The organism is Phenylobacterium kunshanense (assembly GCF_003254525.1).
Classification (GTDB): domain Bacteria; phylum Pseudomonadota; class Alphaproteobacteria; order Caulobacterales; family Caulobacteraceae; genus Phenylobacterium; species Phenylobacterium kunshanense.
Genome location: NZ_QFYS01000001.1, coordinates 775,284 through 827,026 on the forward strand (window position 1 = coordinate 775,284; position 51,743 = coordinate 827,026).

The window sequence follows — 51,743 nt, forward strand, 5'->3', positions numbered from 1 at the left end:
CGCAGGCCGTCGAAGGCCTTGGCGTTGGCGTTGACGATCGCGAGGTCCACCGGACCGCGGGCGGTGAGCACCGCCTTGTAGGGCTCGCTCTCGACCACCGGCCGGTGCTCGACCGCCAGCTCGCTGGCGACCCGCTCGGCCTGGCGCAGGTTGTCGTCGACGATCAGCACCCGGCCGCCCGAGCCGCCGAGGCGCGACGCCGCGCCGGCGATGACGCCCATGCGGCGGCCGGAAGCCTCGCGGTCGCGCAGTTCGTCGATGACGGACTTCAGGCGCGTCAGGCTGCGCACGCGGGCGAACAGCATGACGTCGTCGATGGGCTTGGTCAGGAAGTCGTCGGCGCCCGCCTCCAGGCCCGCCACGCGATCGGCGCGGCCGTCCAGGGCGGTGACGAGCACCACGGGGATGTGGCGCGTCTCGGGATCGTCCTTGAGCCGGCGGCACACCTGGAAGCCGTCCATGCCAGGCATCATCACGTCGAGCAGCACGATGTCCGGGCGTTCGGCGGCGGCCATCGCGAGGGCCGTCGGGCCGTCGGAAGCCGTCAGCACCTCGTAGTACTCGGCCGAGAGCTTGGCCTCGAGCAGGCGCACATTCGATTCGATGTCGTCGACGACGAGGATGCGCGCGGACATGGCTAGTTCAGCAGCCGGCGGATCGTTTCGAGGAAGTGCGTCACCGAGATGGGCTTGGAGATATAGGCCTCGCAGCCGCCCTCGCGGATCCGCTCCTCGTCGCCCTTCATGGCGAAGGCGGTCACGGCGACCACCGGGATGTGGGCCAGATCGTCGTCTTCCTTCAGCCACTTGGTGACTTCCAGGCCCGAGATCTCGGGCAGCTGGATGTCCATCAGGATCAGGTCCGGCTTGTGCTCGCGCGCCAACGACAGCGCGGCGAGCCCCTCGCGGGTCTCGAGGGTTTCGTAACCCTGGGCTTCGAGCAGATCATGAAAGAGCTTCATGTTCAGCTCGTTATCCTCGACGATGAGGACCTTCTTCGCCATTCAGGACCCGACACTCCTCGGGGCGCGGCCGGTGCTCGGCCCTCCCCACCCTTCCGCTGCTTATCGGCTGCGATATCCTTAAACTTCGTTATCCCATCTGGAGACCGCGTGGTTCAGCCGTCGAACATCGCCGCCCCAGCCCTCGAAGGGCTGGGCCTTTCCCGTGACCGGCCCCTGGTGCTGGTGGACGTGGACGAGGTGCTGGGCCTGTTCATGCAGGGGTTCGGCGACTTCCTGGCCAATCGCGGCCTGGAGATGCGAATCGACCGGTTCGCCCTGTTCCAGAACATCTACCGCCCCGGCGCCGCCGAGCACCTGGACCTGATCGAGGGCAAGAAGCTGTTCGACGAGTTCTTCGCCGGTCATTGCCACAACCTCGAGCCCGCGCCGGGCGCGATCGCGGCGCTGAACAAGCTCGCCAGGACCGCCGAGATCCTGATCCTCTCCAACGCCCCCGCCGACGCCGAGCGGTTGAGGACCGATTGGCTGCGCAAGCACGGGCTGGAGCATCCGCTGGTGCTGAATTCCGGCCCGAAGGGGCCGATCGCCGCGGGCCTGGTGGCCCAGACGGTCCATCCCACCGCCTTCGTGGACGACCTCCTGCCGAACCTCGATTCGGTGGCCGAGCATGCGCCCGACACCGCGACCTTCCAGCATGTGGCCGACCTGCGGCTGCGGCCTCACGCGCCCCGGTCCGAGCGTCATCCGCGCATCGACGATTGGACCGAACTCGGCGAGGCCATCGAGGCGGCCGTCCGCCGCTGAGGCGTCCGGAACAAATCAGGTATAGGTCGGCGCCATGATCCGGATCGGCGTGGATTTCGGCGGCACCAAGATCGAGGCGGCGGCGCTGGACCCGGACGGCCGGTTCGTCGCCCGCGTGCGCGGCCCGACCCCGCCCGCCTATGAGGATCGCCTGGAGGCGACGCGCGAGATCGTCGCCGAGGCCGAGCGCCAGGCGGGCGTGTGGGCGGCCCGCATCGGCGTCGGCGGGCCGGGATCGCCCTCGCCGGCCACGGGCCTGATGCGCAATTCCAACTCCACCGTCCTGAACGACCGCCCCTTTCCGGCCGACCTGGAGCGGGTGCTGGAGCGGCCGGTGCGCTATGCCAACGACGCCAACTGCCTCGCCCTGTCCGAAGCCACCGACGGGGCGGCCACGGGCGCGCGGGCGGTCTTCGCCGTCATCATCGGCACCGGCTGTGGCGGCGGGATCGCCGTGGACGGCCGGCTGGTGGAGGGGCGGAACCTGATCGCCGGCGAATGGGGCCACACGCCCCTGCCCTGGCCGCGCGACGCCGAACTGCCCGGCGTGCGCTGCTGGTGCGGCCGGGTGAACTGCCTGGAGCTCTGGCTGTCGGGCACAGGGTTCGCCCGCGAGGCCGGACGTTCGGCCGAGGGCGCGGTGGCGGCGGCGGACCACGCGGCGCTGGATCTCTACGCCGACCGGCTGGCGCGGGGCCTCGCGGTGATCGTCGACATCCTGGACCCGGACGTGATCGTCCTGGGCGGCGGCATGTCCAACATCGCGCGCCTGTACGAGACCCTTCCGGCGGCCATCACGCCGCACGTGTTCTCGGACGTCTTCGAGACGCCGATCCGCCCGGCGCTGCACGGCGATTCCTCAGGCGTGCGCGGCGCCGCCTGGCTGTGGCCGCTGGAATGAAGGCGCTCTGCCGCGACTGCTTCTGGTCCGGCGGCGAGCCCGTGCGGCGCTGCCCGGTCTGCGGCTCGCCGCGCATCGTGGCGCACGAGGAGCTGGGCGACCTCGCCATCGCCCACATGGACTGCGACGCCTTCTACGCCAGCGTCGAGAAGCGCGACCGGCCAGAGCTGCGCGACCGGCCGGTGATCGTGGGCGGCGGCAAGCGGGGCGTCGTCACCACCTGCTGCTACATCGCCCGCATCTCCGGCGTCAGGTCGGCCATGCCGATGTTCAAGGCGCTGAAGGCCTGCCCCGAGGCGGTGGTCATCAAGCCCGACTTCACCAAGTACCGGACGGAGTCCAAGCGCATCCTCGGCATGGCGGCCGAACTGACGCCCCTGGTCCAGAACCTCAGCCTGGACGAGGCGTGGATGGACCTGTCCGGCACCCAGCGGCTGCACGGCGCCCCGCCGGCGGTGACGCTCGCGCGCCTGCAGGCGCGGATCGAGGCCGAAACCGGGCTCACCGTCTCCATCGGCCTCGCCCCAAACAAGTTCCTGGCCAAGATCGCCTCCGACCTCGACAAGCCGCGCGGCTTCTCTGTCATCGGCCACGAGGCGCAGACCTTCCTGGCGCCGCAGCCGGTGAAAATCCTGCCCGGCGTCGGGCCGGCGATGGTCGCCAGCCTGGAGAAGGCCGGCTTCCGCACCGTGGGCGACATCGCCCGCGCGGACCGCAAGTGGCTGGCCGAACGCTGGGGCGCGCACGGCCTGCGGCTCTACGACCTGGCCCACGGGCGCGACACGCGGTCCGTGAACCCCAACGAGGCCCGCAAGGGCATAAGCTGCGAGACCACCTTCAACGACGACCTGTCCCGACTGGAGGACCTGGAGGATCGACTGGCGCCGCTCTGCGACCGGGTGGCCCGCCAGGCGCGCTCAGGCGGCGTGGCCGGCCGGGTCGTGACCCTGAAGCTGCGGACCACCGACTTCCGGATCGTGACGCGCCGCCGGACCCTGCCCGTCGCCACCCAGACCGCCCACACGCTCTTCAGGGTCGGCCGCGAGCTGCTGGCCAGGGAGGCGACCGGTCGGCCCTGGCGACTGATTGGGATCGGGATCGCCGACCTGGTCGAAGGCCAGGAAGCCACCTCGGACTTCTTCGCCGAGGAGGAGCGCAAGGCCCTGGCCAGCGAACGCTCCATGGACGCGATCCGCGAGAAGTTCGGCGCCGGTGCTGTGACCTCGGGTCGCATGCTTCGCCGCCCGCCTGCCCGGGACGACGACTAGGCTCCTCACCCGGCCGAGTCGGCCCTCCACCGCCTGCGCTACAGGGAGCGGGCGCCCTCAAGCTGGACAATCGGCCGCGGGGCCGCCCGCCGATTGGGCAGGTCATGGTTAGCGGCGTCTTAGCCCTACGGTAATCGCCAAAGGGTACAACGCCTGTGGGCCGTGACGATTCAACCCTTCCAAAAGACGCTATCTTCCATATCTAATCCCTGGACAGGTTGAGATCACGGCGACGCCAGGAGACCGGCACATGAGCGAACGGAAGGAAGACGGTGCTGACACCGGCGTTCGCTCGGCAGTGGTCACGCAGACCAAGCCGAAGACGCAGAAGCCGTCGATGTACCGCGTACTTCTGCTCAACGACGACTACACGCCTATGGAATTCGTCGTCTACGTACTTGAGCAATTCTTCAATAAGTCGCGCGAAGATGCGACTCGCATAATGCTCCATGTCCATCAACATGGCGTGGGCGTCTGCGGAGTCTACACGTACGAAGTGGCGGAAACAAAAGTGGCCCAGGTCGTTGATACGGCGCGGCGGCATCAGCACCCGCTGCAGTGCACCATGGAGAAGGACTAAGGCGCTTGCCTTCATTTTCTCGCCAGCTCGAAGAATCCCTGCACCGCGCGGTCGCCTACGCGAACCAGCGCAAACATGAATACGCGACGCTGGAGCACCTGCTGCTCAGCCTCATAGACGACGAGGACGCCGCCGGTGTGATGCGCGCGTGCGACGTCGAACTGGGCGCGCTGCGTACGACCCTCACCAACTACGTGGACAATGAGCTCCGCTCCCTTGTCGTCGACGACGGGGAAGACGCGAAACCGACCGCCGGCTTCCAGCGCGTGATCCAGCGCGCGGTGATCCACGTGCAGTCCTCGGGTCGCGAGGAGGTGACCGGCGCCAATGTGCTGGTGGCCATCTTCTCCGAACGCGAGAGCCACGCCGCCTACTTCCTGCAGGAGCAGGACATGACGCGGTACGACGCGGTGAACTACATCGCTCACGGCATCGCCAAGAAGGCCGGCGCCTCCGAGGCCAAGCCCGTCAAGGGCGCCGAGGAAGAAGAGAAGCCGCAGGTGAAGACCGGCGGCGAGGCGCTCGAAGCCTACTGCGTGAACCTCAACGAGAAGGCCAAGCAGGGCAAGGTCGATCCGCTGATCGGCCGGCTGCAGGAAGTGGAGCGCTGCATCCAGATCCTGTGCCGCCGCACCAAGAACAACCCCCTGCTCGTCGGCGACCCCGGCGTCGGCAAGACCGCGATCGCGGAAGGCCTGGCGCGCAAGATCGTCAACAAGCAGGTGCCGGAGGTCCTGGCCGGCTCCACCATCTTCTCGCTCGACATGGGCGCGCTGCTGGCGGGCACCCGCTATCGCGGCGACTTCGAGGAGCGCGTGAAGCAGGTGGTCAAGGAATTGGAGAACCACCCGGACGCGGTGCTCTTCATCGACGAGATCCACACGGTGATCGGCGCCGGCGCCACGTCGGGCGGGGCCATGGACGCCTCCAACCTGCTGAAGCCGGCCCTGGCGTCGGGCACCCTGCGCTGCATGGGTTCGACCACCTACAAGGAATTCCGCCAGCACTTCGAGAAGGACCGGGCCCTCGTCCGGCGCTTCCAGAAGATCGACGTCAACGAGCCCACGATCGAGGACACGATCAAGATCCTCAAGGGGCTGAAGACCTACTACGAGGAGTTCCACAAGCTCCGCTACACGAACGACGCCATCAAGGCGGCGGTGGAGCTGTCGGCCAAGTACATCACCGACCGCAAGCTGCCGGACAAGGCGATCGACATCATCGACGAGGCCGGCGCCTCGCAGATGCTGCTGCCCGAGGGCAAGCGGAAGAAGACCATCGGCCTGAAGGAGATCGAGGCCGTCGTCGCCAAGATCGCCCGCATCCCGCCGAAGTCGGTCTCCAAGTCCGACACCGAGGCGCTGAAGCAGCTGGAAAGCGACCTGAAGCGCGCGGTCTACGGTCAGGACGCCGCGATCGAGTCGCTGTCTGCGGCCATGAAGATGGCGCGGGCGGGCCTGCGGGACGCGAACAAGCCGATCGGCTGCTACCTGTTCTCGGGCCCCACCGGCACCGGCAAGACCGAGACGGCGCGACAGCTCGCCTCGACCCTCGGCATCGAGCTGCTGCGGTTCGACATGTCGGAGTACATGGAGCGCCATACGGTCAGCCGCCTGATCGGCGCGCCCCCCGGCTATGTGGGCTTCGACCAGGGCGGCCTGCTGACCGACGCGGTGGACCAGCATCCGCACGCGGTGGTCCTACTGGACGAGATCGAGAAGGCGCACCCGGACGTCTTCAACATCCTGCTGCAGGTCATGGACCACGGGCAGCTGACCGACTCGAACGGCAAGAAGATCGACTTCCGCAACGTGGTCCTGATCATGACCTCGAACGCGGGGGCGTCGGACGCCCAGCGCAACGCCATCGGCTTCGGCCGCGGCAAGCAGGACGACGAGGTGGACGAGGCCCTGAAGCGCCTGTTCACGCCAGAGTTCCGGAACCGCCTGGACGCCATCGTGCAGTTCCGCCCGCTGACGCCCGAGATCATTCGCCAGGTGGTGCAGAAGTTCGTCATGCAGCTGGAAGCCCAGCTCGCGGACCGGCACGTCACCATCGAGACATCGGACGAGGCCGCCGACTGGCTGGCCAAGAACGGCTTCGACGAGCTCTACGGCGCCCGGCCCCTGGCCCGGGTCATCCAGGAGAACATCAAGAAGCCGCTGGCCGACGAGATCCTCTTCGGCAAGCTGGCCAAGGGCGGCCACGTCCGCGTGGTGCTCAAGGACGGCAAGCTGGCCTTCGAGATCGAGGGCGAGGAGCGCGAACCCGGCGCCCCTGTGGTGGAGAACCCCGCCGAGGAGGCCGAGCCGGTCGACTGACCGGTTCGCTCAGAGCAGACAAGGGGCCTCCGGTTCAGCCGGGGGCCCTTTTTCTTGGATCGCGCGCTCAGAAGGCCTGCGGCCGGCGCCGGAGGTCCCGCTGGATCGCCGCCATGACGACATCGCGCCCCACCTTCACCGGCCAGCGGCCCCGCCGCGGCCAGGCCCACCAGCCAGTCCGGATGTTCGGCGGCAGCCGCAGGTGCAGCCGACCGGCCTCCACGTCCGAATGCATCGGCGTGTAGTACACGCAGCGTTCGAAGTAGTGGTGGGTCACCAGGCTGCGGCGGGTAGCGCCAGGTTTGCGGATCGGCGATCCGCCATGCGCTAGGTTCGCGGCCCAGACCAGGGCCGATCCCTTGCGGATCGTCGCCTGGACCACCGGCAGGTCCGCCGCGGCGATCCCAGCGGCGAAGCGGGGGACGTAGCTGCGCTCATAGTCGACATGGGTGGGCTGATCGTGAGTCACGCCTGCTCCCCGCATGGTCAGGACAGGCAGGCGGTGGCTGCCAGGGTGGTAGACCAGCGGACCCGCCTCCGGCTGCACATCCTCGAGGGCGATCCAGACCCCGCACATGAACCGCTCGGGCGCGCTGTGGAAGTGGATGGCGTCGGAGTGGATGTGCTGCTGGCTGCCTTGCCGGAAGTTCAGGGTCTGGAAGGGAAAGGGATCACGGCCATAAGCGGCCCTAAGCAGCCGTCTTACCTCGGGCCAGTCCGCGAGACGGCGCACGGCCGCGCTGCGATACCAGGCGTCCTGAACGCGGCCGGCTCCCTCGGCGAAATAGTCCTCGGTATCCGCGACGACCTGATCGCAGAGCGCCAGCGCCTCGGGGCCAAGGTCTATCGCCGCGACGCCATCCCGCGCCAGATCGCGGACGAACGTCTCCGTCGCCGCGTCGAACCGCGACGCCGCCAGATAGGCCTCGAGATCATCGGACTCGAACCACGGCACATCCGGCTGCCGCCGCCATCGGGAACCCAGGACGCTGGACACTCAAAACCTCAACTCGTCCGCGGCCCCGATTCCGCTAAAGCTGTATCCTTACTCGAATACGCCTTTGGCGCGAAGTCTAGGCGATCTTCGCGGCGATCAGGCCCGCGAGCTCCTTCAGCTCGCCCATGTCCGCCATGCCGCCTTCCGCATGACGTCCCAGCGCCACGCCGTCCCACCGGGGAATGATGTGGAAATGCAGGTGGTAGATCGTTTGGCCGGCCGGCGCGCCGTTGAACTGGGTGACCACGATCCCATCCGGGCTCAGCGCCGCCCGCACGGCCTTCGCCACGCGCTGGACGCCGAGGATCAGGATCGAGAGCCGCTCGGGCTCCTCCTCCAGCAGGTTGCGCGCGACCGAGTGCTTCGGGATCACCAGGGTGTGGCCGCGCGACTGCGGGAACACGTCCATGAAGGCGTAGACGTGCTCGTCCTCGAAGACACGCGCGGCCGGCATCTCGCCCCGCAGGATCTTCGCGAAGATGTTGCCGTCGTCGTAGGTCCCGTCCAGGCTCATGGCGCACTCCGTGGGTCGTTGCGGCACCGGTAGCAAATCGCAGCCAGGGGCGGAACGCCTGCGGGCCGTCTCAGTGGGCGACGCAGGCGGCGGGGGGCAGGACGACCACCGAGCCGTGTCCGAACTTCGCCCGATAGGCCGCGCGGACGGCTTCGATCCGCGCATAGCTGTCGCCCTTCCTGGGCAGCACGATCATCAGCACCTTCGGCGAGCCCGGAACGATCACCGCGTCGCCGCCGACCACCGGTGGGCCGCTGTCCAGCACCGTCACGCCCTTCGGGAAGCGCGGGGTGACCTCCTGATCCACGAACCGGCGGACCTCCTCGTCGGAGAGCTGCCTGGACGCGGTCAGGAACAGCTGGGCGGTCCGGATCTGGGTCTGACCGGGCGGGCAGACGCCAGCCTTCGGCGTCGTGGCGCAGCCCGCGAGCGCCAGGGCGCCCAGGATGGTCGCTCCGATCCGGATCATCAGCCGATCAGCTCGCGACCGATGAGGAAGCGGCGGATCTCGTTGGTGCCGGCGCCGATGTCGTAGAGCTTGGCGTCGCGCAGGAAGCGTTCCACCGGATACTCGCGGGTGTAGCCCGCGCCGCCCAGGGCCTGGATCGCCTCCAGGGCCACCTTCACCGCATTCTCGCTCGCCATCAGGATCGCCCCCGCCGCGTCGAACCGGGTGGTCAGGCCCGCGTCGCAGGCCTTGGCGACAGCATAGACATAGGCCCGGGCCGAGTTCAGTGCGACATACATGTCGGCCACCTTGCCCTGCATGAGCTGGAACGAGCCGATCGGCTGGCCGAACTGCTTGCGCTCGCGCACGTACGGCAGGACGACGTCCAGGCAGGCCTGCATGATGCCCAGCGGCCCGCCAGACAGCACGGCGCGCTCATAGTCCAGCCCGCTCATCAGCACGCCCACGCCACCATTCTCCGGGCCGAGGATGTTTTCGGCGGGAACCTCGCAGTCCTCGAACACCAGCTCGCCGGTGTCGGAGCCGCGCATGCCCATCTTGTCGAGCTTCTGGGAGACGCGGAAACCCTTGAAGTCCTTCTCGATCAGGAAGGCAGTGATGCCGCGCTGGTGCGCCTCGGGCGCGGTCTTGGCGTAGACCACCAGGGTGTCGGCGTGCGGCGCGTTGGTGATCCAGAACTTCGTGCCGTTCAGGACGTAGCGGTCGCCTTTCTTCTCCGCCTTCAGCCGCATGGAGACGACGTCGGAACCACTGCCGGCCTCGCTCATGGCCAGCGAGCCGACGTGCTCACCGCTGATCAGCTTCGACAGGTAGCGCCGCTTCTGCTCCTCGGTCCCCCAGCGGCGGATCTGGTTCACGCAGAGGTTCGAGTGGGCGCCGTAGCTGAGTCCGACGGAGGCGGAAGCGCGGCTCACCTCCTCCATGGCCACGACGTGCTCGAGGTAGCCGAGGCCAAGGCCGCCGAACTCCTCCTCGACGGTGACGCCGTGCAGGCCAAGCTCGCCCATACGGGGCCAGAGCTGGCGGGGAAATTCGTTGGTCCGGTCGATCTCCGCGGCGAGCGGGGCGATCTGGTCGGCGGCGAACTTTGCGGTCGTATCGCGGATCATGTCCGCCGACTCGCCAAGGCCGAATTCGAGGTTGGGTCCGGTGTTCGGGATCATGCGCGGTGGTTAGCACGGCGGCGCGGCGCCCGCGAAGGGCCGGATCAGTCCTGCTCGGCCTCCCGGCCCAGGCGCTGGAGCAGGCGGTACACCGCCACGACGAAGAAACCGACCCCGGCCAGCCCCGCAGGCCACGCCACCATGGTCGGGGTGATGGGGCCGCCCGTCGGCGCGCCCCCGGCGCTAAGCCCCCAGAACACCCCAAACCCGAAGAACGCCAGCCCGAGGAGCGACAGGAGCAGATCCCAGACTACCGAGGGCTCCTTCGGCTTCGGCGCCGGTCGGGTGCGGGCGGGGATGAACTCATAGGGCTGGGCCTCGGCCAGGGCGTCGGCGCTGGGCGGCTCCGGGGCCTCATCCTCGACGGGAGCGCGGGGAATCTCGAGCTCCGTGTCCACGGCGATCAGAGGATCGACGTAAGCGACCACCGGCTCGGGTTGGGGTTCCGGCTCGGGCTCCGCCTCGGCGGCAGCAGGCTCCGCCTCGACGACGACGGGCTCCGCTTCAGGCGGCAGGGCGACCGCGAGCTCAGGCTCCGCTTCAGGGGACACGGGCGCGGCGGTGGGCTCGCCCTCCGCCTCGGGTTCGACTCCATCGAAGGCGGTCGTGATCGGGGGTGCGAAATCGGCCTGGGGCCGCAGTACCTCCTCGAGGTCCAGCTCAGGCTCGGGCGCCGGCTCGGGCTCCTCACCCGGCTCGGCGAAGATGCGCTCGAGGCGACCCGTCACGGCCTCCGCCGCCACGGTAACCGCCGCCGCCGGCGGCGGCGCAGGCTCGGCCGGCTCGTCGGGCAGGAAGTCCTCCCGGCGCACCTCGACCTTGTCGCCTTCGAACGAGGTCTCCAGACCCACCGGGCGGCGCATCGGCACCAGGTCCAGGGCGTCGAGATCGATGACGGGGCGCAGGAGCGGCGACGGCGCCGGCACCCAGGCGTCGCCCGCCGGCGTCAGGAACAGGGCCTTTTCCGCGGCGCGTCGGCGGACCAGGGCGTCCACCACGATCCGCTCGCCCTCGAAATCGGCCTTGCGCCACAGCTCCATGGCGCAGGCGGCCTGGACGGTGGAGCCGGCGTTGAGCCGCTTCAGCACCTGGCTGCGTCGGAAGTTGTCGAGGCCGATATTGAAAGCGAAGCTGCAGAGGGCGTCGAACTGGTTCTGGCTGACGGGCGCCAGCACGCTCTCGTTGACCGCGTGCTGCACGGCGATGAGGTCATAGACCAGCAGGGCCTCGGCGTCGGCCTCCGAGACCTCGGCGCCTTCGCGGGCTGTCAGGGTGTGCCCATAGCCGATCGTCCAGCGGCCATCGGGCAGCTGGGCGGCTTTTCGGCGGTAGCCCTCGAACCGTTTGATCAGCTCGATGGCCGCCCGGGAGACGCGGTAGCGCGAGAGCATGGCTCCCATTCGTCCCAAATCGGCACAGGCGGCAGGCGCCTGGGGACGTCCAGCGCAAGCCTGACGCCACTTACAGCAGGATTATTGCCGCGAGTCCCAGGAAGGCGAAAAAGCCCGTGAAGTCGGTGACGAAGGTGACGAAGACCGACGAGGACACCGCGGGGTCGCGTCCCATCCGGTCGAGGGCCAGCGGGATGACGGCGCCGGCCGCCGCGGCCACGAACAGGTTGATCATCAGCGCCAGGCCGAACGCCAGCGTCAGCCGCAGGTCGTGGAACATCAGGTAGATCGCCCCGCCCGTCAGCAGGGCCAGGGCCGCACCGTTCATCAATCCGACCACCATCTCGCGGCTGACCGTCCGCACGGCGTTGAAGGCCGAGAGCTCGCGACTGGCCAGGGCGCGGACGGCGACCGCCAGGGTCTGGGTGCCGGCGTTGCCGCCCAGGGAGGCCACGACGGGCATCAGGGCCGCCAGGATGGCGAGCTTCTGGATCTCGCCCTCGAAGGCGCCGATGACACTCGCAGCCAGGGCGGCGGTCAGGGTGTTGATGAGCAGCCACGGCAGCCGCGAGCGGACGATCCCCATGACGCTGGCGTCGCGCCCCGCATCAGACACACCCGCGAGCGCCAGGATGTCCTCCTCGCCCTCCTCCTGGACGACGCCGACGATGTCGTCGACGGTGATCTGCCCCACCAGCCGGCCGGCGGAGTCGACCACCGGAGCCGAGATCAGGTGGTACTTGTCGAAGATGTAGGCGACCTCTTCCTGGTCGAGATCGACGGCGATCTCGTTCACCGGCTCCATGATCTGGGCCAGCGGAACCTGCCGGCCCGACCGCAGCAGCAGGCTGACGGGCACGGCGCCAACCGGCTTGTAGGCAGGATCGACCACATAGATGTCGAAGAACAGCTCGGGCAGGTCGCCGGCGTCCCGACGGAAATGGTCGATGGCCTGACCGACGGTCCAGAACTGCGGCGCGGCCACCACCTCGCGCTGCATCAGGCGGCCGGCGGTCTCGTCCTCATAAGCCAGGGAGGTCTCGATGGCGGCCCGCTCGGTCTCGGGCATGGCCGCCATGACCTCGGCCCGCTTGTCGGCCTCCAGGTCGTCGACGACGTCGGCGGCGTCGTCCGATTCCATCTCGCCGATGGCCTTGGCCAGAGTCGCGGACGGGACGTGTTCCAGCACCTCCTCGCGGATCTCGCTGTCCAGTTCGGACAGGATCTCGGCCAAGGTCTCGGGATCGAGGTGCGGAACCAGCTCCTCGCGCGCATCGGCCGACAGGAAGCCCATCAGGTCGGCCACGTCGGCGGGGTGCAGGGCGCTCAGCAACTCGCGCAGCCGCTCGGCGTCGCCCCGGTCGAGCGCGTCGGCGACATCCGAGACGAATTCGGGGTTCAGGGCGTAGTCGTCTTCGAGCGCGAGGTCTTCGAGGTCTTCCTCGATGTCCGCGACGTCAGCGAGGTCGTCCGTTTCGCGGCTCATGCGGACCTCCCTGGACTATGTGCGGACGGCTCTGCTGCTAACCCGGTTAGGCGCCTGATTCACTGATGCGGTCGAGGGACTGCAAACGGCGAGACGCCCTGTTCAGCCAAAGGCTTCGCAGCGCGTCCTCCTTCGCTTCATCACTTTCTACCAAGGTCCTGCGAAGCCCGGAGGGCGATGCAGGATGGTGCGGTCGAGAAGACTCGAACTTCCACGGGTTGCCCCACAGCGACCTCAACGCTGCGCGTCTACCAATTCCGCCACGACCGCTCGTGGTGAGGCGCGGCAGGTAGCAAACCCGATCAGGTTTGTGAAGCGCGGCGTTTCGCGCTTTTCACATTCGGCTCAGGCCGCGCCGGCCATGTAGTCGTAAACGTTGGCCTCGCGCGTCACCAGGATGGCGATGCGCTCGTCGTTGATCTGGATTTCGCCCCGGGCGACGGGGTGGTTGTTCGCGAGGATCCAGACCTCCTCGTTCACCGTGGTGTCGAGGGGAATCACCGCGCCGCGGCCCATCCGCAGCAACTGGGCCATCGGCAGGTTGGCGCGGCCGAGCACCACCTGGATTTCCACATTGACCGCCTTGACCTGGCTCACGAAGAACGACCTCGGATGGGCTACGAACGAAACGGGGGCTTTGCGCGACGCACGCCCGAGCCCCACATTTGGGCCGACATGCTTGACCAGGGGTTAAATCCGGACGCCGAAGCGCTGTTCGGCCGCACCGACGGCGTTCCGGCCGCCTGGGCGGTCAGCCGCGCGCCGGTGGGCTATCCCGAAGCCGTGGCGGCCATGGAGGCCCGCGCCGCCGCCATCGCCGACGGGACGGCCGGCGAACTGGTCTGGCTGCTGGAGCATCCGCCCCTCTACACCGCGGGCGTCTCGGCCAGGTCGGACGACCTGCTGGAGCCAAATCGGTTCCCCGTGTTCGAAAGCGGGCGCGGGGGCCAGTTCACCTATCACGGGCCGGGCCAGCGGGTGGCCTACGTCATGCTGGACCTCACGAAGCGCCGGCGGGACGTGCGCGCCTTCGTCAGCGCGCTGGAGGCGTGGGTCATCGACGCGCTCGACGCCTTTAATGTGAGGGGCGAGATTCGCGAGGGCCGGGTCGGCGTCTGGGTCGAGCGCCGCGCGCCGGGAGCGCCTGCGCGCGAGGACAAGATCGCGGCCATCGGCGTGAAGCTGCGCCGATGGGTCTCGTTCCACGGCATTTCCCTGAACGTGGAGCCCGACCTCTCGCATTTCAGCGGCATCGTCCCCTGCGGGATCACGGCGCACGGCGTGACCAGTCTGGTGGACCTTGGACTGCCGGTGACGATGGACGACGCCGACGCCGCCCTGAGATCCAGCTTCAGCCGTATATTCGGCCCGGTCGAGGACGCCCGGCCACCGGTCTAGCTGGCCGGCAGGGGGCCCACCGGATTGAGGCCATATCGATTGGCGCCCTGCTCGCCCGGCATGACGGCCAGTTCCACAGCCGCCCAGACCAGGACCAGGAAGAACAGGAAGTCCAGGAAGCCGGCCGGGTGAGGCCATACGGCGACGATGGACACCAGGATCAGCGCGGCCCACCAGCCCGAACGGCCGCGATCATGCAGCCGCTTCGAGAGGACGCAGGCGCCTGGGTAGAACAGCGCCGGATAGACGAGCCAGCCGGTGATCCAGTGCAGCGTCGGCGTGACCGTGGCCTCGTAGAGGGCCGCCAGAAACAGGAGCACCGCCGCGGCCAGCAACGACGGCAGGCGCGGCGCCCTCCCCCCAGCCGACAGGAAGAGTTCGGCGAAGCCCATCTGGTTCATGCGGCCTCCGGCCGGTGAGTCTCTCAGGCGAACTCTACCAGAACCTCGTCGGCCGCGACGCTGTCGCCGGACTTCACGTTGACGGTCTTGATCACCCCGTCCCGCTCGGCCCGCAGGATGTTCTGCATCTTCATGGCCTCGAGCACCGCCACGATCTCGCCGGTCTTCACCTCCTGGCCCTGGGCCACGTCGATGGAGACCACGAGGCCCGGCATCGGCGACAGCACCATCTTGGAGGTGTCGGCGGCCTTCTTCGGCGGCAGCTTCTGGTGCAACTCGGCTGACCGCGGCGTGAGCACGAGCACGTGCAGCGTCGTGGCGCGGTGGCGGATGATGAAGCCCTCGGCCGCCGGCTTGACCGTCACGCTGAAGTCGACGCCGTCGTAGCGCCCGCGGAACACCGGCTGGCCCGGACGCCAGTCCACGTTCTCCAGACGGCCCGTGCGGCCGTCGCCCTCGACGGTGAAGTCGCCGTTGCTGGCGGTGACCCGGACGGCGCGCTGGTTGTGGCCCGCCACCACGACCCAGTCGTCGCGCAGCAGGTCAGGCGCGGCACGGCGAGTCAGAACCCGGTGCATGGCCAGGGCCACCGCGCCCATGAGGTCGAGCTGGGCCTCGGTCGGCGGCAATCCCTGGAAGCCCTCGGGGAACTCGTCCTTGATGTAGTTGGTCGAGATCTTGCCCGACCGGAACCGCGGCTGGTCCATAACGGCGGCCAGGAACGGGATGTTGTGGCCAAGACCCTCGATGTGGAAGTCCTCGAGCGCCCGTCCCATGGCGTCGATCGCCGCGTCCCGGGACTTACCCCATGTGGACAGCTTGGAGATCATGGGGTCGTAGAACATCGAGATCTCGTCGCCTTCCCGCACGCCCGCGTCGTTGCGGACGACGGCGGCCCCGACGGCCCCCTCCTCGGGCGGCGAATAGCGGACCAGGCGGCCGATCGACGGCAGGAACCCGCGGTACGGATCCTCGGCGTAGATCCGGCTTTCCATCGCCCAGCCGTTGATCTTCAGGTCCTTCTGGCCGAACGCCAGCGGCTCGCCCGCGGCCACGCGGATCATCTGCTCGACGAGGTCGACGCCGGTGATCAGTTCGGTGACCGGATGCTCGACCTGCAGGCGGGTGTTCATCTCCAGGAAGAAGAAGCTGCGGTCCTGCCCGGCCACGAACTCCACGGTGCCGGCGCTGTCGTAGCCCACGGCCTGGGCCAGGGCGACGGCCTGCTCGCCCATGGCCTTGCGGGTCTTCTCGTCCAGCAGCGGGCTGGGGGCTTCCTCGATGACCTTCTGGTTCCGGCGCTGGATCGAGCACTCGCGCTCGAACAGGTGGACGACATTGCCGTGCTTGTCGCCCAGCACCTGGATCTCGACGTGGCGCGGGCTCTCGATGAACTTCTCGATGAAGATCCGGTCGTCGCCGAAGCTGGACTTGGCTTCGGCGCGGACGGCGGGGAAGCCCTCCTCCACGTCCTTGCGCGTCCAGGCCACCCGGATGCCCTTGCCACCGCCGCCGGCGGAGGCCTTGATCATCACCGGATAGCCGATCTCCTCGGCGATCTTGATGGCGTGGGCGGTGTCGTCGATTTCGCCTACGTGGCCGGGCACGGTCGAGACGCCCGCCCTGGCGGCGAACTTCTTGGACTCGATCTTGTCGCCCATGGCCTCGATGGCCTTAGGATTCGGGCCGATGAAGACGATGCCCTCGGCGGCCAGGCGCCGCGCGAAGCCGGCGTTTTCCGACAGGAAGCCGAAGCCCGGGTGGACCGCCTCTGCGCCGGTCTGGCGCACGGCGTCGACGATCTTGTCCGCGACGAGATAGCTCTCGGACGCAGGCGCGCCGCCGATGAACACGGCCTCGTCGGCCATCTCCACAGCCATCGAATCAGCGTCGGCCTCGGAGTAAACGACCACCGTCTTGATGCCCAGGCGGCGGCAGGTCTTGATGATGCGGACGGCGATCTCGCCACGGTTGGCGATCAGGATCTTCGAGAACATGCGGGCCCTTGAGCTTCCGTCTCCAATACAGCGGGACGCGCCACGCGCACTTTGCATGGTATCGCGCCTTCCGCCCGGAGGTCGGCGACCTTAGATTGGCGGCCATGAGCACGCCAGCGGTCTCCCCCTCCGGTTTCTCTCTCTCGCCGCCTGACCCTGAGGAACGCAAGCGGCTGGAGGGCGCGCTGACGCGCGAGGAGGCCGAGGTCCTGCTGCATCATGGGACTGAGGCGCCGTTCTGCGGCGGGCTGCTCGATCAGAAGGACAGCGGGGTCTATTGCTGCCGCCTGTGCGGCCTGCCGCTGTTCCAGCATCGCACCAAGTTCGAGAGCGGCACCGGCTGGCCCTCGTTCTGGGCGCCGATCGACGAGGCCCATGTGAAAGCGGTGCGGGACACGTCCTACGGCATGATCCGGATCGAGACCCGCTGCGCCCGTTGTGACAGCCACCAGGGCCACGTGTTCCCCGACGGCCCGCCGCCGACGGGCCTGCGGTACTGCATCAACTCGGTCTCGCTGCAGTTCGTCGGGAACGGCGTGCCCCTGCCCGACCCGCTGGGCCGCGGCGACAACGCCCATCCCGTCAGCTCTTAGGTTTCACGCGGGCCGATTTGCGACGGGGTGCGCGCGCGGATGAGCGCGCGATGGCGCCCTTCGGCAGCGGGTGGTCCCCCTCGGACTCCATGAGGTGACCGAGCACCTGGAACAGGAAGGCCGTCGACCAGCCCAGCAGCAACATGCCGTTGATGCCCTCCAGGACGCCAAGGACACGCCATTCGTCGGGCAGGAACGCGCCCGCCTCGCCAAGGGTCGAATAGGCGCTGGTGGAGAAGTAGAGCGCCGCTTCCAGATCCGGGAGGATGCCCATGCCCAGGAAGAACAGGGCGTAAAGCCAGATCTCTGCTCCATGCACGACGAACAGGCCCAGCACGATCCCAAGCGGGACCAGCAACCGATCGACGTGCACCCAGGCGCTTAGAAATCGGCGCAGGTACAGGTCGGTCAGCCGCATCAGTCCTTCGAGGCCGATCAGGTGGATCACCACCGTGCCCGCGACGAGGCCGGTAGCGATGGCCAGCTCATGAGGAAGATTGCCGAGCAAAATTAGTCCCCGAGGTCGCGGTCAGCGCGATTCATCCGGAACAGCTTGAGCACGGCAAGTCAGCCAGCACGAGGCGCCTCGTCGCCGCAAGAGGCCCGCGACGCCGGGCGGCGCGCGGGCCTGCAGTACGCCTGAGCGTCGATGGTGGCGGTGTCAGGTCCGCCGGGTCGTGGACCGCGTAGCGCTATCGTCGGTGGACATGGTCCCATTGCCGCCCGCCTGGTGCAGCATCTGGGGCTTGTCGGCCTCGCCGTCGGTCACCTCCTTCAGAGGGTCGCTGCGGCGCATCTGGGCGTCCTGGACGCTGTCGCCGAAGCCCCGGCCGGCGCTCGTGAAGTAGCTGCCCTGCTGGATACGCAGGTTGTTCTGGACGTGGTTCACGCCCGAGATGTCCTCCACGATCCGTTCGGCCCGATGCTTGGCCTCGCGGTTCTCGACCGTGCCCGACAGGGTGATCTCGCCGCCCGACACCGACACATTGATATTCGAGGCGTCGAGCCAGGAGTCGTCCGTCAGGCGCTGGTGTGCGTCGTCGCTGATACGCTCGTCCGAACGCTTGTAGCCCTTGGGACCCATCCCACGATGGCCGCGCGCCTCATAGTAGCCGCGATCGTCGTCGTCCCGCGTCGCGCCCTCGAACCAGCTCTTCACCCGCTCGCCCGTGCGGCGGAAGAAGTCGCCGGCGTCCCGGGCGCGGTCCTCGAAGTCCCGCTCACGGGTGAACCGGCCGCCGTCGCCGTAGCCACGCTCGTCGTAGTCGTAGCCGCCTGTGCCGCCCGAGACGGGTCGGCGCATCTCGCGGGACCACCGCTGGTCGGCCTCGCGCGTGCCGAAGCGGCGGCCTTCGCCGTAGCTGCGGGACATCGAGCGATAATCCCGCTCGGCTTGGCCATAGTCCCGGTCCTCGAAGCGGGAATTCGACCTGTAGCCCGTGTCGTAGTCGCCACGGCGCATGGCGGGAGAGACTCCGCCATAGTCGCGATCCTGCCAGTCGCCCCGACCGGACTGGGGCCCATGCCGCCGCGGGCCATGGTCCGCCCCGCCAGCCAACCAGTCGTCATCCGGCCGCGCGGCGCCGTAGCGGCCCCGGGTGAATTCCGACTGCGGACGGTTATAGCCGACCCCGGTGTCGCGCTCGCCGAACACCCGGTCCTCGCGCCCGAACGACCGTTCCTCGGACCCCGACCACCGCTGGCGCTCGTCGTCCCGCCAGTCGTTCTCGGCCCGCCAGTCCCGGTCGCGCCATTCGTCGCTCCAACGACCCGCCATGTCCGTTCTCCTTCGTTCTTGTGCTGATGGCGGGACGGACCCGCCTCAGCGGCAGAACAAAGGGCGGCGGCGCTGGTTCCGACGTCAGAGCGGGATGTTGTCGTGCTTCTTCCAGGGGTTGGTGAGTTGCTTGCCCTTCAGGTTCTTCAGGGCGTTGGAGATCCGCCGGCGGGTGGAGTGCGGCATGATCACGTCGTCGATGTAACCGCGTGAGGCGGCCACGAAAGGATTGGCGAAGCGGGCCTTGTACTCGGCCTCGCGCGCCGCGATCGCCTCAGGGTCGCCGATCTCGCTGCGGAAGATGATCTCCACGGCGCCCTTGGAGCCCATCACCGCGATCTCCGCGCTGGGCCAGGCATAGTTCACGTCGCCCCGGATGTGCTTGGAGCTCATCACGTCGTAGGCGCCGCCGTAGGCCTTGCGGGTGATCACCGTGATCTTCGGCACCGTGGCCTCGGCATAGGCGAACAGGAGCTTGGCGCCGTGGCGGATCAAGCCGCCCTGCTCCTGCTTGGTGCCCGGCATGAAGCCCGGCACGTCCACGAAGGTGACGAGGGGGATCTCGAAGGCGTCGCAGAAGCGCACGAAGCGGGCGCCCTTGCGGCTGGAGTCGATGTCGAGCACCCCGGCCAGGGTCTGCGGCTGGTTGGCGACGATGCCCACCGGCTGTCCGTCGATGCGGGCGAAGCCCACGACGATGTTCTTGGCGAAGTCAGGACTGACCTCGAAGAAGTCGGCCTCGTCCACGACCTTCAGGATCAGCTCCTTCATGTCGTAGGGCTTGTTCGGGTTCGCGGGGACCAGGGTGTCGAGGCTCATCTCGACCCGCTTGGGATCGTCGTAGCTCTCGCGGACCGGCGGCTTCTCGCGGTTGTTCAGCGGCAGGAAGTCGATCAGCCGGCGGACCTGGGTCAGGGCCTCCAGATCGTTCTCGAAGGCTCCGTCGGCGACGCCGGACTTCATGGCGTGGACGCGATAGCCGCCGAGGTCCTCGTGGCTGACGTCCTCGTGAGTGACCGTCTTCACCACGTCCGGGCCGGTCACGTACATGTAGGAGGTGTCCTTCACCATGAAGATGAAGTCCGTGATCGCCGGCGAGTAGACGTCGCCTCCGGCGCAGGGGCCCATGATCACGCTGATCTGGGGAATCACCCCCGAGGCCAGGGTGTTCTCGAGGAAGATGTCGGCGTAGCCGCCGAGGGCGGCGACGCCCTCCTGGATACGCGCGCCGCCGGCGTCGAACAGGCCGATGACCGGCGCGCCGACCTTTAACGCCTGGCGCTGGACCTTCAGGATCTTCTCGGCGTGGGCGCTCGAAAGCGAGCCGCCGAAGACCGTGAAATCCTTGGAGAACACGAAGACGACGCGGCCGTTGATGCGGCCCCAGCCGGTGACGACGCCATCGCCGGGGATGCGCTGCTTGTCCATGCCGAACTCGCTGACGCGATGTTCGACGAACATGTCGAATTCCTCGAACGAGCCCTCGTCCAGCAACAGGTCGATCCGTTCGCGGGCCGTCAGCTTGCCCTTGGCGTGCTGACTGGCGATGCGCTTCTCGCCCCCGCCCAGACGCGCCTCTTCGCGGCGCTTCTCGAGTTCTTCCAGGATGTGCTTCACGCGCGCAGGCCCTAACGTCGAAACGAAGCGGAAGCCGTAGAGCCGCCTGGGTTCGTAGGCAAGTTCACGCCGGGAGAGCCCCTCGCGTCCGGTCTGGTCTTGCCACCGGCCGCATTCGTCGTCCCGCCGCCCCGCTGGAGCGGGCTCGTGATAGCGCCCAGGCCGGATTCGTTCGGGAGCGGGAAGTGTTCACGAAAGCCAGGATGCTCGCCGTCGCAGCGCTAGGTCTCGCCGCAAGCCTGCCGGCTGCCGGCTTTGCGCAGGACGCTCGCACCTATGTCGCGACGGGCGACGGCGGCCGGTATGTGAAGCTGATTGATCCCAAGACCCGGGTGGTCGGCTATGCCCCACCGGCGGTCCAGACCTTCCGCGGCCACGTAGATCGGTTGCTTGGCCAACTCGACGCCATGCCGGAGGTGAACCGGCCGCCGTCCGGACTCTGCCATCAGCTCCAGTCCTGGATCGAGGTGTCGGGGGCGCCGGACGCCAGGGTGCTGGGCGGCGAGGTCGGGGTGATGCGGCCGCTGCAGTACCTGAACGGCCGCTGCATCAAGACCAACAACGGCCTCGTCATGATCGGCCTGAACAGGACCTCGGACATCGCCGGCCGCAACGACGCCCTCGTGGCCGACGCGGAGGGCCGCGACGGCCGGCACTGGTTCGTGCTGACGCCCGACGTGGAACGATCCGGCCGCCTTGTCCTGAAGCGGAACCAGCGCCTTGTGGTCGCCCTCACCCGCCCCGACGCGCCGCTGTTGGTTCCGGTGAGCGCGGAGCGCTACGTGACCGAACGCCTCCGCCAGCCAGCGGTCGAGACCGCCGCCCAGGCCGGATCGGAGGATCGCATCACCGAGGCCGACATCGAGCGCTGGCGCCGCGAGGAGCGGCCTCGTCGGGCGGCCGAGATGGAGGCGTCCCTGAAGGACGTGGCGGCCAGCCTGACGCCCCAGCAGCTCGCGGAGATCCGCGCGGCCAACGCCCAGGGGCTGGAGCTGGCCGAGCAGACGCTACGCGACAGGCTGAGGCTCCAGGCCGAGGCCGACGCCCGCGGCCGCCCCCGCGACCCGCAGCTCGACTACTGGCGGCGGGCGGCAGCGGAGGTGCGCGGCTCGAACCTCCCCGCCTGCCTCAAGTTGGCCGGCTACGTGGAGACGCTCGACCTGTCGGGCGCCTGCCCCTCGGGCCAGCAGGTGGTCGAGTTCAACCCGGCCTATTTCGATGTGGGCCGTCCCGGCGACCTGCAGCTTCTGACGCTGGTCACGCCGCTGCAGGCCGACAGCGGGTCGGAGCCGTCGCGGCGGGCAATCTGGGAGGCCCTCGACGTGGAGCGCCTGGCCGCGCTCGTTCGATGACCCGGCGGTCGGTCAGGCCTGCAGCGCCCGGAACCAGCGTTCCAGCATGCGGGCCTCGCCGCGCAGGCGTTCGGCGCGCTCGGCCGCCTCGGCGTCGACGCCCCACTTCTCTTCCTGGAATGCCTCGTCCACACGCGACAGGTCATAGGCGTCCGCGCCGTTCAGCCAGCCACGGTGCAGTCCGATGCCGAGGACCGCGGAGCCGAACAGCGACGTCCCGAAGGCGAGACCGGCCAGGTTGAAGTCGTCGAGTTCCAGCGCGATCTCGCGCACCCGCGCCAGGGTTTCCGCCGGCTGTTCACGGTGGACGATCCCCACGCAGCGCTCGAACCGCAGTCCCTCGTCGGCCGCCGCCCGGGCCAGCAGCGGCCCCCAACTCGCCTCCTGGCGGGCCACGAGCGCCGCCGGGTCGTCCGCGAAGTAGCAGATCAGGTCCGAGCCGGCGTACTGGGCGATCTGGTCCGCGACGCCTTCCCGCGCGGCGGCGATGGTCTCGATCGCAGTGTTCGCCAGGCGCGTCGCGTGCATCCCGGCCATCTCGATGGTCTTTTCCTGGGCGTCCCATTCCTCGGCGACCTGCTCCGCCGCGGCCCGGGTCGGCAGGGCCAGCCGCTGGGCCTTGGGCGTGCGCAGAGTGCGGCCGTCGAGCAGGATGGAAAACCCTCCCCCGTCCGCCTCGCCGACGGTGACGGCCTTGTAGAAGCGCCTCGGCTTCTCGGCCGGCTCATGGAAGCCCTTGCGGAAACTCAACGTCGTTTCTCCCGGCGATGCTCTGCGGCTCGCGGCCTGGAATGGGGATGGATCGCACCGACCGCAAGGGACGGCGTCGAGCGGTCGCGCCCGCTACCTCGGCAGGATGTCGAACGCGATGGTCATTCGCCGCTCGTCGGTCGTGAAGGGCACGGTCCCATGCCACATGTACGAGGGGAACAGAACCAGCCGGCCTGGCTTCGGCCGCACGAAATGCTCCGCCGGCAGGGCCGGGACGGTCTGGAACGGCGGCTGGCCGAACCGGATCCAGCCCTGTTTCTCCTCGGTCTCCAGGGCGCCGTCGGGCGTCTCGACATAGAAGGCCGACGAGAGCCAGCCCTCGTTGTGGAAATGGTCCTTGTGGAACCCGCCCGGATTGAGCCGGACGGACCAGGCCCCCTCGATCCGGTAGTCGCCCGTGTTGCGGGCCCGGAGCGGATCGGTCCCCTGGCCGAGATGGGCCATGTGGGCCCGGATCGGCGTCTCGACCGCCTTGAAGAACGCCTGGATGGCCGGGTCGTCCGAACCGGTCAGGCGGTAGGTCGTCTGGCTGCCATGCCGAAGCGACTGGGTCGTCGGATGACGGCTGTAGCGATGGATCCGGTTCAGCGCCGTGGTCAGGTCGGCGAGGTAGGCGGCGAGGTCGGGCCAGCCCTGCGGCGTGTCGATGTCGTAGGGCCGCACCATGGCCTCGTAGTCATAGAGCTCGGCGTAGAGCGGATCGCCCAACGTCCTCGCCGCCGTGGCGGCCCAGCCCCAGAGCGACTGGCTGTCCGGCGCCATCTCCAGGCCCTTCCGGGCCTTGGCCAGGGCGATCTCAGGCTTTCCCGCCGCAAGGCTGACGATGGCGAGCTGATTCAGCACCGCAGGGCTGAAGGGCAGCACCCGTTCCGCCGCCAGGGCCAGACGCTCGGCCTCCTCCACCCTGCCGCTCTCCAATGCCGCCTGCGCCGCCGCAATCAGGACCGTCGGGTCCCCGGGCAGCCGCTCGGCAGCCGCGCCGAGGAGCTGAGCGGCCTTGCCCGGGTCGCCGGCGGCCTCGAACAGCTTCGCCTTGGCGATCAGGAGCGGCGCAGGCGCCCCGCCCGCGTGAGCACAGCGATCCAGCACCGCCTGGGCCGCGTTCAGGTCGCCGTGGCGCATCCAGACCGCCTCGGCGTACTCCCGCGCAAACTCGGTTTGCTGCGGCGCTCGGCGCAACGCTTCCTGATAGGCGCGTTCGGCGCCCTCCAGGTCGCCGGCGGCCGTGCGGGCCCGCGCCAGGACGCTCCAGCTCAGCGCCCCGTCCAGCCCCAGCTTCAGGCCGTGCTCCATCGCCTGGACGGCCTCGGGTCCTCGGCCCAGGTCGCCGAGCGTGGCGGCGAGGTTGTGCCAGGCGACCCCGCTCGTCGGGTACCGCGTCACGGCCCGCCGATCGAAGGCGAGCGCCTCCTCACGTCGTCCCAGGCCCTTCAGCGCCGTCGAGTGCATGGCAAGCGCCCGGTGGCTGGGTTCCGCGGCTTCCGCCAGCGGGCGAGTGACGGCCAGCGCCTCTTCGGCGCGCCCCGCGTCGAGCAGGACCTTGGCGTGATCTAGCGGGTCGGTGGTCACCGGCGCCTCTTGAAGGGTTCGGGATCGGCCTCGTGCTCATCGAAGCCGAAGCGCTCGAAGCCCGCTTTCAGCTCGGGGCTGATCGGCGCCTCAAGGATGAGCGTTCCGCGCGACGGATGCGGCAGCACCAGGCGGCGCGCGTGAAGCTGCAGCTTCAGTCCCTCGGACAGCTCGATCGACGCCTCGTTGTTGTACTTGGGGTCGCCCAGGATCGGGTGGCCCATCGCCAGCATGTGGGCGCGCAGCTGGTGGGTGCGGCCAGTGTGAGGCCAGAGGGCCATCCAGGCGGCGCGGGGCCCGGCGCGGGCGATGGTGACGAATTCGGTCTCGGCGCTCTCGGCGCGCTCGTCCTTGGGGTCGGCCGGGACCATCATCTCGCGATCTCCGACGCCCTTCTTGGCCAGCGGCAGGTCCAGGACGCCCTCACCCGGCTTCGGGAAGCCCGCCACGATGGCCCAGTAGATCTTCTGCGCCCGGCGCTTGGCGAAAGCGCCGGCGAGCTTGGCGGCCGCCCCTGGCGTCTTGCCCAGCACGAGAACGCCCGAGGTGTCCCGGTCCAGCCGGTGGACCAGGCGCGGCCGCTCCAGCCCCTCGCCCCAGGCCGACAGGAGGCGATCGACGTGTTTCGTCGTCTTGGTGCCGCCCTGCACGGCCAGCCCCGAGGGCTTGTTGAGGGCCAGGACCTCCTCGTCCTCATAGATCACCAGGCGCTTGGCGAAGGCGACGTCTCGCGGATCGAGCTCGCCCTTCGCGCGCGGCGGCGGGGCGTCGGGCAACGGTGGCACCCGGACCTGGCTGCCGGCCGACAGCCGCGTATCCGGCTTGGCCCGCGCGCCGTCGACACGGATCTGGCCGGAGCGGGTCAGCTTCTGGATCTGGATGTGGTTGAGGTGCGGCCAGCGACGCTTGAACCAGCGGTCCAGGCGGACGCCCTCCTCGCCCTTGTCCACATAGAGGGTGCGGACTTCCTTCATGCGAGGATCCGCCGCGTCAGCATCAGGCTGGCGAACAGCGCCGCAACAGACAGGACGACCGAACCCAGGCTGTAGGCCATTGCCGAAGCCCATTCCCGCCGCTCGATCATCAGGGCGACCTCCAGCGAATAGGCCGAAAAGGTCGTGAAGCCGCCCAGCACGCCGACGCCCAGCAGAAGGCGCCACTTCTCCTGGTCGGCGCCACCGCGCAGGGCCAGGGTTCCTGCCAGAACGCCCATCAGGAACCCGCCGGCGACATTGGCCGCCAGGGTCCCGTAGGGCCAGCCGGTCCCAAAGGCCCGCAGCGTCTGGACGCCGAGAAGGTAGCGCAACACGGCGCCCGTCGCGCCGCCTGTGGCCACCAGGAGAAGAGTCTGCATCCGACGCCTTATGCGACGCCGGCCGGTCGTTTGCCAGTCCGGCCGCTAGATCCGGGGGCCGAGGTTCTGGCGCAGGGCCCGCGCGTCGTAGGTGTCCGGGCCGCGCGGACGCTCGCCCCGCCCCATCACGACCTCGATCGTCGACGAAAGCCGTGGCCCACCGCCGAGGTTGAACGAGGTCCCCAGTCCGAGGCTCACGCCGCTGTGGCGGCCGAAGTCCGCGCCACCCACGCCGACGCCGAGGCGCGGCCCGTTGTCGGGGCGGTCCTCCAGCAGCCGGTCGGCGATCCGGAACCAGTCATAGCCCTCGGCCAGCGCCAGGTCCGCCGCCCGAAGCAGGGCGTAGTCGCTAACCTGCTGGGCCGGAGCCCCGGGCCCGCCACGGAAGGTGATGCGGTAGCGGCCCGGCTCGATCCGGTACTCCGAATAGCCCACGGCCTCGGGGCCGGCCGCCGGCTGGTACAGGGTGGGCGTCGATGCGCAGGCCGAAAGGCTGGCGGCGACGAGAAGCGTGGCGATCAGACGTGTCATGCGAACTTCCAACGCGAAGAACTGTCCCCTCGCACAGCTTGTACGCCGAAAACGAGCGCCGCGTGGCCCCGTTCCTCTAGCCCAGGCCCAGCTTTGCGATCAGATCGGCCATGTCCGCCGGCGGCGGCGCCTCCAGCCGCTTGGTGCCGCCGGCCGGGTGGGGAAACGCCAGGGCGCGGGCGTGGAGCATCAGCCGGGGCGCGGTGTGGCCGTTGACGACCAGGGCGCCGCCATAGCGCGCATCGCCGGCGATGGGGCGATCGATGGCGGCGAGATGAACGCGGAGCTGGTGCATCCGCCCGGTCTCCGGGTCGAGCTCCAGCAGCGCCGCGCCCGGCACGGCGGCCAGCGTCCGGTACCGTGAGCGTGACGGCTCGGCGTCCGGGTGATCGGGCGCGCAGACGCGCATGTAGGCCTCGCGCCCCTGCTCGTCGCGGCGCAGCGGCAGATCGATGACGCCCCCCTTCGGCTCCGGGGCGCCGGGCGTCACGATGGCGAGGTAGATCTTGGAAAACCGGCGCGCCATCAAGGCCTTGCCCAGGAGTCCTGCGGCAGGCTTGGTCTTGGCGGTGAGGATCACCCCGGACGTGTCGCGGTCCAGCCGGTGGATCAACCTGGGCCGCGCCTTGCCGGGCTTGGCGAACGCCCAGAGCAGCTCGTCCAGGGTGTGGACCTGGCCGCGTCCACCCTGACTGGAAAGCCCCGCGGGCTTGTTCAGCGCCAGGATCTCGGCGTCCTCATAGAGCACCAGGCCGCGCACGAACGCGACTTCCTCGGGCGATAGCTGGACCGGCGTTGGAACCTTCACGCCGCCGGGTTTAGCGGAGCACACCCCGCTTCGCCATTGCCCGGGCGTAGACGATCAGCAGCAGGCACACGGCGACGATCACGAGAGGCATCGCCAGGCCCATCTCCTTCGCCGCCACGGGCATGGCGACCGTGTAGGCCACATTGCCCGCCGCGCCGAGGAACGACAGGGCGAAGGCATGGACGGCCCAGCGGGACCGGAACAGCAGCAGAAGGGAGCCCGCGACCGAGCCCCAGACGCCCACCGCCCAGACGGCGTGCATCCAGCTCGGATAGGCGGCCATCAGGGCGACCTGGGCGTCGGTCATCCCCGCCTGGCGGTAGTAGGCCTCTCCCTGCAGATGGCTCATCGTGTAGTCGAAGCCGCCGAAGCCGTTCCACAGCAACGACGCCACGGCTACGATCCAGAAGTGCAGCGGCGCGGCGGCATGGTCCGCCGACGATCCCGTGGCTGCGGTCATGGTCTCCTCCCCCAAGGATGTTGTGGGAGGGAGCCTAGGCCGTCCGATATCGAATAACAACGGTCCGCGAGATCAGCCGCCGGGCGTCTGGCGCATCGCCGCCCAGCGCTCCAAGCGCTCCTTGATGCGCGCCTCGGCGCCTTCTCCGCGGGGCTGGTAGAAGACGCGGCGCTCCATCTCGTCTGGGAAGTAGTTCTGGCCCGAGAACCCCTCGGGCGTGTCGTGGTCATAGGCGTAGCCCTTGCCGTAGCCCAGGTCGCGCATCAGCCGCGTCGGGGCGTTTCGGATATGGGCCGGCGGCATCAGCGAGCCGGTTTCCTTCGCCGCCTTCATGGCCGCGCCGAAGGCCTTGTAGACCGCGTTGGACTTGGGCGCCGCCGCGAGGTGCACCACGAGCTGGGCCAGGGCGATCTCACCCTCGGGGCTCCCGAGGAAGTCGTAGGTGTCCTTGGCGGCGTTCGCGAGCACCAGGCTCATGGGATCGGCCTCGCCGATGTCCTCGGCCGCGGCCCGGATCAGTCGGCGGGCGATGAACAGCGGATCCTCGCCGCCGGTCAGCATGCGCGCCAGCCAGTAGAGCGCCGCATCCGGATCGGACCCGCGGATCGACTTATGCAGCGCCGAAATGAGGTTGTAGTGCTCCTCCCGGTCCTTGTCGTAGGCCGGGCTGCGCTTCTGCAGGATCTGGCCCAGCTCCTTGGTGGAGAGCGGCTTGGCCGAGGCGATGTTGAACAGCGTCTCGCTGAGCGTCAGCAGGTAGCGGCCGTCGCCGTCGGCCAGGGCGACCAGAGCGGCCCGCGCTTCGGGCTCCAGCGGAAGCTGACGTCCTTCATGAGCCTCGGCCTTGGAGAGCAGGGTCTCGAGCGCTTCCTCGTCGAGTCGCTTCAGCACATAGACCTGGCAGCGCGAGAGCAGCGCCCCATTCAGCTCGAACGACGGGTTCTCGGTGGTGGCGCCGACAAGGGTGACAATCCCCTCCTCCACGAACGGCAGGAAACCGTCCTGCTGGGCGCGGTTGAAGCGGTGGATCTCGTCCACGAACAGCAGGGTCGCCTGACCTGCAAGCCGGCGGGCCCGCGCGGTCTCGAACGCCTTCTTGAGATCGGCGACGCCGGAGAAGACCGCCGAGAGCTGCTGGAATTCGTACCCCGCCTCCTTGGCCAGCAGGCGGGCGATCGTCGTCTTCCCCGTGCCGGGCGGCCCCCACAGGATCATCGACGACAGCCGCCGCGCCTCGGCCATGCGCCGGATGGGACCGTCGGGGCCGAGCAGATGGTCCTGGCCCACCACCTCGTCCAGGCGCTGGGGTCGCAGGCGGTCCGCCAGCGGCGACGGCTGCTGCGGCGTCAGCCCCGCGGCTTCGAAGAGGTCGGCCATGACGCGGGGCTTAGCATGTTTCGGCCGCCCGCTACCCGGCGAAGGTGGCGGTCACCGTGCGGCCGTCGCGCTCGATGGTCACTCGCCAGGCGCGGGCCGGGGTCGCCACGACGCCGGCCAGGTCACGCACGAGTTCTATCCTCTGCCCATTGACCTCCCGGATGATGTCGCCGCGGCGCAGGCCGATGCCGCGGGCCAGCCCGCCCTGGACATTGGTGACCAGGACGCCTGAGGCGCCGAAGATGTCGAGGCCGAGGTCCTCGGCCACCGCCGGCGACAGGTTGGCCACAGTCGCCCCGTCAAAGGGATGCCGGCCCGCGAGGGTCCGCTCGTCCCGGGCGGGTGTCGCCGGCGGAGCCTCGGCGCGGAGTGTCAGGGTCTCCTGGCGGCCATTGGCGCGCCGCACCACCAGCGGGACGCTCGCGCCCGGTCTCTGGGTCTGGATGGCGTAGGTCAGGGCCGCGGCGTCGATGATCGCCCGCCCATCGGCCTGCAGGACCACGTCACCCTGGCGGAGGCCCGCGCGATCGGCCGGGCCGCCGCGCCAGACGTCGGCCACCAAGGCGCCCTGCGGCAGCGGCAGGTCGAGGGTGCGGGCCATCTCGGCCGTCACGCTCTGGGTCCGCGCGCCAAGCCACGGACGAACGACGGCGCGACCGCCGCCCACGGCGGTCTCCACCGCACGGCGCACCACGGCGGCCGGGATGGCGAAGCCCACGCCGGAGGAGGTGCCCGAGCGGGACAGGATGAAGCTGTTCACCCCGATCAGGTCGCCGTCCATGTCGACCAGGGCGCCGCCCGAATTGCCGGGGTTGATGGCGGCGTCGGTCTGGATGTAGGCGAGACCGCCCTCGCCGCTCGGGTTTGCCGTCCGGTCGAGGGCCGAGATGATGCCGTTGGTCACGGTCTGGCCCACGTGGAAGGGGTCGCCGATGGCCAGAACGAGGTCGCCGACCTGCGCCTCGCCCGAATCGTCGATCGCGAGGACGGGCAACCGCTCGCCGGCCGGGAGGTCGACCTTCAGGATGGCCAGATCCGTCCGCGGATCCGCGAGCAGGATCCGGGCCGGGAACTCGCGCCGGTCGGCCAGGCCGACGATGATCTCCTGGCCGCCTTCCACCACGTGGTTGTTCGTCACCACCACGCCGTCGGACCGGACGATGACTCCCGACCCCAGCGACGCGGCCACGCGCGCCTGGGGTACGCCAAGCCCGAAAAGCTGCCAGAAGGGGTCGACCTGCTGTCGCACCACCCGCTTGGCCGAGATGTTCACCACGGCCGGCGCGGCGCGCTGGACCACGGGGGCGAACGACATCTTCATGGCCGCGGCGCTGGGCGGCGCTGCGCGATTGGGCTCGGCGAACGTGGCCTGGGCCTGGGTTTCCTTCGGCGAGCAGGCCGCGAGCAGCAGGCAAAGGGCCGGGATCAGGGCGCGAGTGGGGTGCATGACGTCTCCAGTAACGCGGAACGGCGGAACGCTACCCAGGTTTCCGGCGGCATGATGGCGAAGCTCAAGCCGGCGTGGCGACGCGCTCGCGCGCCTTTGCTGCCGCAAGGGCCAGGACGAATGCAGCCACCATCAGTCCCGCCGCGACATAGACCGCGAGGCCCGGCAGATTGAGGCCCTCATGACGGAGCGACCAGGCGAAAGTCTCGCCGAACACGACGGGCCCGAAGATGGACGCAAGCCCCATCAGGCTCTGGTTCGCGCCCTGAAGCTGGCCCTGCTGGGCCGGCGTCACGCGCTGGGTCATCAGCCCCTGCAGCCCTGGCATGATCAGGCCGCTGAACGCGAAGATCGGGATGCCGATCAGGTATAGCGACCCGGTCGAAGCGCTTCCGTACCAGGCGAAGGCGAAGGCCCCGGCCAAGGTGCCGATCAGCACCGCGTTGCGCTCGCCCACCGCCTTGACGATCGGGCCGACCAGGAAGGCCTGGACGATCAGCCCGGAAATCCCGGTGAGCAGGAAGATCGAACCCAGGACCTTGGGCGTCCAGTCGTAGCGGTGGCCCATGTAGAGGACGAAGATCGTCGGCAGCACCACGTGGGCGAACTGGAACAGGAAGCCGACGCCGGCCAGCGGCAGGAGGTCCCGGTGCGAGCGCAGCAGGGCCAGGGCGCCTAGCGGATTCGCCTTCTTCCAGTCGAAGCGCGTGGCCCGCCGCTCGGGCGGGAGGCTCTCGGGCAGGATGAAGAGGCCGTACAGCCAGTTCACGAAGGTGAGCGCCGCGGCGGCGATGAAGGGCAGGCGCAGGTCGACCTCGCCCAGCCATCCGCCAATGAACGGCCCGAAGATGAAGCCGAAGCTGAAGGCCGAGCCCATCCAGCCGAATACCTTGGCCCGTTCGGCCGGCGGCGTGACGTCGGCGAGATAGGCGTTGGCCGTGGAGAAGCTGGCCGACGTCATCCCGTTGAGGATCCGCCCCACGAACAGCCACCAGAGGGTGGGCGCGAACGCCATGAAGAGGAAGTCGATCGCCAGGCCGAACAGCGAGACCAGCAGAACGGGCCGGCGGCCCCATCGGTCCGCCATCAGGCCCAGGATCGGACCGCAGACGAACTGCAGAAGGCCCCAGGTGGCGCCGAACACCAGGTTCCACTCGGCGGCGGCCGCCGTGTCCCCGCCCGTGAACGCCTTGATCAGGTTCGGGAGGATCGGGATCATGATCCCGAACGACACCGAGTTCATCAGCGACAGCGCGAAGATGAATCCGAAGCTGGCCCTGCGGCCAGCGGCGGCCGGCGTCTCGATGCCCATGAGTTCTCCCCTGTCGTCATGATGCGGCGGCGCGCCGGACGGCGCAACGCGCCTAGATCCGGCCGGCCAGGCTCGCCAGCAGCACGCGCCACCAGTCTCCCAGCCGCGCCAGCAGGGCCGCGTCGGGGAATCCGTGGCGGGCGGCGCTGTCCGCAGGGACGCGGTCGAAGCCGCGGTGCTCCACGCTCACCCGGGTCTCCTCCCCTACCGCCTCGAATCGCACCTCCACCTCTGTGAGCAGGTCGGGCGGGAAGTTGGCCTGACGCCAGCTGAAGACGAGACGTTCCGGTGGGTCCCAGACCAGCACCCGGCCGATCTCGAAGACCTTGCCGTCGGCCAGCGTCTCCACGAGGCGGCCGCCCTCGCCGGGCTCGAACGCCAGACGGCCGGGGTCGCGCGGCGTCGTCTGGAAAAGGCCGTTGGGCCGCCACCAGGCGCCGATCTCCCCGGTGAACACGGCGAAGGCCCGGTCCGGCGCGGCCTTCACCCGCAACGCCACGAAGACCCGCGACGTCATCCGCCGGACTCGATGTGCGCCTTGAACGCCAGCAGCTGGGCGCTCCAGAGCCGTTCGCTCTCCTCGAGCCAGCGCAGCAGATGGACCATGGGTTCGGGCCTCAGGGCATAGACGCGGACACGGGCGTCGAACTCGGGGTGGGTCTCCTCGACGAGGCCTCCCTGGCGCAGCGTCTTCAGATGGCGGCTCATCGCCGAGGGGGACAGATCGAGGGCCCGCGCCAGCTCGCCGGCGGCGCGGGGCCTTTGGGCCAGCAGCTCGATCGTACGGCGCCGGTGCGGATCGGCCAGGGCCGCCAGCGTCTGGTCCAGCGCGCTCAAATCCAGCCCGTGATCTTCAGGCCGCTGACCGCCTCGGCGTCCTCACGCGACACCGCCTGCACCGGCTGGCCCACCGTCCAGATATGGCCTTCGGGATCGCGCGCCCGATAGGTCCGGTCGCCATAGAACTGGGTCTCGGGCTCCATCAGGATCTCGAAACCGGCGCTGCGCGCCCGCTCGCAGTGGGCGTCGACGTCGCTGCCGATCTTGATGTGAACCGTCTGGGTGTTCTTGCCGCCGATCGATGCGGGGCTCTTGTGATCCGCGCTCCATTCCGAGCCGATCATGATCGCCGCGTCGCCGAAGCGCATTTCGGAGTGGACGAGGTTCCCCTCCCCGTCCTCGATCAGCATCACCAGTTCGAAGCCGAACGCCGCTTCGAGGAACGTCAGCGCGGCCTTGGGGTCGCGGTAACAGACCGCGGAGATGAGGGAGGGACGCCAGTCGGCCATCGGACCTGTCCTGCAGCAGCGGATGATATTGCGCAATATCGCAATATTTCACTCATTCCGCAACTATTATCGCAGGGCTTGCGCAGTGTCCTCTGGACGTCCGTCGCCTGCCGGCGCGGGTACGCCGAGCAGCCTGCCCAACAAGGGATGGACGCTCACATTGTCGAAGGTCGGCAGGACCACGCCGGCCCGGATGCCGGGACCGTGCGCGATGAAGATGGCCTCCATCTCGGGGCTGTAGGGGTCGAAGCCGTGGGCCCCGCCCTCGACCTTGTCTTCAGGCCGCCTGGTGATGCTCCAGCCCGTCTCCGGCAGGCAGAAGATCGGCGCGACCCGCGGGTTGCGGCCATAGTGGAAACGCGCGGGGATCTCGGACCTGCGCCAGCACGCCATGTGGGCGTGCGGCCGAAGCAGGGCCTGCTCCGCCTCGATCTCGCGTCCCTTGGCGGGGTAGAAGCTGAGGAACGCACCCACAGACAGCGCCCGGCCGAGGTCAGGCGTCACCAGATCGCCGACGACGATCCGGCGATCGGGCGCGACCTCCGCCATGCCATGGTCCGCCACGACGACGAGGTTCGCGGGCAGCTTCCGCGCGCGGAGCCCCTCCAGCAACCGTCCGATGGCCGAGTCCACGTCTCCGATCGCGGCGTTCACCTCGGCCGACTGGGGGCCATGGTGGTGCCCCGCCGTGTCGACGCTGTCGAAATACAGGGTCAGGAACGCCGGCCGCTGCGCCGCTGGCAGATCAAGGAGCGCCAGCAGCAGGTCGACCCGGTCGGCGTGGGGCCTCGTCATGTCGAATGCACGCCAGTGCGTCGGCCGTACGCCTCGCACGGCCGCTTCCGAGCCCGGCCAGAAGATGGGCGCGGTCGGCAGGCCGGCCCTTTCCGCGGTGACCCAGATCGGCTCCCCCTGGTCCCACCAGCGACGGTCGCGCACCGCGTCCCGGTTCGCCATCCGGAACGTAACCCCCGGAATCTCCGGATCCTCGAAGGTGTTCTCGACGATGCCATGGCGATCGGGCCTGAGGCCCGTGACCAGCGTGTAGTGGTTGGGGAAGGTCTTGGACGGGAACGAGGGACGCATGGCCCCGCGGGCCCCGTCGGCCGCGAGCCGGGACAGGACCGGCGTCACGCCGCGATCGAGGTAGTCGCTCCGGAAACCGTCGATCGAGATCAGGATGACGGGAGGCCGTTGCCCCGCCGAGGCGGGCGCGCAGAAGCCGGCCCAAAGGAGCAGGAGTGCGAGGAGAATCCGGACCATTGCCCTTCCCTAGGGGGTGATCGCGACACCCGCACAACGAAAAGCCCCGGAAGCGGTGCTTCCGGGGCTGATCGGGTCGCTTGGGCGACGAGGCTTACTCGTCGCCGCCGAAGCCGACGTCGGCCGTCGGACCGGAGTCCTTGCCCTTTTCGGACGGATCGCGGTCGACGAACTCGATCACCGCCATCGGGGCGTTGTCGCCATAGCGATAGCCGGCCTTGAGAACGCGGATGTAGCCGCCGTTGCGGTCCTTGTAGCGCGGGCCGAGCACAGCGAAGAGCTTCCCGACCTGCTCCACGTCGCGCACCTGGCTGATCGCCTGGCGACGCGCATGCAGGTCGCCGCGCTTGGCGAGGGTGATCAGCTTTTCCACGACCGGGCGAAGTTCCTTCGCCTTCGGCAGGGTCGTCACGATCTGCTCGTGCTTGATCAGGCTGGCCGACATGTTGGCGAACATGGCGGTGCGGTGGGCGGTCGTACGACCCAGTTTACGGTGGGCTTTGCCGTGACGCATCTCGATATCTCCTGGGCTCTCTCGCCCGCCGGACGCTCCCGGTGTTGGGGAACACGTCCTTGCCTAACCAAGTCCCAGCCTGCTCCCGCCTGGGTCAACACGAAGCGCCGGAGCCCTCCACCGCTGTTGCGGCTTCATCGGGCCCGGACCGCCGAAACGGTCCCGGAGTCGGCGCGGAGGCTTGTTACATCTGGTCTTCGAACTTCTTCGCGAGCTCTTCGATGTTCTCCGGCGGCCAGTTCGGCACGTCCATGCCGAGGTGGAGGCCCATCCCGGCGAGAACTTCCTTGATCTCGTTCAGCGACTTGCGGCCGAAGTTCGGAGTGCGGAGCATTTCCGCCTCGGTCTTCTGGATCAGGTCGCCGATGTAGACGATGTTGTCGTTCTTCAGGCAGTTGGCCGAACGGACGGAGAGCTCGAGCTCGTCCACCTTCTTCAGCAGCGCCGGGTTGAACGGCAGTTCCGGCTTGGCCTCGCCCTCGACCTTCTTCTTCGGCTCTTCGAAGGTGATGAAGATCTGCAGCTGGTCCTGGAGGATGCGGGCGGCGTAGGCCACGGCGTCCACCGGGGTGACCGCCCCGTTGGTCTCCACTTCCATGATCAGCTTGTCGTAGTCGAGGCTCTGGCCCTGGCGGGTGGGCTCGACGCGATAGGCGACGCGCTTGACCGGGGAATAGAGGGCGTCGACGGCGATCAGGCCGATCGGCGCGTCCTCGGGCCGGTTCATCTCGGCCGGCACATAGCCCTTGCCGGTGTTGACCGTGAACTCCATGCGCACGTTGGCGCCGTCGTCCAGCGTGCAGAGCACGTGGTCGGGGTTCAGGATCTCGATGTCCGACGGCGCTTCGATCTGGCCGGCGGTCACCGCGCCAGGACCGGTGGCGCGCAGGGTCATGCGCTTCGGCCCCTCGGCGTGCATGCGCAGGGCCAGCTGCTTGATGTTGAGGACGATGTCCACGACGTCTTCCCGCACGCCTTCCAGCGACGAGAATTCGTGAACCACACCGTCGATCTGCACCGCGGTCACCGCCGCGCCTTGCAGGGAGGAGAGAAGTACGCGGCGCAGGCTGTTGCCCAGCGTCACGCCGAACCCGCGCTCGAGGGGCTCGGCCACCAGACGCGCCTTGCGGCTGGCGTCGGCGCCGGTCTCGATTTGCGGCTTCTCGGGACGGATAAGCTCGTTCCAGTTTCTTTCGATCACGGTGTCCCTCGAAAACGCAGGATCGCCGGCCGCAAACGCGGACCGGCGTCAGGGATATTCAGTCGTTCGACTAGACGCGCCGGCGCTTCGGCGGGCGGCAGCCGTTATGCGGAATGGGGGTCACGTCCCGGATGGTGGTGATCGTCATACCCACCGCCTGCAGGGCGCGCAGAGCCGATTCACGACCCGAGCCGGGGCCCGAGACGTTCACTTCCAGCGTGCGCACGCCATGTTCGGCGGCCTTACGGCCGGCGTCCTCGGCCGCCATCTGAGCGGCGTAGGGCGTCGACTTACGCGAACCCTTGAAGCCCATCAGGCCGGCGCTGGACCAGGAGATCGCATTCCCCTGGGCGTCGGTGATGGTGATCATGGTGTTGTTGAACGAGGCGTTCACGTGGGCCACGCCCGAGGTGATGTTCTTGCGCTCGCGCCGCTTAACGCGCGCCGGTTCCTTGGCCATCGACTAGCTCTCTTACTTCTTCTTGCCGGCGATCGGCTTGGCCGGGCCCTTGCGGGTACGGGCATTGGTATGGGTGCGCTGACCGCGGACCGGCAGACCCTTGCGGTGACGCAGGCCGCGATAGCAGGCCAGGTCCATGAGGCGCTTGATGTTGACCGCCGTCTCGCGACGCAGGTCGCCTTCGACGAGGTAGTCGCGGTCGATCGTCTCGCGGATCTGCAGGACTTCCTGGTCAGTCAGCTGATTGACGCGACGGGCATCCTCGATGCCGACCTTCGCGACGATCTCGCGGGCCTTAGCCTCGCCGATGCCATGGATGTACTGCAGCGCGATGATGACGCGCTTGTTCGTGGGAATGTTGACGCCAGCGATACGGGCCACGTGAGGTAATCTCCTGGATCACGCAAAAGAAGCGCCGACGGCGCCCCGGCCCCTATCGCCCACAGGCATAGGCCGGCGCGTCCTTCGCGCTCTTTCGCGGAAGCGCTTCGTTATATGGATCGGGGCGCCTCCGTCAATGGCCGAAACGCCCATTTGTGAACGAAATGCTTCGCGGACAAGGGGAACCCACCCATCCGCGCTATCTCGCCCGCGCCGGTTCCGAAGGAACGACAGGGCGAGCAAAGCATGAGAGGCCAGGGCGTGCAATCGAATGGCCCGGCCCCCTGCCCCGGCGCGACGCCATGGCGCAGGATTGGTCGCCCAGCCAAGGAGTGAGTCGCCCGATGCGGGTATTGCTGACGGGAGCAACCGGATTCATCGGCTCCGCCATCCTTACGCGGCTCCAACGTCAGGGCCACGAGGTTATCGGCGTGACTCGACGCCGAGGGGCGGCCACCGAGCGCCTCCGCCCTCATGGCTGGATCGAACTCGATCTGGGGCGGACCACGACCGCGGCCGCGTGGCGAGGGCGTCTGACCGGAGTGGACGCGGTAGTCAATTGCGCCGGGGTTCTCCAGGACGGCGGAGGTGACACCACGCTTGGCGTGCACCGGGATGGGCCAGCCGCACTCTTCGAGGCCTGCCAGGAAGCCGGGGTGCGAAAGGTCATCCAGATCTCCGCCATCGGTGCGGATCTGGACGCCCCCACCGAATTTCAGAGGACCAAAGCGTTGGGCGACGCCGAGCTCAAGCGGCGGGCCCTCGAATGGATCATCCTGCGCCCTGCGATCGTCCTCGGCCCGGCGGCCTACGGCGGCAGCGCCTTGATTCGGAGCCTCGCGTCCCTGCCCTTCCTTCCTCGCATCCACGGGACAGGAACGCTCCAATTCGTTCAGGTGGACGATGTGGCCGAAACGGTCGCCCGGCTGCTTGAAGCAGGCGCCTGGTCACAGACCACCTTAGACTTGGCCGCCCCCGAAACCTTCACCTTCGACGAGGTCGTCGCCCTCTATCGCAGATGGCTCGGTCATGCGCCGACGCGCAGGATCGGGGGCGGCCGGCTGCTGCCATTCGTCTTCAGGCTTGGAGATATCGCTGGCCTTCTCGGTTGGCGTCCACCGGTTCGGACAACGGCGCGTCGTGAACTGGAGCGGGGCGTCTCTGGCGACGGGACGGCCTGGATGACGGCGACAGGCGTCAAGCCGCAGTCGCTTGAGTACGCCCTCGCATCCCGGCCTGCATCGGTGCAGGAACGCTGGTTCGCCACCCTCTACCTTCTCAAGCCCCTGCTGATCGGCGGGCTCTCGCTGTTCTGGATCGTCACCGCGCTCATTGCGGCCGGGCCAGCCTTTCGCCCGGCGCAACAGCTCATGGCCGACGCCGGCGCCCATGTCCTGGCGGTTCCAGCCACTTGGCTGGGAATCGCGGCGGACTTAGCCGTCGGGATCGGCCTCGCGTTCCGCCGCAGCGCCCGCGCCGCGCTGTGGGCGGGGATCATGGTGTCCTTCGCCTACTTACTGGGCGGAACACTACTGTCCCCCGGTCTCTGGGTCGATCCGCTCGGCCCCCTGACGAAAATCCTGCCCGTCGTGCTGCTGCACCTCGCTTGCCTCGCGATCCTGGACGACCGATGAGCGATTTCATCATCTTCAAGCTGGCGCATGTGATCGGCGCGGCCGTGCTGATGGGCACTGGCGCCGGCATCGCCTTCTTCATGTTGATGGCCCATCGGACGGGCGATCCGCGCACTGTCGCGGCAGTCAGCCGCATCGTGGTGATCGCGGACTACGTCTTCACGGCCTCCGCCGTGGTCGCCCAGCCCCTGACCGGCCTTCTACTCGCTAACGCGGCCGGCTATCCACTCACGTCCGGCTGGATCGTGCTGTCCATCGCATTATACGCCTGGACCGGCGCATGGTGGTTGCCCGTTGTCTGGATGCAGCAGCGAATGCGCAGGCTCGCGCACGCGGCAGCCGAGGCAGGCGAGCCCCTGCCCACCGCCTATCACCGTCTCTTCCGGCTGTGGTTCGCTTTCGGCTTCCCGGCGTTCGCGGCGGTCGTGGCGATCTTCTGGCTGATGATCGCCCGACCTGAGATCGCGTTCTTCTAGGCCTTGGCCTTCAGCGCCGCGTCGATCGCCGCCGCGACGTCCTCGATGGAACCCATGCCGTCGACTTCGACCAGCTTGCCCTGCCCCTGGTAGTACGGCAGCAGCGGCGCGGTCTGGGCGTTGTAGGCGTCGAGACGAACGGCGAAGCTTTCCGGATTGTCGTCGGCCCGGCCGCTCTCGGCGAACCGGCCGGCGATGCGCTGCTTCAGCGCCGCATCATCGACCTTCAGCCGGATGACCAGATCGATCTGGCGGCCGCGGCCCTTCAGCATCTCGTCGAGCGCCTCGGCCTGGGCCAGGGTGCGCGGGAAGCCGTCGAAGATCGCGCCACCGGCGGCCTCGGCCTCGGGCAGGCGGTTCTCGATCAACTCGATGACGATCCCGTCCGAGACCAGCTCGCCGCGCTGCATGATGCCGGAGACGCGCTGGCCCAGCTCGGAGCCGGAGGCGATCGCCGCCCGCAGCATGTCGCCCGTGGAGAGCTGCACCATGTTGCGCTCGTCGACCAGGCGCTTGGCCTGGGTGCCCTTGCCCGCCGCCGGCGGTCCGAAAAGGATCAGGTTCATAGGTCCGACTCTCCCCTCGCCCCGGCGCTCTGATGGCGCCGTCGCCCTACGTCAGCCAAGGGACCGGGGGCTCAGCGCCCGCGGCCCCGAAGCTTCGACTTCTTGATGAGGCCCTCGTACTGATGGGCCAGCAGGTGCGACTGGATCTGCGCCACGGTGTCCATCGTCACGCTGACGACGATCAGCAGCGAGGTGCCGCCCAGGTAGAACTGCGCGCCCGTCATGCTGATCAGCGCCTCGGGCAGGAGGCAGACGGCCGTGATGTAGGCCGCGCCGATCACCGTGAGGCGGGTGAGCACGAAGTCCAGGTACTCCGCGGTGCGCTTGCCCGGCCGGATGCCAGGCAGGAAGCCGCCGTACTTGCGCAGGTTCTCCGCGGTGTCCTCGGGGTTGAAGACGACCGAGGTGTAGAAGAAGCAGAAGAACACGATCAGCAGGCCGTAGAGCACCATGAACAGGGGCTGGCCGTGCTGGAGCTGGCCCACCGCCACGGGCAGCCACTGCAGCCATTCCGGCAGGTCCGCGGTCGCGAAGGCCGCCATGGCCGTGGCCGGCAGCAGCAGGAGCGACGAGGCGAAGATCGGCGGGATCACGCCCGAGGTGTTGATCTTCAGCGGCAGGAACGAGGTGTCGCCGCCGAACATGCGGTTGCCCACCTGGCGCTTGGGATACTGCACCAGCAGCCGGCGTTGGGACCGTTCCATGAACACGATGGCGACGGTCACGCCCACGACGAGCACCGCGATCAGCAGCAGCGAGCCGGCGGCCATCGACCCCGTGCGCGTCAGCTCCAGCGCCTGGAAGATGTATTGCGGCAGCACCGCCACGATACCGGCGAAGATGATCAGCGAGATGCCGTTGCCGACGCCGCGGCTGGTGATCTGCTCGCCCAGCCACATCAGGAACATGGTGCCCCCGGTGAGGGTCACAACGGTCGAGATGATGAAGAACGGCCCGGGCGTCTCCACGAGGCCGGGGCTCTGCACCATGCCGGCGGCGATGAAGAACGACTGCACGATCGCCAGGGCGACGGTGAGATAGCGGGTGTACTGGTTCAGGGTCTTGCGGCCCGCCTCCCCGCCTTCCTTCCGCAGCTTCTCCCACGGCGGATAGACCGTGCCGAGCAGCTGAACGATGATCGAGGCCGAGATGTACGGCATCACGTTCAGGGCGAAGATGGCCATCCGCTCGACGGCGCCGCCCGAGAACATGTTGAACATGCCCAGGATGCCTTGCGCCTGGCCCTGGAAGGCCTGCTGGAAGGCGACCGGGTCGATGCCGGGGATCGGAATGAAGGTTCCCAGGCGATAGATGATCATCGCCCAGATGGTGAACCAGATACGCTTGTGGAGCTCCGTGGCCTTGCGGAAGGCGTCGAAGTTCAGATTCGCGGCGAGCTGTTCAGCGGCCGAAGCCATTCGGCAAATCCCCTGACTCGGTAGTCGTGCTCAAATAGGACGCGCCGGCCTCATTAGCGAGGCCGGCGTCGTCGCAAGAGCCTTTAGGCCTCGGCGGCCGCCGCTTCCGGCTTCGTGGTCGTCAGGGCGCCCCCGGCCTTTTCCACGGCCGCGCGGGCCGAGGCGGTGGCGGAATAGACGGTCAGCGTGAGCTTGCTCTTCAGCTCGCCCTCGCCCAGCAGCTTCACGCCATCCTTCACGCGACGGATCACGCCGGCCTTCAGCAGGGCGTCGGCATCGATCGCGGCCTTGGCGTCCAGCTTCCCGGCGGCGATCGCCTGCTCGATGCGCCACAGGTTCACTTCGGCGAAGTCCTTGCGGTTGCGCGAGTTGAAGCCGCGCTTCGGCATCCGCATGTGCAGCGGCATCTGGCCGCCTTCGAACCCGTGGACCGCCACGCCGCTGCGGGCCTTCTGACCCTTCACGCCGCGGCCGGCGGTCTTGCCCTTGCCCGAGCCCGGGCCGCGGCCAACCCGCATGCGGTCCTTGGTGGAGCCCTCACGCGGGGCCAGTTCGTTCAGCTTGGTCATGACGCCTCTCCTTGGAGATCTGTCGCCGGGGATCGGCCCCGACTCGGCTTTGAAAAACGATGGCGCAGAAACGCCGATGGGCGAGGCTCGCGCCCCGCCCGCAACGCCGTGCCTATGGCACGAACGGAATGACTATTCCACCACCTCGATGAGGTGGGCGACCTTGGCCACCATGCCGCGAACGGCCGGGGTGTCCTCCAGGGTCGACACGCGGCCCACGCGGTTCAGGCCGAGGCCGATGAGCGTGGCGCGCTGGTCCTTGGTCCGGCGGATCGGGCTGCCGGTCTGACGAACGGTGATCTTGGCCATGTGCTTAACCTTCCGCGTCGGCGGCCGGCGCCTGGGCCGAGGCGCCATCGGCGCGGCGGCCGATCACGTCCGAGACCTTCTTGCCACGCTTGGCCGCCACTTGGCGGGGCGAGGACTGGGCCTTCAGCGCTTCGAACGTCGCGCGCACCATGTTGTAGGGGTTGGACGAGCCGACCGACTTGCCGACCACGTCCTGGACGCCCAGGGTTTCGAGCACCGCGCGCATCGGGCCGCCGGCGATGACGCCGGTGCCGGGAGGCGCCGCGCGCACCATCACCTTGCCCGCGCCCCAACGGCCGTTGCCGTCGTGGTGCAGGGTGCGGCTTTCGCGCAGCGGCACGCGGATCATCGACTTCTTGGCTTCTTCGGTCGCCTTGCGGATGGCTTCCGGCACTTCACGCGCCTTGCCATGACCGAAGCCCACGCGGCCCTTCTGGTCGCCAACGACCATCAGCGCGGCGAAGGAGAACCGGCGGCCGCCCTTCACGGTGGCGGCGACGCGGTTGATGTGGACCAGCTTCTCGACGATTTCGCTGTCGCGTTCTTCTTCGCGATTGCGCCGATCGCCGCGCTCTTCGTTCCTGCGAGCCATGATCGTTCCTTAGAAATTCAGGCCGGCTTCGCGCGCGGCGTCCGCCAGGGCCTTGACCCGGCCGTGGTACAGATAGCCGCCGCGGTCGAAGACGACGTCCTTGACGCCCTTCTCGATCGCGCGCTGGGCCACGAGGGCGCCCACGCGGGCGGCGGCCTCCTTGTCCGAGCCCTTTTCCTTCTTGTCGCCTTCCAGCGACGAGGCGGCCGCGAGCGTCACGCCGCGCTCATCATCGATGACCTGGGCGTAGATGTTCTTGGACGAGCGGAAGACCGACAGCCGCGGACGCCCGTTCGCCACCGAACGGAGGCGGGTACGGACGCGCTGTGCGCGGCGCTGGGTGGTGTCGCGGGGAGAGAGCGCCATGGCTTACTTCTTCTTGCCTTCCTTGCGCCGGACCTTTTCGCCGGCATAACGCACGCCCTTGCCCTTATAGGGCTCCGGCGGACGAATGCGGCGAATCCGGGCGGCGGTTTCGCCGACCAGCTGCTTGTCGATGCCCGAGATCTTGATCTCGGTCTGCTTCGGCGTGGCGAAGCTGATGCCCGCGGGCGGCGGGATATCCACTTCGTGGCTGAAGCCGAGCTGCATCGAGAGGGCCGGACCCTTCATGGCGGCGCGGTAACCGACGCCGACCAGCTCGAGGGTCTCTTCATAGCCCTGGGTGACGCCCACGACCATGTTGTTGACCAGCGTGCGGGACAGACCCCACATCGCCTGGGCCCGCGTGGTCTCCTGGCGCTTCGCGAGCGTGAGCTCCGAGCCTTCCTGCTTGACCTCGATTTCCTCGGCCACGGTCCAGGACAGCTGGCCCTTGGGCCCCTTCACCGTGACCGTCTGGCCCTCGATGGTCACCGTCACGCCGCTCGGGACGGGAACCGCCTTCTTTCCGATACGAGACATCTTAGTAGACCCGGCAGAGCACTTCGCCGCCCACGTTGGCCTCGCGGGCCGCGGTGTCCGACATGACGCCCTTCGGCGTCGACAGGATCGAGATACCGAGGCCGTTCTTCACCGGCTTCAGGTCCTTGATCGACGAATAGACGCGGCGGCCCGGCTTCGACACGCGGCTGATTTCCACGATGACCGGCTGGCCGTCGAAGTACTTCAGCTCGACCTCGAACTCCGGGAAGGCGCCGGGCTTTTCCACCAGGTGGTAGCCGCGGATGTAGCCCTCATCGAGCAGCACATCGAGGACGCGCGCGCGCATCTTCGACGCCGGCGTCGAGAGCTTGTTCCGGCCGCGCATGGCGGCGTTCTTGATGCGGGCGATCAGATCGCCGATGGGGTCGTTGACCATGTGATCCCCTTACCAGCTCGACTTCACGAGGCCGGGGATCAGCCCGTGCGAACCCAGTTCGCGCAGGGAGACCCGGCTCATCTTCAGCTTGCGATAGTAGCCGCGCGGACGGCCCGTGACTTCGCACCGGTTGCGGATGCGGGTCTGGGACGAATTGCGGGGCAGTTCCGCGAGCTTCAGGCGAGCTTCGAAACGATCCTCGAGCGGCAGGCTCTCGTCATTGGCGATCGCCTTCAGCGCGTCGCGCTTGGCGGCGTACTGCTTGACGAGCTTCTTGACTCGTTCGTTGCGGTTGACGGCGCTTTTCTTGGCCATGTGTCTCTTCCTTCCCCGCCGTTACGCTTGAACGAACGGGAACTGGAATTCCCGGAGGAGCTCGCGGGCTTCCTCATCGGTCTTCGCAGTGGTGGCGACGATGATGTCCATGCCCCAGATCTGGTCGATCTGGTCGTAGTTGATCTCCGGGAACACGATGTGCTCCTTCAGACCCATGGCGTAGTTGCCGCGGCCGTCGAACGACGTGGGCTTCAGCCCCCGGAAGTCCTTCACGCGCGGCAGCGCGATGGTGATCAGACGGTCGAGGAACTCGTACATCTGATCCTTGCGCAGCGTGACCTTGCAGCCCACGGTCATGCCCTCGCGCAGCTTGAAGCCGGCGATGGACGTACGGGCCTTGGTCGCCACCGGCTTCTGGCCGGCGATCTTCGCCAGGTCGGCCATGGCCGACTGGATCTTCTTGGAGTCCGCGACAGCCTCACCCACGCCCATGTTGATGACGATCTTGTCCAACTTGGGGATCTGCATCTCGTTGGTGTAGCCGAACTTTTCCTTCAGCTGCCCCCGGATGCGCGAGCGATACTCGGACTTGAGCCGCGGTTCGTAAGCCTGATCAGCCATTGATCACCTCGCCGGTCGTCTTGGCGATACGGACCTTCTTGTCGCCGTCCACGCGGAAGCCGACGCGGGTCGGCTTGCCGTTGGAGTCGACGACGGCCACGTTCGACAGGTGGAGCGACGCTTCCTTGTTCTTGATGCCGCCCTGCGGGTCGAACTGGGTCGGGCGGGTGTGACGCTGAACCATGTTCAGGCCTTCCACCACGACGCGCTCTTCCTTGGGCAGGACCTTGAGGACATTGCCCTGACGGCCCTTGTCCTTGCCGGTGAGGACCACGACGCGGTCCCCCTTCTTGATCTTCGCAGCCATCACAGCACCTCGGGCGCGAGAGAAATGACCTTCATGTGGTTCTTGGCGCGCAGCTCGCGCGGAACCGGGCCGAAGATCCGCGTGCCGATCGGCTCGCCTTGCTTGTTCACGATGACCGCCGCGTTCTTGTCGAAGCGGATCACCGAGCCATCCTTGCGCTTGATCGCCTGGCTGGTGCGCACGACGATCGCCTGCAGCACGTCACCCTTCTTCACGCGGCCGCGCGGAATCGCTTCCTTCACGGACACGACGATCTTGTCACCGACGCTGGCGTAACGGCGCTTCGCGCCGCCCAGCACCTTGATGCACATGACCCGGCGGGCGCCGGAATTGTCGGCGACGTCCAGGTTAGTTTGCATCTGGATCATGTCTGTCGATCCTTAGGCTTGGGCCGCGCCGCCGGACGGCAGCACTTCCCAGGTTTTCGTCTTCGACTTGGGCGCGCATTCAATGATGCGGACGACCTCGCCGGTCTTGCAGACGTTGGCCTCGTCATGGGCGTGGTACTTCTTGGACCGACGGACGGTCTTCTTGAGCACCGGGTGCAGGAAGGTCCGCTCGACCTTCACCACGACCGTCTTGTCGCCCTTGTCGGAGACGACTACGCCCTCGAGAATTCGCTTCGGCATCTGTCGTAGCTCCTCAGGCCTGAGCCTGCTTGGCGCGCAGGACGGTCTTGATGCGCGCGATATCCTTGCGCACCTCGCCCACGCGATGGGTCTTCTCCACCTGGCCGGTCGCCTTCTGGAAGCGCAGGTTGAACTGCTCCTTCTTGAGGGAGACGAGCTGCTCGGTCAGCTGGTCGGGCGTCATGCCCCGGATTTCGTCGATCTTCATCACGCGTGCTCCGCGACGGGGGCGTCGATCCGGGTGACGATGCGGGTCTTCACCGGAAGCTTGGCCGCGCCGAGGCGCAGCGCTTCGCGGGCCACGTCGTCCGGCACGCCGTCGATTTCGAACATGATCCGGCCGGGGGCGACCCGGGCGGCCCAGTAGTCGACGGCGCCCTTGCCGGAGCCCATCCGCACTTCGGCGGGCTTACCGGTCACCGGCACGTCGGGGTAGATGCGGATCCACACCCGGCCCTGGCGCTTCATCTGGCGCGTGATCGCGCGGCGGGCCGCCTCGATCTGGCGCGCGGTGATGCGCTCGGGCTCGACCGACTTCAGGCCGTAGGAGCCGAAGTTCAGCGTGAAGCCGCCCTTGGCCATCCCGTGGATACGGCCCTTGAACTGCTTGCGATACTTAGTGCGCTTGGGAGACAGCATGTTCCTGAGTCCTTAGGCGTTCTGCGGCTCGCCGCGGCGCTCGCGCCGGGGACCACGATCCGGACGGTCGCCACGCTCGCGGCCACCACCCTCACCCGCAGGCCCGCTCTCGCCGGCCAGGCGCTTGTCCATGGCCATCGGGTCGTGGTCCAGGACCTCGCCCTTGAAGACCCAGACCTTCACGCCGATCACGCCGTACGTGGTCTTGGCCTCGGTGAAGCCATAGTCGACGTCGGCGCGCAGGGTGTGCAGCGGCACGCGGCCTTCGCGATACCACTCCATACGCGCGATTTCCGCGCCGCCCAGGCGGCCCGACACGTTGATGCGGACGCCCTTGGCGCCGAGGCGCATGGCGGACTGCATCGAGCGCTTCATGGCGCGGCGGAACGCGACCCGACGCTCGAGCTGCTGGGCGATGTTCTCGGCCACCAGCTGGGCGTCGGTTTCCGGCTTGCGGATTTCGACGATGTTCAGGTGGACTTCGCCATCCGTCATGGAGGCGATGTCCTTGCGCAGCTTCTCGATGTCCGCGCCCTTCTTGCCGATGATCACGCCAGGGCGCGCGGCATAGATGGTGATGCGGCACTTCTTGTGCGGACGCTCGATGATGATCCGCGACACGCCGGCCTGATACAGACGCTTCTTCAGCGCGCGACGGACCTTGATGTCTTCGTGAAGCAGACGCCCGTACTCGGGGCCGTCGGCGAACCAGCGGCTGTCCCAAGTGCGGTTGATGCCGAGGCGAAGCCCGACCGGATTGATTTTCTGACCCATCAGGCGGCCTCACCCACTTCGCGGACCACGATCGTGATCTCGCTGAACGGCTTCTCGACGCGCGACGCACGACCGCGGGCGCGGGCATGGAAGCGCTTCATCACGAGGTTCTTGCCCACGTAAGCCTCGGCGACGACCAGGCTGTCGATGTCGAGGTTGTGGTTGTTCTCGGCGTTGGAGATCGCCGAATAGAGCGCCTTGCGGACGTCCTGGGCGATACGCTTCGGGCTGAACTCGAGCTCGTTGAGGGCGCGCTGCACCTTCAGGCCGCGGATCGACTGGGCCACGAGATTGAGCTTGCGGGGGCTCGTGCGCAGCGTGCGCACCTTCGCCACCGCTTCGGCGTCCGTATAACGGCGAGCCTTGGCTTGCTTGCTCATCTTACTTCCTCTTGGCCTTCTTGTCGGCCGCGTGACCGGGGAAGAAGCGGGTGGGAGCGAACTCGCCCAGCTTCATGCCGACCATGTCTTCCGAGATGAGCACGGGGACGTGCTTCTGGCCGTTGTGCACGCCGAAGGTCAGACCCACGAACTGGGGCATGATCGTCGAGCGGCGCGACCAGGTCTTGATCACGTCCTTGCGGCCGGAGCTCTGCGCGGCTTCGGCCTTCTTCAGCAGGTACCCGTCGACGAACGGGCCTTTCCAGACGGAACGGGTCATGGCTTAGCGAGCCTTCCGAGCGTGACGCGAACGGATGATGAACTTGTCCGTCGCCTTGTTCTTGCGGGTCTTGCGGCCCTTCGTGGGCTTGCCCCACGGGGTGACCGGGTGACGGCCGCCCGAGGTGCGGCCTTCACCGCCGCCGTGCGGGTGGTCGATCGGGTTCATGGCGACGCCGCGGACATGCGGGCGACGACCCTTGTGACGAGCGCGGCCGGCCTTGCCGAGGCTCTCGTTCATGTGGTCCGGGTTCGACACCGCGCCGACCGTGGCCATGCAGCCGTCCGGCACCATCCGCAGTTCGCCCGAGTTCAGGCGGATCTGGGCGTAGCCGGCGTCACGGCCGACGAGCTGGGCGTAACCGCCGGCCGAACGGGCGATCTGGCCACCCTTCATCGGCTTGAGCTCGACGTTGTGGATGATCGTACCGATCGGCATGCCGCGCAGCGGCATGGCGTTGCCCGGCTTCACGTCGGCCTTCTCGGCGGCGATGACCACGTCACCCGCCTTGAGGCGTTGCGGAGCCAGGATGTAGGCGAGCTCGCCGTCCGCGTACTTCACCAGGGCGATGAAGGCAGACCGGTTCGGGTCGTACTCGAGCCGCTCGACCGTGGCCGGCACGTCGAACTTGCGACGCTTGAAGTCCACGATGCGGTACAGGCGCTTGGCGCCGCCGCCGCGGAAACGGACCGCGACGCGGCCGTTGCCGCCACGACCGCCGGACTTGGTCAGGCCTTCGACGAGCGACTTTTCCGGCCGGCCCTTGTGGAGCTCGGACTTGTCGACCAGGACCAGCTGACGGCGGCCCGGCGAAGTCGGGTTGAACTGCTTCAGAGCCATCGGATCAGAGCCCCGTGGTGATGTCGATCGACTGGCCGTCGGCCAGGGTCACGATCGCTTTCTTGACGTCCGAGCGTCGGCCCTTGATGCCGCGGAACCGCTTGGTCTTGCCCTTCACGTTGACCGTATTGACCTTCGTGACGTTGACCTTGAACAGCGCCTCGACCGCAGCGGCGATCTCGTCCTTCGTGGCGTCCTCGGCGACCCGGAAGACCACCTTGTTCTGCTCGGAAAGCAGCGTGGCCTTTTCGGTGATCACCGGCGACAGGATGGTGTCGTAGTGACGGATGGTGGGCTCGACGGCCATCACGCGGCCTCCTCAGGCTGGAAGCGCGCCTGGATCGCCGCGACCGCGTCCTTGGTCAGGACCAGGGTGCGGCGGCGCAGCACGTCATAGACGTTCAGGCCGGCGTTCGGCAGCACGTCCACGTTCGGGATGTTGCGCGCGGCGAGCTTGAAGTTCGTGTCCACTTCCGGGCCGGCGATGACCAGCGCGTGGGTCACGCCGATCTTGCCGAGTTGGTCGCGAAGAGCGGCCGTCTTGGCGTCCTTCAGGGCGACGCTGTCGACGACGATCAGCGAGCCGTCCTTGGCCTTGGAGGACAGGGCGTGCTTGAGGGCCAGGGCGCGGACCTTCTTGGGCAGGTCGAACGCATGGCTGCGAACGACCGGACCGTGGGCCTTGGCGCCGCCGACGAACTGGGCCGCCCGGCGCGAGCCGTGACGGGCGCCGCCGGTGCCCTTCTGCTTGTACATCTTCTTGCCCGTACGAGAGACCTCGTTGCGGACCTGGATCTTGTGCGTGCCGGCGCGACGCTTGGCGAGCTGCCAGGTCACGACGCGCTGCAGGATGTCGGCGCGGATCTCTTCGATGCCGAAGATGTCGTCGGCCAGCTCGATCGAGCCGCCCTTCCCGCCGTCGAGCTTGATGACGTCGAGTTTCATTACGCTTGATCCCCAGCTTCGGTGGCCTGGGCCTCTTCAGCCGGCGCTTCCGTCACGGCCGGCTCTTCGGCCGGCGCGGCGGCGACTTCACCCGCCTTGCGGAAGGCGCCCGGCTTCGGGGCCTCGGCCGGCAGGGCCGACTTCACCGCGTCGCGGATCTTCACGAACGTGCCTTCCGTGCCCGGGACGGCGCCCTTCACAAGGATCAGGCCGCGCTCGGCGTCCACGCGCCAGACGGTCAGGTTGAGGGTGGTGACGGTCTCCTGGCCGAGATGGCCAGCCATCTTCTTGCCCGGGAACGTGCGGCCCGGATCCTGACGCTGGCCGGTCGAACCATGCGAGCGGTGGGAGACGGACACACCGTGGGTGGCGCGCAGGCCGCCGAAGTTCCAGCGCTTCATGGCGCCGGCGAAGCCCTTACCGACCGTGACACCGGTGATGTCGATCTTCTGGCCGGGGACGAAGTGGTCGGCGGTGATTTCCGCGCCCACGTCGATCAGGTTGTCCTCGGAGACCTTGAACTCGACCACCTTGGCCTTCGGCTCAACTTCGCCCTTGGCGAAGTGGCCGCGGAGCCCCTTGGAGGTGTTCTTCGGCTTCTTCTTACCCGCGCCGAGCTGGAGGGCGACGTAGCCGTCCTTGTCCTTGGTGCGGTGGGCGACGACCTGGCAGCCTTCGAGGCTCAGGACCGTCACAGGCACATGGACGCCCGCTTCGTCGAAGAAGCGCGCCATGCCCATTTTCTTGGCGATCACGCCGGTTCGCATCGGACCGATCCCCTTAGAGCTTGATCTCGACGTCCACGCCGGCGGACAGGTCGAGCTTCATGAGCGCGTCCACGGTCTGCGGGGTGGGGTCGACGATGTCGAGCACGCGCTTGTGCGTGCGGATTTCGAACTGCTCGCGCGACTTCTTGTCGATGTGCGGCGAACGGTTGACGGTGAATTTCTCGATGCGCGTCGGCAGCGGAATCGGTCCGCGCACGGTGGCGCCGGTTCTCTTGGCCGTGTTCACGATCTCGCGGGTGGAATGGTCCAACACGCGGTGATCGAAGGCCTTGAGCCGAATGCGGATGTTCTGACGATCCATATCGCTCTTACGTTTCCCTACAGACGGCGGTCCGCCCGCGTGATCTCGACCATTTCAAAGACCAGCCCGAACACCCCAATGAGGCGCTCGTACGCGAAAGTCCGCACAAACGACATTGGCCCGCGCGAAACCCGCGAGGGCCGTTCCCGAAACGCTAGGTTTTAGCACTGTCTCAGGTCGTTCCGCGAACCGCGTCTGCGCTTCAAATCGCTTCGAAGCACACAGCCGGTCCAACAGGAGGCGCGGTAATACCGACGCGACTCGCCCACGTCAAGGCCTGCGCCGCCATGGATGGCGCCGCAGGCCCCTCTCCTGTTCAGTCGCCGACGCGGACCGAGCCCGAGCCCATGACGGTCTTGGAGATCTCGCCCTTCACTTCCCGCACGCTGACGTCGCCGGAGCCCGCGATGCGCGCCTGCACGCTGTCGGCCACGCCGCGGAAGCCGATGTCGCCCGATCCGGCGATGGAGACCTTCATCGTCGTGGCCCGGCCGCTGGCGATCTCCACGTCCCCGGATCCCGCGATGTTGACCTCCAAAGGACCGGCGATGGACCGCACGGCCGTCGAACCCGACCCCGCGATGGTGACATCCAGCCCCCCCTTGACGTCACCGGCGGCGACATCGCCGGAACCGGTCACATGGACCTTGAGCGCGCCTGTCGAGCCCATGCGCGCATCGCCTGACCCCGCCTGGTTCACCCGCGCCTCTCCGGCGACGTTCGCGATCGTCCAGTCCCCGCAGCCGGCATTCGAAACCTTGAGCGTGGACGAGCGGCCCACCGATCCGAAGACGGCGCCCCCGGCCTCGACGTCCACCTGCCGGGGAGTGTGGATGACCACCTGAGGCATCTCATCCCAGGCGATGTCGCCCACGTCCCGGACGGTCACGACGGCCTTTCCGTAGGAGCCCCGGCAGTTGCGGATCCGGCGATCGAAGTCGCCGTCGACGATGGTGCGCCCGCCCGGGAGGGTGCGAACCGTCAGAGGCGCGCGGCTGTTGGCCTTCACCACCTCGACCTTTACGTCCCCGCGGTCCTCGGGGACGATGGTCACGCGCGCAACCGCGTCGCGGATCTCCACCGAGGCCGCCTGGGCCGATCCCGCCGCCATCGCCGCGCTCGTAGCCAGGGCCACCATGTAAAGACGCATCGAACTCTCCCGCCTCAGCAACAATGTGACCGAAGGCTAGACGCGGGAGGGCGGGGCCACAGCTTAAATCGGGGTCATGACTCTGTTGTCATCCCCGCAAGCGAAAGGGCCGCCGGGGTTTCCCCCGACGGCCCTTCGTATTCGGTCTTCAGGTAAGCGGGTGGCTTACTTGAGGATCTTGGAGACGACGCCCGAACCGACGGTCCGGCCGCCTTCGCG

66 protein-coding genes and 1 tRNA gene (1 of these 67 only partly in view) are annotated in these 51,743 nt (G+C 68.2%); 10 read left to right on the plus strand and 57 right to left on the minus strand.

All coding sequences use genetic code 11. The features are described 5' to 3' along the window. On the minus strand, positions 1-635 hold the 5' end (the start) of the coding sequence (locus DJ019_RS03950; protein WP_111274657.1) for a PleD family two-component system response regulator. It extends 730 nt beyond the left edge of the window; the window shows 635 of its 1,365 coding nt (coding positions 1-635); the start codon lies at positions 633-635; its stop codon lies beyond the left edge, outside the window. Between the two features lie 2 nt (positions 636-637). Beyond that, positions 638-1,003, minus strand: a complete 366-nt coding sequence (gene divK, locus DJ019_RS03955) for a cell-cycle response regulator DivK (protein WP_111274658.1) — start codon at positions 1,001-1,003, stop codon at positions 638-640. A 108-nt stretch (positions 1,004-1,111) separates the two neighbouring features. Here divK and DJ019_RS03960 point away from each other — a divergent pair, with 108 nt between their 5' ends. From DJ019_RS03960 to clpA, 5 genes are all read left to right on the plus strand, one after another. Continuing rightward, positions 1,112-1,768, plus strand: coding sequence for an HAD family hydrolase (locus DJ019_RS03960; protein ID WP_240606356.1), 657 nt, complete (start codon positions 1,112-1,114; stop codon positions 1,766-1,768). 34 nt (positions 1,769-1,802) lie between these two features. Then, on the plus strand, positions 1,803-2,669 hold the full coding sequence (locus tag DJ019_RS03965) for an ROK family protein (protein ID WP_111274659.1): 867 nt from the start codon (positions 1,803-1,805) through the stop codon (positions 2,667-2,669). Next, a complete protein-coding gene (locus DJ019_RS03970; protein WP_111274660.1) occupies positions 2,666-3,937 on the plus strand; it encodes a DNA polymerase IV in 1,272 nt (423 codons plus the stop codon). Before DJ019_RS03965 ends, DJ019_RS03970 begins: the two co-directional genes overlap by 4 nt. 250 nt (positions 3,938-4,187) lie before the next feature. Further along, positions 4,188-4,517, plus strand: a complete 330-nt coding sequence (gene clpS, locus DJ019_RS03975; RefSeq protein ID WP_111274661.1) for an ATP-dependent Clp protease adapter ClpS — start codon at positions 4,188-4,190, stop codon at positions 4,515-4,517. Between the two features lie 5 nt (positions 4,518-4,522). Further along, the gene (clpA, locus tag DJ019_RS03980; protein WP_111274662.1) at positions 4,523-6,838 is read left to right on the plus strand and encodes an ATP-dependent Clp protease ATP-binding subunit ClpA; all 2,316 of its coding nucleotides are present in this window, start codon (positions 4,523-4,525) and stop codon (positions 6,836-6,838) included. 67 nt (positions 6,839-6,905) lie between these two features. On the opposite strand, the gene DJ019_RS03985 is transcribed toward clpA, so the two are convergent. The 8 genes from DJ019_RS03985 to DJ019_RS04020 form a co-directional block, all read right to left on the minus strand. Further along, positions 6,906-7,835 carry a phytanoyl-CoA dioxygenase family protein gene (locus tag DJ019_RS03985; RefSeq protein ID WP_240606357.1) on the minus strand — a complete coding sequence of 310 codons (930 nt, stop codon included), beginning with the start codon at positions 7,833-7,835 and terminating at the stop codon, positions 6,906-6,908. Positions 7,836-7,911: 76 nt separating this feature from the next. Continuing rightward, positions 7,912-8,349, minus strand: coding sequence for an HIT family protein (locus tag DJ019_RS03990; protein ID WP_111274663.1), 438 nt, complete (start codon positions 8,347-8,349; stop codon positions 7,912-7,914). Positions 8,350-8,419: 70 nt separating this feature from the next. Continuing rightward, complete coding sequence (locus DJ019_RS03995; RefSeq protein WP_111274664.1) at positions 8,420-8,818, minus strand: DUF3574 domain-containing protein; 399 nt, start codon at positions 8,816-8,818, stop codon at positions 8,420-8,422. Further along, on the minus strand, positions 8,818-9,981 hold the full coding sequence (locus tag DJ019_RS04000; protein WP_111274665.1) for an isovaleryl-CoA dehydrogenase: 1,164 nt from the start codon (positions 9,979-9,981) through the stop codon (positions 8,818-8,820). Before DJ019_RS04000 ends, DJ019_RS03995 begins: the two co-directional genes overlap by 1 nt. Positions 9,982-10,025: 44 nt before the next feature. Next, a complete protein-coding gene (locus DJ019_RS04005; RefSeq protein ID WP_165843890.1) occupies positions 10,026-11,372 on the minus strand; it encodes a lysozyme in 1,347 nt (448 codons plus the stop codon). Between the two features lie 70 nt (positions 11,373-11,442). Then, the gene (gene mgtE / locus DJ019_RS04010) at positions 11,443-12,858 is read right to left on the minus strand and encodes a magnesium transporter (protein WP_111274667.1); all 1,416 of its coding nucleotides are present in this window, start codon (positions 12,856-12,858) and stop codon (positions 11,443-11,445) included. 185 nt (positions 12,859-13,043) lie between these two features. Then, a tRNA-Leu gene (locus tag DJ019_RS04015) sits at positions 13,044-13,128 on the minus strand. Between the two features lie 75 nt (positions 13,129-13,203). Next, positions 13,204-13,521 carry a FliM/FliN family flagellar motor switch protein gene (locus DJ019_RS04020; protein WP_420849832.1) on the minus strand — a complete coding sequence of 106 codons (318 nt, stop codon included), beginning with the start codon at positions 13,519-13,521 and terminating at the stop codon, positions 13,204-13,206. A gap of 12 nt (positions 13,522-13,533) precedes the next feature. Between DJ019_RS04020 and lipB the strand changes: the two genes are divergently transcribed. Then, the gene (lipB, locus tag DJ019_RS04025) at positions 13,534-14,256 is read left to right on the plus strand and encodes a lipoyl(octanoyl) transferase LipB (protein WP_111274774.1); all 723 of its coding nucleotides are present in this window, start codon (positions 13,534-13,536) and stop codon (positions 14,254-14,256) included. On the opposite strand, the gene DJ019_RS04030 is transcribed toward lipB, so the two are convergent. Both DJ019_RS04030 and DJ019_RS04035 read right to left on the minus strand, forming a co-directional pair. Further along, the gene (locus tag DJ019_RS04030; protein WP_111274669.1) at positions 14,253-14,657 is read right to left on the minus strand and encodes a DUF805 domain-containing protein; all 405 of its coding nucleotides are present in this window, start codon (positions 14,655-14,657) and stop codon (positions 14,253-14,255) included. The genes lipB and DJ019_RS04030 overlap by 4 nt on opposite strands. 23 nt (positions 14,658-14,680) lie before the next feature. Next, positions 14,681-16,654: an acetyl-CoA carboxylase biotin carboxylase subunit gene (locus DJ019_RS04035; RefSeq protein ID WP_111274670.1), complete on the minus strand. Its 1,974-nt coding sequence runs from the start codon at positions 16,652-16,654 to the stop codon at positions 14,681-14,683. Positions 16,655-16,758: 104 nt separating this feature from the next. Here DJ019_RS04035 and msrB point away from each other — a divergent pair, with 104 nt between their 5' ends. Next, positions 16,759-17,247, plus strand: coding sequence for a peptide-methionine (R)-S-oxide reductase MsrB (gene msrB / locus DJ019_RS04040; protein ID WP_111274671.1), 489 nt, complete (start codon positions 16,759-16,761; stop codon positions 17,245-17,247). Here the strand turns inward: msrB and DJ019_RS04045 are convergent. From DJ019_RS04045 to DJ019_RS04055, 3 genes are all read right to left on the minus strand, one after another. Further along, entirely contained in the window at positions 17,237-17,755 is a 519-nt protein-coding gene (locus tag DJ019_RS04045) for a two pore domain potassium channel family protein (RefSeq protein WP_205854077.1), read from the minus strand. The genes msrB and DJ019_RS04045 overlap by 11 nt on opposite strands. Positions 17,756-17,908: 153 nt before the next feature. Then, complete coding sequence (locus tag DJ019_RS04050) at positions 17,909-19,024, minus strand: BON domain-containing protein (protein ID WP_240606358.1); 1,116 nt, start codon at positions 19,022-19,024, stop codon at positions 17,909-17,911. Positions 19,025-19,108: 84 nt separating this feature from the next. Next, positions 19,109-20,641 carry an acyl-CoA carboxylase subunit beta gene (locus DJ019_RS04055; RefSeq protein ID WP_111274672.1) on the minus strand — a complete coding sequence of 511 codons (1,533 nt, stop codon included), beginning with the start codon at positions 20,639-20,641 and terminating at the stop codon, positions 19,109-19,111. A 185-nt stretch (positions 20,642-20,826) separates the two neighbouring features. On the opposite strand from DJ019_RS04055, the gene DJ019_RS04060 reads away from it, so the two are divergent. After that, complete coding sequence (locus DJ019_RS04060) at positions 20,827-21,993, plus strand: hypothetical protein (protein ID WP_133255242.1); 1,167 nt, start codon at positions 20,827-20,829, stop codon at positions 21,991-21,993. 12 nt (positions 21,994-22,005) lie between these two features. On the opposite strand, the gene DJ019_RS04065 is transcribed toward DJ019_RS04060, so the two are convergent. The 18 genes from DJ019_RS04065 to rpsM form a co-directional block, all read right to left on the minus strand. Beyond that, on the minus strand, positions 22,006-22,743 hold the full coding sequence (locus tag DJ019_RS04065) for an ATP12 family chaperone protein (protein ID WP_111274674.1): 738 nt from the start codon (positions 22,741-22,743) through the stop codon (positions 22,006-22,008). Between the two features lie 93 nt (positions 22,744-22,836). After that, positions 22,837-24,333 carry a putative 2OG-Fe(II) oxygenase gene (locus DJ019_RS04070; protein WP_111274675.1) on the minus strand — a complete coding sequence of 499 codons (1,497 nt, stop codon included), beginning with the start codon at positions 24,331-24,333 and terminating at the stop codon, positions 22,837-22,839. Beyond that, complete coding sequence (locus tag DJ019_RS04075) at positions 24,330-25,307, minus strand: RluA family pseudouridine synthase (RefSeq protein ID WP_111274676.1); 978 nt, start codon at positions 25,305-25,307, stop codon at positions 24,330-24,332. The genes DJ019_RS04070 and DJ019_RS04075 overlap by 4 nt, the downstream gene beginning before the upstream one ends. Next, a complete protein-coding gene (gene crcB, locus DJ019_RS04080) occupies positions 25,304-25,687 on the minus strand; it encodes a fluoride efflux transporter CrcB (protein ID WP_111274677.1) in 384 nt (127 codons plus the stop codon). The genes DJ019_RS04075 and crcB overlap by 4 nt, the downstream gene beginning before the upstream one ends. Positions 25,688-25,732: 45 nt before the next feature. Then, positions 25,733-26,218 (minus strand): CC0125/CC1285 family lipoprotein, encoded by a 486-nt coding sequence (locus DJ019_RS04085; protein ID WP_111274678.1) that lies wholly within the window; start codon positions 26,216-26,218, stop codon positions 25,733-25,735. Positions 26,219-26,294: 76 nt separating this feature from the next. Continuing rightward, complete coding sequence (locus DJ019_RS04090) at positions 26,295-27,050, minus strand: RluA family pseudouridine synthase (protein WP_420849833.1); 756 nt, start codon at positions 27,048-27,050, stop codon at positions 26,295-26,297. Then, the gene (locus tag DJ019_RS04095) at positions 27,037-27,486 is read right to left on the minus strand and encodes a hypothetical protein (RefSeq protein WP_111274680.1); all 450 of its coding nucleotides are present in this window, start codon (positions 27,484-27,486) and stop codon (positions 27,037-27,039) included. The genes DJ019_RS04090 and DJ019_RS04095 overlap by 14 nt, the downstream gene beginning before the upstream one ends. Positions 27,487-27,558: 72 nt before the next feature. After that, entirely contained in the window at positions 27,559-28,863 is a 1,305-nt protein-coding gene (locus tag DJ019_RS04100; protein ID WP_111274681.1) for a replication-associated recombination protein A, read from the minus strand. Between the two features lie 31 nt (positions 28,864-28,894). Continuing rightward, complete coding sequence (locus tag DJ019_RS04105; RefSeq protein WP_111274682.1) at positions 28,895-30,310, minus strand: trypsin-like peptidase domain-containing protein; 1,416 nt, start codon at positions 30,308-30,310, stop codon at positions 28,895-28,897. Positions 30,311-30,374: 64 nt separating this feature from the next. Continuing rightward, positions 30,375-31,622, minus strand: coding sequence for a TCR/Tet family MFS transporter (locus DJ019_RS04110; RefSeq protein WP_111274683.1), 1,248 nt, complete (start codon positions 31,620-31,622; stop codon positions 30,375-30,377). A gap of 52 nt (positions 31,623-31,674) precedes the next feature. Then, positions 31,675-32,139 (minus strand): SRPBCC family protein, encoded by a 465-nt coding sequence (locus DJ019_RS04115; protein WP_111274684.1) that lies wholly within the window; start codon positions 32,137-32,139, stop codon positions 31,675-31,677. Then, positions 32,136-32,459 (minus strand): ArsR/SmtB family transcription factor, encoded by a 324-nt coding sequence (locus tag DJ019_RS04120; protein ID WP_111274685.1) that lies wholly within the window; start codon positions 32,457-32,459, stop codon positions 32,136-32,138. The genes DJ019_RS04115 and DJ019_RS04120 overlap by 4 nt, the downstream gene beginning before the upstream one ends. Further along, complete coding sequence (locus DJ019_RS04125; protein WP_111274686.1) at positions 32,456-32,911, minus strand: VOC family protein; 456 nt, start codon at positions 32,909-32,911, stop codon at positions 32,456-32,458. The genes DJ019_RS04120 and DJ019_RS04125 overlap by 4 nt, the downstream gene beginning before the upstream one ends. 66 nt (positions 32,912-32,977) lie before the next feature. Continuing rightward, complete coding sequence (locus tag DJ019_RS04130; RefSeq protein WP_111274687.1) at positions 32,978-34,174, minus strand: alkaline phosphatase family protein; 1,197 nt, start codon at positions 34,172-34,174, stop codon at positions 32,978-32,980. A 94-nt stretch (positions 34,175-34,268) separates the two neighbouring features. After that, entirely contained in the window at positions 34,269-34,688 is a 420-nt protein-coding gene (gene rplQ / locus DJ019_RS04135; protein WP_111274688.1) for a 50S ribosomal protein L17, read from the minus strand. Between the two features lie 184 nt (positions 34,689-34,872). Beyond that, entirely contained in the window at positions 34,873-35,889 is a 1,017-nt protein-coding gene (locus DJ019_RS04140; RefSeq protein WP_111274689.1) for a DNA-directed RNA polymerase subunit alpha, read from the minus strand. A 70-nt stretch (positions 35,890-35,959) separates the two neighbouring features. Next, the gene (gene rpsK / locus DJ019_RS04145; protein ID WP_111274690.1) at positions 35,960-36,349 is read right to left on the minus strand and encodes a 30S ribosomal protein S11; all 390 of its coding nucleotides are present in this window, start codon (positions 36,347-36,349) and stop codon (positions 35,960-35,962) included. Between the two features lie 12 nt (positions 36,350-36,361). Then, the gene (gene rpsM, locus DJ019_RS04150; protein ID WP_111274691.1) at positions 36,362-36,730 is read right to left on the minus strand and encodes a 30S ribosomal protein S13; all 369 of its coding nucleotides are present in this window, start codon (positions 36,728-36,730) and stop codon (positions 36,362-36,364) included. Positions 36,731-37,074: 344 nt separating this feature from the next. Here rpsM and DJ019_RS04155 point away from each other — a divergent pair, with 344 nt between their 5' ends. Further along, on the plus strand, positions 37,075-38,364 hold the full coding sequence (locus DJ019_RS04155) for an NAD(P)H-binding protein (protein ID WP_111274692.1): 1,290 nt from the start codon (positions 37,075-37,077) through the stop codon (positions 38,362-38,364). Then, positions 38,361-38,840 (plus strand): DUF2269 family protein, encoded by a 480-nt coding sequence (locus DJ019_RS04160; RefSeq protein ID WP_111274693.1) that lies wholly within the window; start codon positions 38,361-38,363, stop codon positions 38,838-38,840. The genes DJ019_RS04155 and DJ019_RS04160 overlap by 4 nt, the downstream gene beginning before the upstream one ends. On the opposite strand, the gene DJ019_RS04165 is transcribed toward DJ019_RS04160, so the two are convergent. The 24 genes from DJ019_RS04165 to DJ019_RS04280 form a co-directional block, all read right to left on the minus strand. Next, positions 38,837-39,406, minus strand: a complete 570-nt coding sequence (locus DJ019_RS04165) for an adenylate kinase (protein ID WP_111274694.1) — start codon at positions 39,404-39,406, stop codon at positions 38,837-38,839. The two genes, DJ019_RS04160 and DJ019_RS04165, sit on opposite strands and share 4 nt — an antisense overlap. A 71-nt stretch (positions 39,407-39,477) precedes the next feature. Beyond that, positions 39,478-40,824, minus strand: coding sequence for a preprotein translocase subunit SecY (secY, locus tag DJ019_RS04170; protein ID WP_111274695.1), 1,347 nt, complete (start codon positions 40,822-40,824; stop codon positions 39,478-39,480). Positions 40,825-40,907: 83 nt separating this feature from the next. Further along, positions 40,908-41,393, minus strand: a complete 486-nt coding sequence (gene rplO, locus DJ019_RS04175; protein WP_111274696.1) for a 50S ribosomal protein L15 — start codon at positions 41,391-41,393, stop codon at positions 40,908-40,910. A 132-nt stretch (positions 41,394-41,525) separates the two neighbouring features. Beyond that, positions 41,526-41,702: a 50S ribosomal protein L30 gene (rpmD, locus tag DJ019_RS04180; RefSeq protein ID WP_111274697.1), complete on the minus strand. Its 177-nt coding sequence runs from the start codon at positions 41,700-41,702 to the stop codon at positions 41,526-41,528. A gap of 4 nt (positions 41,703-41,706) precedes the next feature. After that, a complete protein-coding gene (gene rpsE, locus DJ019_RS04185) occupies positions 41,707-42,294 on the minus strand; it encodes a 30S ribosomal protein S5 (protein ID WP_111274698.1) in 588 nt (195 codons plus the stop codon). A 9-nt stretch (positions 42,295-42,303) separates the two neighbouring features. Then, positions 42,304-42,660: a 50S ribosomal protein L18 gene (gene rplR, locus DJ019_RS04190; protein ID WP_111274699.1), complete on the minus strand. Its 357-nt coding sequence runs from the start codon at positions 42,658-42,660 to the stop codon at positions 42,304-42,306. 3 nt (positions 42,661-42,663) lie between these two features. Further along, positions 42,664-43,197 (minus strand): 50S ribosomal protein L6, encoded by a 534-nt coding sequence (rplF, locus tag DJ019_RS04195; protein WP_111274700.1) that lies wholly within the window; start codon positions 43,195-43,197, stop codon positions 42,664-42,666. Between the two features lies 1 nt (position 43,198). After that, positions 43,199-43,594 carry a 30S ribosomal protein S8 gene (gene rpsH / locus DJ019_RS04200; protein ID WP_111274701.1) on the minus strand — a complete coding sequence of 132 codons (396 nt, stop codon included), beginning with the start codon at positions 43,592-43,594 and terminating at the stop codon, positions 43,199-43,201. A 9-nt stretch (positions 43,595-43,603) separates the two neighbouring features. Further along, entirely contained in the window at positions 43,604-43,909 is a 306-nt protein-coding gene (gene rpsN, locus DJ019_RS04205) for a 30S ribosomal protein S14 (RefSeq protein WP_111274702.1), read from the minus strand. A 21-nt stretch (positions 43,910-43,930) separates the two neighbouring features. Next, the gene (rplE, locus tag DJ019_RS04210; protein ID WP_111274703.1) at positions 43,931-44,491 is read right to left on the minus strand and encodes a 50S ribosomal protein L5; all 561 of its coding nucleotides are present in this window, start codon (positions 44,489-44,491) and stop codon (positions 43,931-43,933) included. Next, complete coding sequence (gene rplX / locus DJ019_RS04215; protein WP_111274704.1) at positions 44,484-44,798, minus strand: 50S ribosomal protein L24; 315 nt, start codon at positions 44,796-44,798, stop codon at positions 44,484-44,486. The genes rplE and rplX overlap by 8 nt, the downstream gene beginning before the upstream one ends. Further along, entirely contained in the window at positions 44,798-45,166 is a 369-nt protein-coding gene (gene rplN / locus DJ019_RS04220) for a 50S ribosomal protein L14 (protein WP_111274705.1), read from the minus strand. The genes rplX and rplN overlap by 1 nt, the downstream gene beginning before the upstream one ends. Positions 45,167-45,178: 12 nt before the next feature. Further along, positions 45,179-45,427 carry a 30S ribosomal protein S17 gene (gene rpsQ / locus DJ019_RS04225; RefSeq protein WP_111274706.1) on the minus strand — a complete coding sequence of 83 codons (249 nt, stop codon included), beginning with the start codon at positions 45,425-45,427 and terminating at the stop codon, positions 45,179-45,181. 13 nt (positions 45,428-45,440) lie between these two features. Beyond that, entirely contained in the window at positions 45,441-45,635 is a 195-nt protein-coding gene (rpmC, locus tag DJ019_RS04230) for a 50S ribosomal protein L29 (protein WP_111274707.1), read from the minus strand. Further along, positions 45,635-46,066 (minus strand): 50S ribosomal protein L16, encoded by a 432-nt coding sequence (gene rplP / locus DJ019_RS04235; protein WP_111274708.1) that lies wholly within the window; start codon positions 46,064-46,066, stop codon positions 45,635-45,637. The genes rpmC and rplP overlap by 1 nt, the downstream gene beginning before the upstream one ends. 12 nt (positions 46,067-46,078) lie before the next feature. Continuing rightward, on the minus strand, positions 46,079-46,840 hold the full coding sequence (gene rpsC / locus DJ019_RS04240) for a 30S ribosomal protein S3 (protein WP_111274709.1): 762 nt from the start codon (positions 46,838-46,840) through the stop codon (positions 46,079-46,081). Continuing rightward, on the minus strand, positions 46,840-47,220 hold the full coding sequence (gene rplV, locus DJ019_RS04245) for a 50S ribosomal protein L22 (protein WP_111274710.1): 381 nt from the start codon (positions 47,218-47,220) through the stop codon (positions 46,840-46,842). Before rplV ends, rpsC begins: the two co-directional genes overlap by 1 nt. A gap of 1 nt (position 47,221) precedes the next feature. Next, positions 47,222-47,500, minus strand: a complete 279-nt coding sequence (gene rpsS / locus DJ019_RS04250) for a 30S ribosomal protein S19 (RefSeq protein WP_111274711.1) — start codon at positions 47,498-47,500, stop codon at positions 47,222-47,224. Positions 47,501-47,503: 3 nt separating this feature from the next. Next, positions 47,504-48,340, minus strand: coding sequence for a 50S ribosomal protein L2 (rplB, locus tag DJ019_RS04255; protein WP_111274712.1), 837 nt, complete (start codon positions 48,338-48,340; stop codon positions 47,504-47,506). A 4-nt stretch (positions 48,341-48,344) separates the two neighbouring features. Beyond that, a complete protein-coding gene (locus DJ019_RS04260; RefSeq protein WP_111274713.1) occupies positions 48,345-48,647 on the minus strand; it encodes a 50S ribosomal protein L23 in 303 nt (100 codons plus the stop codon). Then, on the minus strand, positions 48,647-49,285 hold the full coding sequence (rplD, locus tag DJ019_RS04265; protein WP_111274714.1) for a 50S ribosomal protein L4: 639 nt from the start codon (positions 49,283-49,285) through the stop codon (positions 48,647-48,649). Before rplD ends, DJ019_RS04260 begins: the two co-directional genes overlap by 1 nt. After that, entirely contained in the window at positions 49,285-50,052 is a 768-nt protein-coding gene (gene rplC, locus DJ019_RS04270) for a 50S ribosomal protein L3 (protein WP_111274715.1), read from the minus strand. Before rplC ends, rplD begins: the two co-directional genes overlap by 1 nt. Positions 50,053-50,065: 13 nt before the next feature. After that, entirely contained in the window at positions 50,066-50,374 is a 309-nt protein-coding gene (rpsJ, locus tag DJ019_RS04275) for a 30S ribosomal protein S10 (protein WP_012521787.1), read from the minus strand. Between the two features lie 316 nt (positions 50,375-50,690). Continuing rightward, positions 50,691-51,524: a GIN domain-containing protein gene (locus DJ019_RS04280; protein ID WP_111274716.1), complete on the minus strand. Its 834-nt coding sequence runs from the start codon at positions 51,522-51,524 to the stop codon at positions 50,691-50,693. Positions 51,525-51,743 lie beyond the last annotated feature (219 nt).

Excerpts from the sequence above, each read along its gene's own strand:
- DJ019_RS04030 (WP_111274669.1), bottom strand. The coding sequence starts at position 14,657 with ATGAACCAGATGGGCTTCGCCGAACTCTTCCTGTCGGCTGGGGGGAGG.
- rpsH (WP_111274701.1), bottom strand. The coding sequence starts at position 43,594 with ATGGTCAACGACCCCATCGGCGATCTGATCGCCCGCATCAAGAACGCC.
- lipB (WP_111274774.1), top strand. The coding sequence starts at position 13,534 with ATGCTTGACCAGGGGTTAAATCCGGACGCCGAAGCGCTGTTCGGCCGC.
- rplP (WP_111274708.1), bottom strand. The coding sequence starts at position 46,066 with ATGCTGTCTCCCAAGCGCACTAAGTATCGCAAGCAGTTCAAGGGCCGT.
- DJ019_RS04035 (WP_111274670.1), bottom strand. The coding sequence starts at position 16,654 with ATGTTCTCGAAGATCCTGATCGCCAACCGTGGCGAGATCGCCGTCCGC.
- DJ019_RS04165 (WP_111274694.1), bottom strand. The coding sequence starts at position 39,406 with ATGAACCTGATCCTTTTCGGACCGCCGGCGGCGGGCAAGGGCACCCAG.
- DJ019_RS04110 (WP_111274683.1), bottom strand. The coding sequence starts at position 31,622 with ATGGGCATCGAGACGCCGGCCGCCGCTGGCCGCAGGGCCAGCTTCGGA.
- DJ019_RS04160 (WP_111274693.1), top strand. The coding sequence starts at position 38,361 with ATGAGCGATTTCATCATCTTCAAGCTGGCGCATGTGATCGGCGCGGCC.
- DJ019_RS03995 (WP_111274664.1), bottom strand. The coding sequence starts at position 8,818 with ATGATCCGGATCGGAGCGACCATCCTGGGCGCCCTGGCGCTCGCGGGC.
- rplR (WP_111274699.1), bottom strand. The coding sequence starts at position 42,660 with ATGGCGCTCTCTCCCCGCGACACCACCCAGCGCCGCGCACAGCGCGTC.
- rpsN (WP_111274702.1), bottom strand. The coding sequence starts at position 43,909 with ATGGCCAAGAAAAGCGCCGTCAACCGCAACGAACGAGTCAAGAAGCTC.
- DJ019_RS03970 (WP_111274660.1), top strand. The coding sequence starts at position 2,666 with ATGAAGGCGCTCTGCCGCGACTGCTTCTGGTCCGGCGGCGAGCCCGTG.
- rpsQ (WP_111274706.1), bottom strand. The coding sequence starts at position 45,427 with ATGCCGAAGCGAATTCTCGAGGGCGTAGTCGTCTCCGACAAGGGCGAC.
- rpsJ (WP_012521787.1), bottom strand. The coding sequence starts at position 50,374 with ATGGATCGTCAGAACATCCGCATTCGGCTCAAGGCCTTCGATCACCGC.
- rplQ (WP_111274688.1), bottom strand. The coding sequence starts at position 34,688 with ATGCGTCACGGCAAAGCCCACCGTAAACTGGGTCGTACGACCGCCCAC.
- rpsC (WP_111274709.1), bottom strand. The coding sequence starts at position 46,840 with ATGGGTCAGAAAATCAATCCGGTCGGGCTTCGCCTCGGCATCAACCGC.
- rplN (WP_111274705.1), bottom strand. The coding sequence starts at position 45,166 with ATGATCCAGATGCAAACTAACCTGGACGTCGCCGACAATTCCGGCGCC.
- crcB (WP_111274677.1), bottom strand. The coding sequence starts at position 25,687 with ATGCAGACTCTTCTCCTGGTGGCCACAGGCGGCGCGACGGGCGCCGTG.
- rplD (WP_111274714.1), bottom strand. The coding sequence starts at position 49,285 with ATGAAACTCGACGTCATCAAGCTCGACGGCGGGAAGGGCGGCTCGATC.
- rplX (WP_111274704.1), bottom strand. The coding sequence starts at position 44,798 with ATGGCTGCGAAGATCAAGAAGGGGGACCGCGTCGTGGTCCTCACCGGC.
- rplC (WP_111274715.1), bottom strand. The coding sequence starts at position 50,052 with ATGCGAACCGGCGTGATCGCCAAGAAAATGGGCATGGCGCGCTTCTTC.
- DJ019_RS03965 (WP_111274659.1), top strand. The coding sequence starts at position 1,803 with ATGATCCGGATCGGCGTGGATTTCGGCGGCACCAAGATCGAGGCGGCG.
- rplV (WP_111274710.1), bottom strand. The coding sequence starts at position 47,220 with ATGAGCAAGCAAGCCAAGGCTCGCCGTTATACGGACGCCGAAGCGGTG.
- DJ019_RS04100 (WP_111274681.1), bottom strand. The coding sequence starts at position 28,863 with ATGGCCGACCTCTTCGAAGCCGCGGGGCTGACGCCGCAGCAGCCGTCG.
- msrB (WP_111274671.1), top strand. The coding sequence starts at position 16,759 with ATGAGCACGCCAGCGGTCTCCCCCTCCGGTTTCTCTCTCTCGCCGCCT.
- rpsS (WP_111274711.1), bottom strand. The coding sequence starts at position 47,500 with ATGACCCGTTCCGTCTGGAAAGGCCCGTTCGTCGACGGGTACCTGCTG.
- rpmD (WP_111274697.1), bottom strand. The coding sequence starts at position 41,702 with ATGGCCAAGATCACCGTTCGTCAGACCGGCAGCCCGATCCGCCGGACC.
- rplB (WP_111274712.1), bottom strand. The coding sequence starts at position 48,340 with ATGGCTCTGAAGCAGTTCAACCCGACTTCGCCGGGCCGCCGTCAGCTG.
- DJ019_RS04105 (WP_111274682.1), bottom strand. The coding sequence starts at position 30,310 with ATGCACCCCACTCGCGCCCTGATCCCGGCCCTTTGCCTGCTGCTCGCG.
- DJ019_RS04095 (WP_111274680.1), bottom strand. The coding sequence starts at position 27,486 with ATGACCGCAGCCACGGGATCGTCGGCGGACCATGCCGCCGCGCCGCTG.
- DJ019_RS04005 (WP_165843890.1), bottom strand. The coding sequence starts at position 11,372 with ATGCTCTCGCGCTACCGCGTCTCCCGGGCGGCCATCGAGCTGATCAAA.
- DJ019_RS04260 (WP_111274713.1), bottom strand. The coding sequence starts at position 48,647 with ATGGCCGTCGAGCCCACCATCCGTCACTACGACACCATCCTGTCGCCG.
- DJ019_RS04280 (WP_111274716.1), bottom strand. The coding sequence starts at position 51,524 with ATGCGTCTTTACATGGTGGCCCTGGCTACGAGCGCGGCGATGGCGGCG.
- divK (WP_111274658.1), bottom strand. The coding sequence starts at position 1,003 with ATGGCGAAGAAGGTCCTCATCGTCGAGGATAACGAGCTGAACATGAAG.
- DJ019_RS04050 (WP_240606358.1), bottom strand. The coding sequence starts at position 19,024 with ATGGCGGGTCGTTGGAGCGACGAATGGCGCGACCGGGACTGGCGGGCC.
- clpS (WP_111274661.1), top strand. The coding sequence starts at position 4,188 with ATGAGCGAACGGAAGGAAGACGGTGCTGACACCGGCGTTCGCTCGGCA.
- rpmC (WP_111274707.1), bottom strand. The coding sequence starts at position 45,635 with ATGAAGATCGACGAAATCCGGGGCATGACGCCCGACCAGCTGACCGAG.
- rpsE (WP_111274698.1), bottom strand. The coding sequence starts at position 42,294 with ATGGCTCGCAGGAACGAAGAGCGCGGCGATCGGCGCAATCGCGAAGAA.
- DJ019_RS04085 (WP_111274678.1), bottom strand. The coding sequence starts at position 26,218 with ATGACACGTCTGATCGCCACGCTTCTCGTCGCCGCCAGCCTTTCGGCC.
- DJ019_RS04130 (WP_111274687.1), bottom strand. The coding sequence starts at position 34,174 with ATGGTCCGGATTCTCCTCGCACTCCTGCTCCTTTGGGCCGGCTTCTGC.
- rplO (WP_111274696.1), bottom strand. The coding sequence starts at position 41,393 with ATGACCAAGCTGAACGAACTGGCCCCGCGTGAGGGCTCCACCAAGGAC.
- DJ019_RS03990 (WP_111274663.1), bottom strand. The coding sequence starts at position 8,349 with ATGAGCCTGGACGGGACCTACGACGACGGCAACATCTTCGCGAAGATC.
- DJ019_RS04155 (WP_111274692.1), top strand. The coding sequence starts at position 37,075 with ATGCGGGTATTGCTGACGGGAGCAACCGGATTCATCGGCTCCGCCATC.
- DJ019_RS04125 (WP_111274686.1), bottom strand. The coding sequence starts at position 32,911 with ATGGCCGACTGGCGTCCCTCCCTCATCTCCGCGGTCTGTTACCGCGAC.
- rplE (WP_111274703.1), bottom strand. The coding sequence starts at position 44,491 with ATGGCTGATCAGGCTTACGAACCGCGGCTCAAGTCCGAGTATCGCTCG.
- rpsK (WP_111274690.1), bottom strand. The coding sequence starts at position 36,349 with ATGGCCAAGGAACCGGCGCGCGTTAAGCGGCGCGAGCGCAAGAACATC.
- rplF (WP_111274700.1), bottom strand. The coding sequence starts at position 43,197 with ATGTCTCGTATCGGAAAGAAGGCGGTTCCCGTCCCGAGCGGCGTGACG.
- DJ019_RS04115 (WP_111274684.1), bottom strand. The coding sequence starts at position 32,139 with ATGACGTCGCGGGTCTTCGTGGCGTTGCGGGTGAAGGCCGCGCCGGAC.
- secY (WP_111274695.1), bottom strand. The coding sequence starts at position 40,824 with ATGGCTTCGGCCGCTGAACAGCTCGCCGCGAATCTGAACTTCGACGCC.
- DJ019_RS04000 (WP_111274665.1), bottom strand. The coding sequence starts at position 9,981 with ATGATCCCGAACACCGGACCCAACCTCGAATTCGGCCTTGGCGAGTCG.
- mgtE (WP_111274667.1), bottom strand. The coding sequence starts at position 12,858 with ATGAGCCGCGAAACGGACGACCTCGCTGACGTCGCGGACATCGAGGAA.
- DJ019_RS04075 (WP_111274676.1), bottom strand. The coding sequence starts at position 25,307 with ATGAAGGAAGTCCGCACCCTCTATGTGGACAAGGGCGAGGAGGGCGTC.